Genomic DNA, 54,507 nt, shown 5'->3' with positions numbered 1-54,507 from the left:
GCGGTCTCGTGCTCAGGATCGAAACCTGCTGCAAAACCGAAGGCGAAGCCCAAGAAAGCAAAATCTGCTGTGGCATCCAAGCCAAAGAATGCGCGATGTTCTGCATCCAGGGCAGCATCAGGCCCGGATAGTAAGGGTTCAGTGGTGTACGGAGCGCGGGACGGGGTACCGGTCTTGCGATATCCCTCATCGAATTCCGGTGGCAAATATGCAGCGTCTGCCGTGGCTGAACAGCCGATATCAAGCACACCGGAAGATTCGGAATCAGGAGAAGTCTCGAATGGGCTTCGAAAGGGCCCGCTCGTTCTCATCATCGCACTTGTCATCGTCATCATTGCGCTGACCATCGCTGCGGTCGTGTCAATCTGGAGCCCCAAATTGAGTGTCGCTGACACGGCGGTGTCCGTGGTTCAGCAGCAAGCCGAGAGTTCCGGTGACATGGTGCAGGAACCGCCCACGACCTCGGAGTGGCCAGCAAGAACCGGGGATGTACGAGTTTGGCCTTCGATGCGCTGATGTAGTCAGACGGATTTTTCTCACTCGTTTGTCGTCGATTTCTTGAATCCTATTTTGCTCCGAATTCACTCCGTTTTTACTCCGAAATCGGTCTGGTTTTGCTCAGATTCTCGGGGTGGTTCACTCGGTTCGTCCTGACGCACAATCGCAAGGTCTGGCATGGGGCCAGCGTGACACGCGAAGGACGGCAAACATGATGAGAACACATGTACATATGGATACGCGGGGTGGAAGTCGCCTGGTCACGGCGCTGCTTGCTTTTGCGTTGCTCGCGTATGCGATGTCGGCTGGTGCGGGAATGGAGATGGTCTGGGGTGACGAGCCCGTTGGAGAGCCCATCGCAGACGATGCTCTGAATGACGAAGCAGGCGGCTTGGAAGATGCGCCAAGCGACGATCGGGGCGACCAGGAGGCGCTTGAGCCCTACGACAGCTCAGAGCCTGAAAAGTCGAGTGAAGAGGAGCGGCGCATGCTCGAGGGGCTATCCTCCCTTCGCGCGAAGCTTGATGCCGTATGCACGCAGCTTGTGTCAGGGTGGGTAGCTTTCGATGATGCTCGCGCCGCTTTCGAGCGAAGCACATGCGCGCAGGAGACTCTCACACGTGCTGATAAGGACGCGCAGGAGCGCGTCGCTGGGCTCGAACATGCGCGACATAGGGTGCTCGTGCTCCTCAAGCTCGTTCAGGATGAGCTGATGCAAAGCGATGAATACACCACGCATGCACTCATGACAGGATCATCCACCTTGCGTGACGTCACGCTTCGACACGATATGCTCGAGCGCCTCATGATCGCCGAAGGCGAGCAAATGCGCAGATTGATCCGTGATCAGAAGCGCTTGCGCACGGCCATTGTGCTTGAGGCGGCATGCGCCCATCATGCACGGCAAGAGCTGCGTGCCTCGATTCGGTCGGTTAACGATCTAGCCTACAAGGTTGAGGAAGAATGCGCACGTCTGAGGCAATGCGTGAAGGAGGTCGAGTTTTCGGTCGAGGAAGGGGGCGATAGCGTCCCGGCGCTTGTCGAGGCGAAAGATGCCATGCGCTCCGCAGTTCGTGACGCCCTCTCTTTGCTTGCCGATGCAGAACAGGGCATTGGCTCATGGTATGACGAGCTCGATGCGCGGGCGGATGCTCAGGGGGCTCTTTCGTTTGGCGAGGGCATCGACTTTGCGCTTGACGAGGATGCATTCATCGAGACCTGGGGCACTGCGATAGACGAGTATTTCGCAGATCGCGATCGAACAGCCGGTGCGATGCCCCTGCAAGGTCACGGGCGCGAGATGGCGGCTTCGGCCTATCGCCATAAAGTCGATCCACGCCTCTGCGCGGCAATTAGCGTCGCCGAGTCCGGCGGCGGACAATCATGCATCAGGCCCCATAACGCCTGGGGATGGGGTGCGGCCGATAGCGACCCATATGGCCTTGCTGCCGAGTGGTCATCCTTTGCGGAGGCAATTGAGGCGTGGCATGAGGGTATGGTGACGTCAACGAGCGGGCTCGCCTCGGCAAAGACCGTAAGCGGCCTGGGAGGCATCTACTGCTCATCGCCTGCTTGGGGCGTCACGGTTATCGAGGAGATGGGGCGCATCAGCGAATATGCGCGCTGAGGGAATGAGCTTGCCTGTGCTACCATGCTCGGCATGTTAAACGAGCTGTATCATTCCATCGACCCTGTCCTTTTCAGCATCGGCCCGCTGAGCGTCCGCTGGTACGGGCTCGCCTACGTCGCGGGCTTCATTTGCGCGGGCCTCATCGTGTACTTCTATGCCAAGCATTGGAAGCTGCGTTTCAGCTCCTATGACACGCTCGTCTTCGTCTGCTACTGCGCGTTTGGCATCATCATCGGCGCACGTCTCGGGTATTGCCTCTTCTATGGGGACGGGTACTACTTTGCGCATCCTCTCGAGATCTTCGCGGTCTCGAATGGCGGCATGTCTTTTCACGGTGGGCTTGTCGGCATTGTCATCGCCGGTCTCATCTACTCGCGCGTATACGGCATGCCCTTTCTCACGCTTGCCGATCTCGTCTCGTGTGCCGTTCCCGTGGGGCTCTTCTTCGGCCGCTGCGCGAACTTCGTGAACGGCGAGCTCTATGGTGCTCCGACGGATCTGCCCATCGGCGTTGACTTCACCGGAACGGGGGTCATGTACCACCCTTCCCAGCTTTACGAGGCGCTGCTTGAGGGCCTTGTCATCTTCTTCGTGCTTTGCGCGCTGTCGCGCAAGGCGGATCCTCCACGTCCACGCGGCTTCTTCCTCGGGACCTTCCTCGTGCTCTACGGCGTCTTCCGCATCCTTATCGAATTCGTGAGGCTGCCCGATGTGCAGCTCGGCTACTTCTTCGGAACCTGGGGCACGATGGGACAGCTCCTTTCGCTCCCGATGCTCGTCGTGGGTATCTGCCTGCTTGCATGGAGTCTCGTACGCAAAGATCCCCAAAGGGGCATGCCCGCAAATCGGGTATGAACGGTTTGCTACACGAACATAGGCGGGAGTGCTAGAATACTGCGGTCAATCCAATAGCACGGAAGGATTCATTCATGTCCGGACATTCCAAGTGGGCAACCACCAAACATCGCAAGGCGGCGCAGGACTCCAAGCGCTCTGCGATGTTCTCCAAGCTCAGCCGTATCATTACCGTCGCAGCAAAGACCGGCGGCGATCCCAATCCCGAGAACAACGCATCCCTGGCGGCGGCCATCGCCAAGGCCAAGGGCTATTCCATGCCCAAGGACAAGATCAAGGTCGCGATCGACAAGGCCTTTGGCTCGGGTGCCGATGCGGCGAACTTCGAGGAAGTTACCTACGAGGGCTATGGTCCTGCCGGTATCGGTGTGTACGTCGAGTGCCTGACGGACAACCGCAACCGCACCGCCGCGGACGTGCGCAGCGCGTTTTCGCATTCGGGTGGCAACCTGGGCGCAAACGGCTCGGTCGCGTACATGTTCGACCGCAAGGGCCAGATCACCGTCTTGAAGGAGATCGAGACGGGCGACAAGAAGAATCCTACCGCTCCCAATGGCGCGGCTGCCGATTCCGACGAGTTCGAGATGGCCGTTATCGAGGCTGGCGCGGACGATTACGAAGAGGCCGATGACGAGTGGATCGTCTTCACCGAGCCGAGCGACCTCATGGCCGTGCGCAGTGCTCTCGAGGAGCAGGGCGTCGAGGTCAAGGGCGCCGAGCTCATCTTCGAGCCCAACAATCCCACGGCCATTTCCGTTGCCGATGCCAAGAAGGTGCAGCGCCTCATCGACAAGCTCGAGGAGTTCGACGACGTCCAGAACGTCTATAGCACGATGGATATCACCGACGAGATTGCCGCGGCCCTCGAGGAGGACTAGGAATCATCTCATCCGATCATCGAGAAGGCCCGTGCATCCCGCACGGGCCTTCTTTGTCACTACCTGAAGGGGTCGTCGCTGTGGGCTATGGCCTCGAGCGTCTTCCTGCGCCGGTGCAGCGCATAGGCGCAGCTGATGCAGGCACACGCCACGAGGGCAAGTACCGCAAGAGCAACCCGTGCGAGAAAGTCACCGGTGAGGGGCGATCCTGCAAGGGTTGCGGTGCCGGCGGATTTGCCGTCTGCCGTTGGTATTGCGGCATCGGGGTCAACCTCGCCGCTCGTCACCGTCTGGGCGACATCCTCGAGGTCCGCGTGCTCGGCAACCACGTTACCGTCGTGTTCGAGCGTTTCGAAGGCGACGAGCACCTGGCTCGATTGCGCCCTTGCGTCAAATCCATACTCGACATCTACGGAGCCCGAGACCTCCTGCGGGACGAATGGCACCTCGGCGCTCACGGGAGCACCGTCTGCGGTGAGGGCGCAGCCCGTCTCCTTGTCCATGAGCACGCCCTTGAACCGGTACTGTTCGCCAGGAACGAGATTTGCGTAGTTGACCGTATCGATGATGGCCACAGCCTCGGCATGCGCGTCGAAGACCTTGTCACCATCAGATTTGTCCGTTGCGCTTGAGCTCAGCTTCACGGTCTTGATCGTCTGTCTTTCGTCCTCAAAGTCTTGATGGCTGGCGATGAGGCGCCCTTCCCCGTCAGTGAGCTTGTCGAAGACGACGATATCATGGCCGGCTATTCCGGTCGTATCGACGGGAAGCTCCATGTCGACATGCCCCTCGGATGCATCGGGTGTGAACTCGGTATAGGCGAAGATGACCTTGCCCTGGGCGTCCCTGAGTGCGTTTCCAGTCGCCTTGTCATTGAGCGTGCAGCTTGCAGTATACGATTGACCGGGCTTGAGACCGTCGTAACTGATGCATTCCATGATCGCGGCATTGGCGCCCATGACGTAGTTGTCGAGATCTGCCGCGTCCTGCGCCGTTGCGATGACGATGGGCTCGACGCCGAGCGTCTGCTCGGCGCTATCCGCACCATCGGATGTGATGTTCATCCCGTCATCCGAGACGAGCTCGACGCGTACTATGATGTTTTCTCCTGCGAGCTTCGAGGTGTCGAGCGTAACCTGAATGTCAAGCTTGCCGTTTTGCCGCTGGGCGACGAATTCCTGTGATGCAAAGGCGGGCGTGCCATCGGGCCCCGGTACGCTCTCGCCCGTGCTCTGGACGAATGCAGAACAATTGACGCGGTAGCTCTTGCCGATAACGAGATTGCGATAGTCGATTGACTCGCTGACGATGGCGTTTTCCATAGGACGGATGAGCTTGTCGGCATCAGTCGCATCGGTTGCCGAGCCCGAAACCCCAGGTCGCGTATTGACGATGTTATCGAGTTTGACGGTAAAGTCGTCACGATTGATGGAGAACTGCGTCGAGATGAGGTTCGTTCCCGCGTTTGCAGCGCACGGCAGCTCCTGGAGCAGGTACGAGCCGTAGGGGAGGGCGCCACGCGTGTCATCGGCAGGGGAGGTCATACCCGTCGCATCCATCGAAAACCAGGTGCCGCATGCGCTCGTGAGCTTCGTCTCGTCAAGTTTGTAGACGCCATCGATGTTCGCGAGGATGGCGGCGTCGCTCCTGTTCGTATCGAGAGCATGAGGGGAGCGCTCTGCGCTGGACGTGAAGTCCCCGTGTTCGTTCGTCACGACCACGTGGCTTTCGGTGAGATCCGGACCTTCGCCATTGGCATACGAGAGCAGGAAGGGAATCCCCGCAAGCGTCATGCCGCCCTCGTCGACTTTCCTGAACATGATGTCGCCACGTACGACGGCGAGGGTTTCCTCGAGGGGCTCGAAGTTGAGCAAGGGCTCGACCTCGGTCCTGTCCTGCGTCATGACATCGAAGCTCAAGACGGTGTTGACGGGAGAGAAGCCGGCGGGTGCGTGCTCGAGGGTCACCGTATAGTGCCCGAGGGGTAGGACGAGGAGGCCATGCGGCCCCTCGTAGAGGGGAGAGCCCTCGACAAGATGCTCGCGCGAAAGACGCACTTCGCCGTTCTCGTCCGACGTGAAGGTCCAGCTGCGCGTGGGGCCGGCAAGGATCTTGTCATCATCGAAGCTGTCGAAGTGGGAGATGACGTAGCGGGCGTTGCCGAGGCGTGCTCCGGCAACATCGGCCGCGTTGCCTGTCTCCGCGTTAATCTCGCGGACGAGCAGCTCTGGCGCGGCAAAGCCCGGAGCCGCGCTTGCCTTGATGCAGGCGCTTGCCCCGACCGCGACGTCGACTTGCTGCAAATGCGTGGAGAGGGCAAACCCCGGGGAAGCGAGCTCTTCGCGCACGAAGTATCTGCCGGGATGCAGGTTTGGGAGGCGTGCGTGGCCAGACTCGTCGGTTATGAGCTCTCCGGCTTTTTGCGTGCATTGATAATCCGTATACACGCCAAAGTGCGCATCTGCAAGGGAGTAGAGGGAGTTACCGCTGCTCAAGCCCGGTAGATCGCTCGTGTACTCGAGTTCGATACCGCCCTCGTCGTTTGCCAGGGATCGTGCCATGGGAAACGCCGGTAGGGAGAAGAGAACGACACATGCAATGGTCGCAATCAGGGCAGTGGCGGCCCACCAATTAGAGTCATGCGTTCGACTGCGTGTTTTCATACGAATGTCCTTTCCGTGCTTCATGGAATAGCCTGAGTTCTCATGCGACGATGCCGCATGGGCAGCTGGGAAGCTATCGCAGATGCAACGGAGCGAACCACCCCGAGAATCTGAGCGTTTTCGGGGTAAAACAGGAGCATTTTCGGACCAAAATCAGAGTGAAACCGGAAAGCGGCAGCTAAATGGGGCTGTCATTGTTGGTGAGATTTCTCGACTCCGCTCACTTCGTTCGCTTCGCTCGAAATGACAATAATTGTCATTCCGACCGCAGGGGTGCGTGGGCGCATCCCGTTGTCATTCCGACCGGAGGGGCCGCAGGCCCCGAAGTGGGGTAATCTCCCACTACGCACGAAACAACCGCGAATATCCTATTCAACAGGGTATGGCACACCCAGATGCGCGAATGCCTTGTGCGTTGCCTGGCGCCCTTTGGGGGTGCGGTTGACGAGGCCCTGCTTGAGGAGGAAGGGCTCGTAGACGTCCTCGATGGAATCGACTTCCTCGCCCAATGCGCTTGCGAGCGCGGACAGGCCGACGGGACGCCCTTCGAAGGTGTTGACGAGCATGTCGAGGATGCGGTTGTCCATGGGGTCGAGGCCAAGCTCGTCGACTTCGAAGAAGGCCAGCGCCTCACGGGCAACCTGCTCGTCTATGAAGCCGTTGCAGCGCACTTGCGAGAAGTCGCGTACGCGTCTGAGCAGACGATTTGCCAAGCGTGGTGTCGCACGGGCGCGCGAGGCGATCTCGTACGCGCCGGCATCGTCGATGTCGATGGAGAGAATGGTGGCCGAGCGCACGACGATGTCCTTGAGCTCGTCGCTCGAGTAGTAGTCCATGTGGAATGCCGCGCCGAAGCGATCGCGCAGCGGGCCGGTGAGCATGCCCGTGCGCGTGGTGGCGGCAATGAGCGTGAAGCGGGGGATGTCCAGGCGTATGGAACGGGCTGCAGGGCCCTGGCCGATGACGATGTCGATCGCGTAATCTTCCATGGCGGGGTAGAGGACTTCCTCGACGGCCCGGTTGAGACGATGTATCTCGTCGATGAAGAGGATGTCGCCTTCCTCGAGGTTGGTGAGGATGGCGGCGAGATCCCCTGCACGGTCGATGGCGGGACCTGAGGTCGTGCGTATCTGGACGCCCATCTCGTTTGCGACGACGCTGGCAAGCGTCGTCTTGCCGAGGCCCGGAGGTCCCGAGAAGAGCAGGTGGTCGAGTGCCTCGCCACGCATGCGTGCGGCTTGGATGAGAACGGAGAGATTGTCCTTGATACGACTCTGGCCAAGGTAATCGTCGAGCGTCTTGGGGCGCAAATTGACCTCTGATCGAGCGTCCTCGGGTTGCTCGTGCGCATCCACGATGCGTTGGGCGTTCTCGAAATCGGGGGCCTCCCAGATCATTGCGTGCCTCCCATGTGCTTGAGTGCATAGCGAATGATGCTGCTCGTGTCTGCCTCGGTGCAGCCCTTGAGCGCCGTGGCTACTTCCTCGTTGCTGAAGCCCATGGACTCAAGTGCTGCGGCGGCATCTTGCAGGGGACGGTTTGTCTCGTCAAGCGCGAGAGTCTCGAAAGTGCCGCTTGTTTTGAGAACCCCCTGAAGCTCGAGAATCATGCGTTGCGCGATTTTCTTGCCAACACCGGGGATGGTCGATATGGCGGTGACGTCGCCTGCGGCAATGTGCGCGACGAAGTCGGCGGGCTTGAAGGTAGAGAGGGCCGAGATCGCCATCTTGGGGCCGATGCCGCTCACGGCAATGAGCTTCTCGAAGAGCTCCCGCTCGGCGGGCTCGGAAAACCCGAAGAGCGAGACGTCGTCTTCCTTGACGTGCAGGTACGTCCAGACCTGGGCAGGGTTGCCGCAGGCGGGAAGCGTGGCGAGCGCGTGGACGGACATCGCAAGCTCGTAGCCAATGCCGCCGGCCTCGATGATGGCACTTTCTGCATCCTTGTAGGCGACGATGCCCTTGATGAAAGCGATCACGCTACTTCTCCTTGCCGTATGCGATCTTCTAGCTGCTGTTGGACCTGTCTCTCGATGGACCTCGCCTTGCGCAGGCGCGCGTGCGTGATGGCTGCTGCCAGGGCGTCTGCCGCGTGGTCTGGCTTGGGCTCGTGGTCGAGCTTGAGTACGGCCCGTACCATGTACTGGATCTGCTTCTTGTCTGCCGAACCCGTGCCCACGAGCGTCTGCTTGATCTGCATGGGGGTGTACTCGTCGTATTCGAGGCCCTTGTATGCGCAGGCGACCAGAGCCGCGCCACGCGCCTGTGCCGTGGGGATGGCTGACTTTGCATTGGTGCCGAAGTAGATGCCCTCGACCGAGAGTTCCGAAGGAAGATAGCGATCGATGATCTCGAGAAGGTTGTCGTGGATGATTGCGAGGCGCATGGGCAGGTTGTGGTTCTTGCTCGTGGTGATGCAGCCGTAGGCGACGGGACTTACCCGCGCTCCGTTGCAGCGGATGATGCCCCAGCCCGTATTGGCCAGCCCCGGATCGATGCCCATGATGATATGTGAGCCCACGCGCATTCCTTCGATACAAACAAATGTTCGTGAATAGGATACCCGTTCGATTCTGCGCATGCAAGCCGGTCTTGCCAGATGGCGAGTTTCAACTCGGTGGCATTGTTCTTCATCGAGAGTAGCGTTGTGATAACCTATCGCCTATATGTTTTTGGCCGTGCGCGGCCACGCTTCTAGGAGCTGCTGGTAATGAGCAAGAATTCGTATCTCTTCACCTCGGAATCCGTCACCGAGGGACATCCTGACAAAATCTGCGATCAAATCTCGGACGCCATTCTCGACGCGGTGCTTGCCAAGGAGATTCAGCTTGCCGAGGCAAACTACACTGCCCCCAACGGCATGCCCGCCGATCCCAAGAACGCGCGCGTCGCATGCGAAACGGTCACGAGCACGGGTCTGGTCATGGTCACGGGCGAGATTCGCACGCAGGCCTACATCGACGTCGACCGCATCGTGCGCGATACGATCCGCGAGATCGGCTACACTCGCGCCAAGTTCGGCTTTGACGGCAATACCTGTGGCGTCATCAACGCCATTCACGAGCAGAGTCCCGATATCGCCCAGGGCGTCGACGCGAGCTCCGAGTTCAAGGAAGACGGCGCCGACGAGCTCGACGTTTTCGGTGCCGGTGATCAGGGCATGATGTTCGGTTTTGCTTGCAACGAGACTTCGCAGCTCATGCCCATGCCCATCTACCTCGCTCATCGTCTGTCCGAGCAGCTTACCAAGGTGCGCAAGGACGGTACGCTCGAGTACCTGCGCCCAGACGGCAAGACGCAGGTGTCGGTGCGCTACGTCGATGACAAGCCCGTTGCCGTCGAGAAGATCCTCATCTCGACGCAGCATTCCGACGACGTCACGCAGGACCAGATTCGCGCCGACATGATCGAGTACGTCATCAAGCCGGTCTTTGCGAAAGAGGGCATCACCTACGAGGATGCCCAGATATACGTGAATCCCACTGGTCGCTTCGTCATCGGCGGCCCGATGGGCGATGCCGGCCTCACGGGCCGCAAGATCATCGTCGACACCTATGGCGGCATGGGTCGTCATGGCGGCGGCGCGTTTTCGGGCAAGGATCCCACGAAGGTCGATCGCAGCGGCGCCTATGCGGCACGTTGGGTTGCGAAGAACGTCGTGGCCGCCGGTCTTGCCGACAAGTGCGAGGTGCAGGTGGCATATGCCATCGGCGTGGCCCGTCCCTTGAGCCTCATGGTCGAGACCTTCGGCACCGAGCATGTCGATGCGGATGTCATCGAGAAGGCCGTCGAGGAGGTCTTCGACCTGCGCCCCGGTGCCATCCTGCGCGATCTCGACCTGCAGCGCCCCATCTATCGTCAGACAGCTGCGTATGGTCACTTCGGCCGTGCGGAGTTCCCCTGGGAGCAGACCAATCGCGTCGACGAGCTCAAAGCTGCCTGCGGCCTGAGCTGACGACTGCATGCTCGTCGCATCGGTCATAGTCGATATCGCGACTCGGGCACTTGACAGGCCCTTCAATTATCTTGTTCCGTCGCAGCTCGTGCCGAGCGCGCAGGTGGGTTGCGCGGTCAGCGTCGATTTCGGGAATCGTCCCGTTGTCGGCTACATCATTGAGCTCGTCGAGATGGACGAGGAGCGATGTGCGGCGCTCGTCGGTGACATCTCTAAGCTCAGGCCCCTGCTCGGCGTGCTCTCCGAGCCATATTTCGATACGGTATCGGCTTCGCTTGCCACCTGGATAGCGCACGAGTATCTCTGCACCTTGCCCGAGGCGCTCCACCTCTTCACGCCGCCTGGTGGTTCCCCCAAGGTAAAGCGCGTCGAGGGGGAGTGGCAGCTCGTTTTCCCCGGCGTCGGTCCGGTCGATGACCGTTGGGCTGTCCTCACCGAGGAGGCATCGGATTTCGTGCCCGCCAAAAACGCCGCAAAGCAGCAACGCGTCCTCGAGGCGCTTTCGTGCGGTGGCATGCGTGTCGTGGAGTTGTCCGCGCTCCTCGGCAACGTCAACGCGACGCTCAAATCCCTCGAGAAGCGGGGCGTCGTGCGCATCGAGAACCGCAGGCACATGCGCGGCGCCATGCCGGCCGTACATGGCGCATGCTGTGCCGCCGACCAGCTCACGCAAGGCCAGGAGCATGCCCTTGCCGCGATTCACGCGACTGCCGCCGGTGAAACGGCTTCCAACGTCGTCGTGCTCGATGGCATCACGGGCTCGGGCAAGACCGAGGTGTACCTGCGCGCCATTGACGAGACCCTGCAAGCGGGAAAGTCCGCCATCGTGCTTGTTCCCGAGATAGCCCTCACGCCCCAGACGGTGGGCAGGTTCAGGGCTCGTTTTTCGGATGACGTCGCGGTTTTGCATTCGCGTCTCTCGGCGGGCGAGCGCTTCGATCAGTGGGACCTCATTCGCCAGGGCAGGGCGCATGTCGTCGTAGGTACGCGCAGCGCCTTGTTCGCGCCCGTGGCAGATCTCGGGCTCGTCATCATCGACGAGGAACACGATTCCTCCTACAAGCAGGACAACGCGCCGCGCTACGATGCGCGTGTCGTAGCCCGCAAGTTGACCGAAATGCGCGGGGCGATGCTCATCCTGGGTTCGGCCACGCCGAGCATCGATACGCTTGCGTCATGCGCGGGCGGTGCGCGCTGCGAGCGTGCCTGGCAACGTGTCGTGCTTGGCGAGCGTCCGAGCGGTCAGCCCTTACCCGACGTGCAGGTCGTCGATATGGCACGGGAGTTCAAGGGTGGCTCGCGTTCGATGTTTTCCCAGGTGCTTGTCGATGCGCTGGTAGACGTATACGAGCGCAAGGAGAAGGCCGTGCTGCTGCTCAACCGGCGCGGTTTCGCCTCATTCGTGCTTTGTCGCGAATGCGGTTTCGTTCCCGAATGTCCGCATTGCTCGACTTCGCTCACCTATCACGAGCGTTCGGCCACGCTCGTCTGCCACCACTGCGGTCATATCGAACCCATGCCGGCAACCTGCCCCCAATGCGGCAGTCCGTACCTGCGCAAGTTCGGTGCCGGTACCGAGCGCGTGGAGGCCGAACTGCGCCAGGTCGTTCCCGATGACATGCCCATCATCCGCATGGATGCCGACACCACCAAGGCGAAGGGCGCGCACGAACGCCTTCTCGGGGAGTTTTCCGCGAGCGAAGGCGGCATTCTTCTTGGCACCCAGATGATCGCGAAGGGTCTCGACTTTCCCGATGTCACGCTCGTTGGCGTCATCAATGCCGACACCACGCTCAAGCTTCCCGACTTTCGCGCACCCGAGCGCACGTTCCAGCTGCTCGAGCAGGTGAGCGGCCGTGCGGGTCGCGCCGACAAGCCCGGTCGCGTCATCGTCCAGACCTACTGGCCCGAGCACCCTGCGATTCTTGCCGCGGCCGCGCACGACAGGGAGCTTTTTCTCGAACAGGAGCTACCCTCGCGCGAGGAGCTCGGCTATCCACCCTATGTGCGCCTTGCGAACGTGCTCGCGTGGGGCAGGAACGAGCAGGCGGTGCGCCAGGTCATCACCGAGCTGACGCTTGCCATCAACTCGTCCATGATCTCGGCAGGGCAGGAATGGGAGGTACTCGGTCCTTCGCCGTGCCTGCTCTCGCGCCTGCGAGGCCTCTATCGCTGGCATACCCTCATCAAGGCGTCCATCGGCGCGGATGTCTCCGCCATAATCGAACCCGTTCTCAAGGCGCGCAAGGTCAATGACGAGGTGCGTATCGCCGTGGACATCGACCCCGACAACCTCTTCTAGCCTGCTGTCCCATCCTTTGCGTGCAGGCAAACCGCCTCGCCTCGATGGTCGCTTCCCGACAGCCCGCTTCGCGGTCTTTACGGCGCGCTCCCTTAGACCTCGACTCGACGGCTTGCCTGCACGCATGTCGCACAAGTGAAGGTCAAAAAATCGTTGCCTCGTACTTCGCATTGCTGTATTCTGTCTCTTCGCGTCGTTTCCTCCGTGAGGATAGGCCTGCACGTGAAACGAATGGCACGATGAGAAAAAGGATCAGACAATGGACTACATCCGCGCAATCGAGCAGCAGCAGATCAAGGAGATTCCCGAGTTCTTCCCGGGCTCCCATGTAAAGGTTCACTACCGCATCAAAGAGGGTAACCGCGAGCGCATCCAGGTGTTCGAGGGCGACGTCATCCGTCGTCACGGCTCCTCCAACCGCGAGACCTTCACGGTCCGCAAGGTGTCCTTCGGCGTCGGCGTCGAGCGTACCTTCCCCGTACATTCTCCCAAGATCGAGAAGATCGAGGTCGTTCGTCATGGTGCCGTACGTCGTGCCAAGCTCTACTATCTGCGCGACAAGGTCGGCAAGGCCGCCCGTCTGCGCGAAAAGGGCTTCTAATCGGCCTCACCAAACAAGAACGCGAAGAGCTCCGCAGGGTACATACCGCGGAGCTCTATTCTTATATGCGCGAGCTTGCACCCGAGGGCATCGTCGTCGGCATTGACGAGGTGGGTAGGGGAGCGTTGGCCGGCCCCCTCGTCGTCGCCTGCGTGGCCCTGCCCGACGAGCCGCAGATCGTGGGGCTCGATGACTCGAAGAAGCTCTCGCCCAAGCGACGCGAGGAGCTTGCCACGCAGATTGACGAGCTGGCCCTTGGCGTGGGCATCGCACATGTCGAGCCCGAGGAGATCGATGCCTGCGGCATGGCCGCATCCCTACGCGTCGCGATGGTTCGCGCGCTTACGGCGTGCAAAAGCGATCTTGCCGTCCGTGGCAACGATGACGATATCGCCACCGTGCTTATCGACGGCAATCCCGTGCACATCCACGAGGGAGAGCTTTGCGTCGTCAAGGGCGACGGCAAAATTGCCTGCATCGCAGCGGCGAGCATCGCCGCGAAGGTCGCCCGCGACAAACTCATGTGCGCGTATGCCCAGGATTATCCGGCATATGGCTTCGAGGGCAACAAGGGCTATGGCTCTGCCGCGCACATTGCCGCGCTCAAGGAGCACGGGGCAAGTAGCATCCACCGCCGGAGCTTTCTGGGCAACATACTCGCCGAGCAGCAGTCTCTGTTGTAGAATGTTGGGTCATGCGCGTATGGCCCGCGTGCACATATTACGAGCCTGCGCACACCATACACATCGAGGAAACTTGCATCGAACGTACAGGAGTCTTTAATGGCGCAACGCAAGTCGTCTGGAAGCGGCTCGGGCAAGAAGCCCGAGTCGGACAGCGAGAAGAAGAAGCGCGCGAAGGAGCGCGAGAGGGCCGCCAAGCAGCGAGCCAAGGACCGGGCAAGGCAGGAGAAGGACGCCGAGCGTTACCGCAAGGCAGCCGAGGCCGCACGTAAGCGCGCCGCTGACGAGCGCGCAAAACGCGCAGCTCAGGAAAACGACCCCGTCTATCAGGAGAAGAAGCGCAAGGAGGCCGAAAAGCTCAAGGAGCGCGGCAAGCGCGAGATGGAGAAGCAGCGCAAGCGCTCGGAGCGTCGAGGCGCCGCAGCCGCACGCTCCAAGGCAAAGATAGACGAGCGCGAAGCCCAGAAGAAGAACGGCATCTCGAGCGTGGAGCGCAAGCGTCGTCAGCGCGAATACGCCGATCTCGAACGTCGCCAGGCCCTTGCGAAGCAGAAGAAGGCCGGCGCCTCCAAATCCAAGCGCAATAGCAAGAGCCTCGCCTGCCTCGTTCTCATAATCATCCTTGCCATCGCCTCGGCAATCGCACTGTACCCGCCGCAAGACAAGATCACGATGGGTCTGGACATCCAAGGTGGCGTCTCCGTCAACCTCAAGGCATCGACCACCGATGGCTCGCCCATCACCGCCGAGCAGATGGAACAGACGCAGCTCGTCATCTCCAACCGCGTCAACGCATCCGGTGCCGCCGCCGCGACCATTCAGCAGCAGGGCAGCGATGCCTTCCTCGTGCAGGTTCCGGGTGCGGCCGAGAATTCACAGGCCATCCTCGACACGTTGAGTAGCCAGGGTGTTCTGGAGTTCGTGGATGTCTCCACCATTACCGACGAGACGGTACGCAACTACATCAACCAGGGTCTCACGGGCATGAACCTCAAGAAAGAGGGCGTGTCCTACACGCCGTTCATGACGGGCGAGAACGTCGAGAACGTCACGGTCGATCGTCCGCAGGCTTCGGCCGAGTACGCCGTCAACCTCCAGCTTGACGCGACGGGTACCTCCGAGTTTGCCTCGGTGACCCGCCAGCTCGTGAGCACTAACGGCAAGATCGCGATTCTGCTCGACGGCGTCGTCGAGTCGGCCCCGGCGGTCCAGTCTGCCATCACCAATGGCCAGGTGCAGATTACCGGCAATTATACCGTCGAAGAGGCAAACGCCCTCAAGACCATCATCGACTCCGGCTCGTTACCCGTCTCGCTCTCCATCGAGCAAGCCTCGACGGTCGGCCCCACGCTCGGTCAGCAGGCGCTGTGGTCGGGCATACTCGCGGCCCTTATCGGCATCGCGCTTGTCGTGGTGTGGCTCCTCATCTTCTACAAGGGGCTTGGCTTGTTGCCTGCAGCGTCGATTTTCCTCATGTCCGTCGTGTACCTCGGCTTGCTTGCCCTGCTCTCCCAGGTGGGATGGTTCTCGCTCACCTTGCCTGGCATCGCGGGCATCATCGTCAACATAGGCATGTCCGCCGACTCCTCGATTCTCATCATGGAATGTTTCCACGAGCAGATACGCGAGGGCAAATCGGTCAAGACGGCGGCAACCGCGGGCGTCAAGGAAGGCATCTTCACCTCGCTTGACGCCGATGTGGTAACGCTCGTCTCGGCACTCATCCTCTACTTCTTCGCCATGGGTGACGTTCGCGGCTTCGGCCTTACGCTGGCCCTCGGCATCATCTGCGACCTTGTCGTCATGGCACTGTTCAGCGGCCCCATCATGCGTGTTCTCGGCCCGCGCGTCATCGATCGCCATCCTGCGTTCTGGGGGATTGTCGATGACGTCAACGAGGGCGAATACGTCGTGAAGGAGGCGATGTAAATGTACTCGTTGAGACCTCATACCAAATTCGATTTCGTCAGGCTCTGGAAATACGGTTTCAGGCTTTCTGGCGTCCTGATCGCACTGGCAATCGTCGGTTTCATCGTCAGCACGGTGCTTACGGGCGCACCCCTCACGCTCGGCACCGAGTTCTCGGGTGGCACCTCCATCCAGATCAATGACGCCGGTGACGTTACGGAAGACGAGATAAAGGACGCGTTTGCCACGGCTGCAAGCGAGCTCGGCTATGAAACGCAGATTTCGTCGATCCAGACGGCCGCAAGCATGTCCGGTGGCAATGGCTACATTGTCAAGACGACCGATACCGTATCGACCAACGCGAGCGAGATCATGGGCCACGTCGAGCAGACCCTTGGTATTGACGAGGGATCGGTCGAGATCGAGACCATTGGCGCGAGCTGGGGTGCTTCGGTCATATGGAGCTCCATCCTGGCGTTCTTCCTCTCATGTCTCGGCATTTTGGCCGTCATTGCCATTCGCTATCGCGAGCCGCGCATGGGTGTCGTCGCGCTTATCTGTCTGTTCCACGATATGATCGTCGTGCTCGGCATCTATGCCTGGGCCGGTTTGTTCTTCCACATGGAAATCACCTCCGACGTTATCGCGGCTCTGCTGGCCATCATCGGCTACTCGCTTTACGATACCGTCGTCGTGTTCCACCGCATCAGCAAGAACGCTTCGCCGCAGATGAAGTGCAGCCTTCTTACCTGCGCCAACCGCTCTCTCAACGAAGTTATCGTGCGTACCATCAACACGTCGATCACCTCGGTCATCCCCGTTCTGTTTATGTTGATCATCGGCACTGACACGCTCGTTGACTTCGCCTTCGCGATGTTCTGCGGCATGGTCGTCGGCGTGTACTCGACGCTGGCCATCTCGGCCCCCATCTACACCAAGTGGAAGGCGAAGGAGCCCGCCTACGCCCGCCTCGAGAACAAGTACCCCTACGAGGTCGTGCAATCGCCGTTCACCAAGCAGATGATGATCGAAGCGCGCAAGGAGACGGCTGCCAAGCTCAAGGTCGAGAAGGAGGAGCGCGCAAAGCTCAAACAGGAAGAGCGAGAAGCCGCTGCCAAGATCAAGCAGGAGGAGAAGGAAGCCCAGCGCGAGGCCGCACGGGGTGAGCATGACATCGCCAAGACGACCAAGCGCAAGGCCGATCAGGCGCATGAAGAGCTCAAGCAGGCCGAGAAAGACGCCAAGGCCGCCCTCGATGAGGAGTTTGCGCCTGATAGGCTCGCTGTCGAGGCGGAGGAGGCCGAGGCTGCCGAAACGCCTGCCGAGAAAGCGACAGGGGCTGACGATGAGAAACAGCCCACCACGCCTGCTGGCACCGAGTCACAGGTAGACGCCGTGCAGGATGCTCCCGTGGAAGCCGTTGAGGAAATCGACGAAGAAGTCGTCGAAGAGATCGTGCCTGCTGAGGCTGCAGGGTCTGACGAGGAAACCGAAGCCGAGGTAGGCGAGGAGATTGCCGAGCAACCCGAGGAGCCGGCGGAGGAGTCCGAGCACGCAAGTGGTCGCTACTCGGCCGAGAAACGCTCCGATCAAGATGGCGATGTCATCACGACGACGAGCTTCTCGTATGGGTACACCACGGATGCAGGCGAAGGGGAGGACCGTCGGGACTAACGGGTCGTGACCACTCGTCTTTTCGGTGCATGAACTACCAGGGCGGGCCGTCATGTGCGGCTCGCCCTTTTACATTTGATCAGGGAAGATGCCGGGAGGAAAAACCATGTCTCAACCCCGTGCGAGAATCTCAGCATGAGCGGATTCGATCAACATAACACTCTGGTAGCACAGCCCATCGACGAGGCAGCGGTGGCCAACGTTGCAACCACGTGCGCGGTCGGTCCGCTCGTTTCGCGCGTCCTCGTCGCACGCGGCTTCGATACGCCCGAGCGCGTGCGCGAGTTTCTCTCTCCCTCGCTCGAGCGTGATTGGGTTGATCCTGCGTGCATACCCGGCATGCTGGAGGTTGCGGATTGTCTGCAAGCTGCCATCGAGTCTGGCAAGCGCATACTCGTATTCGGCGACTTCGACGTAGACGGCATCACGGCAACGGCCATCTCGGTGCGTGCGCTACGTGCGCTCGGTGCACAAGCGCAAGGTCTCATCCCGCATCGCTACGAGGAGGGCTATGCGCTCTCGGATGCGGCAATCGAGCGCGGCATGGCATATGAGCCAGATCTCATCATGACGGTCGATTGCGGTATCTCCTGCGCTCATGAGGTCGAGACTTTGCTCGAGCGCGGGGTCGAGGTCTGCATCACCGATCATCACGAGCCGGGTGACGCGGTCCCCGTCGGCGTTCCCATGACGGATCCTAAGCTCGACCCAAGCTGTCCCTCGCGCGACCTCGCCGGGGCGGGCGTTGCCCTCAAGCTCTTCTGCCTGCTGGGCGAGCGCATGGGCCAACCCGAGCTCTGGCTCGAGCTTACGGACCTTGCCGCACTCGGCACCATAGCCGATCTCATGCCGCTTCTGGGTGAGAATCGCGCGCTCGTTGCCCATGGTCTTGCGCGTATGCGCAACGCAACGCGTGTTGGTCTCCTGGCACTTTCCGCTGCTTGCAATGTCGAACCAGAAGCGCTCACCGCCACACGCCTTTCGTTCTCGCTTATTCCGCGTCTTAATGCCGCGGGCCGTATGCAGGAGGCAACGATTGCCTACGATCTGCTCATGTGCGATGAGCTCGATCAGGCGCAGCGCATCGCGGTCGAGCTCGAGCAAATCAACGACCTTCGCCGCCAGACGGAAGGCGAGCTCAACCTTCAGGTCGAGGAGCAACTCGCTGGAGCTGGTTCCGATGACGCGGTCATCGTGGCTGCCGGTGAAGGCTGGCACGAGGGTGTCAAGGGCATCGTCGCCTCGCGTATCGCGCGAGCCAAGAAGAAGCCCGTCATCATCTTCTCGATCGAGGACGGACAAGCTCGCGGCTCGGGACGCACCTATGGCGATATCAATCTCTTCGAGCTTGCCAGCACATGCTCTGACCTATTTGAGAAGTTCGGCGGTCATGCTGCAGCCATCGGTATCACGCTTCCTGCCAACAAGCTCGATGAGCTACGTCAGCGCCTTTGCAGCCAAGTGCTCGAGATGCGGCAAGAGGCACCCGATACCGGCATCCATGTCGACACCATCGCGTGCGTCGAGGAGTGCACGGTCGAGCAATTTAGCGAACTCGAGCTGCTGCAGCCTTGCGGCAATGGCAACCCGACGCCACTGCTTGCCCTGCATGATGTCTTTCTCGAAGACCGTGCCGCAGTCGGCAAGCAAGCCAATCACTTCCGCTTCAACGCAAGCGACGGCATTGCACAAGTGCCCGGCATCTATTTCGGGCCAGATAACATTCAAGAGCTCGTCGATTGCAATGCGATATGCGATGTCGTCTTCGAGCCGCTTGTTGACGAGTATCGCGGTCGCAAGAACCCCAAGCTCATGACGAAGAACATACTCCTGAGCCCCCGCATGCCTTCGCAGACGGACATGTCCGCGCGCATCGACGAGCTCTTTCTTGCGCAAGATGAGATATGCGAGACGGGTGATTACGCGGGCATCACCCAGGTGGCACGTTTCAACACCAAGGTTGTGGGCGTGAGCTACGAGAACCGCCAGGATGTCCTCGCTGGGCTCGAGGCAGGTGTCGAGCTTGCCCTCAGGCGCGATGCACACAACGAGTACGATGCCAACGCCATTGCCGTGACCTTGCTCGACGGCACGCAACTCGGTTACCTCAACAAGCATCTCGCCAAGCAGCTTGCCCCCGCCATGGATTCCGGCATTGCCTATGACGCGGCTGTGAGCGCCCTGACGGGCGGACCGCTCGATGCGAATGTCGATATGCGATCTCCAGGCCCTCTTGGCGTGCGCGATCCGGGTGTGACCACCAGGAGCTATGGCGTGAACATCGTCGTGCGGCGCATTGACCTCGACCTGAAGGAGCCTGCCGGTGATGCCGCTCCCTCGCTTGACGAGGCACGTGAGCGTTGGCAGACGCTTTCCCCTTCCGAGCTCGAGGATTCCCTGCGCACGGCGCTCATCGGCAATCATGAGCTGCATGAGGCGCAGGCCCACGCGCTCGATGCGCTTTCCCATGGGCGCAACACGCTCGCCATCATGGCGACGGGGCGCGGCAAGTCTCTCATCTTCCACTTGCATGCAGCCCGCATGGCGCTTCTCGAGGGCAAGGCGAGCATCTTCATCTATCCCTTGCGTGCTCTCGTGGCAGATCAGGCATTTCATCTGCAGGAGGTCTTCGCGCAGTTCGGGCTCGCTGTGTCCGTGCTTACGGGCGAGAGTTCCGAGGAGGTGCGCAAGGACGTCTATGCAGGTCTGGCGCAAGGGCGTGTCAACTGCGTGCTCACTACACCGGAGTTCCTCGCCATCCATGCCGATCGTTTCGCTCAATCCGGACGTATCGGTTTCGTCGTCGTGGACGAGGCCCATCACGTTGCCCTCGCACGTGCGGGCAATCGCAGCGCATATGCGGGGCTTGCCACCACGCTCGACGCTCTCGGCAACCCCCTCGTGCTAGCCGTCACGGCCACTGCCGGTACGGACGAGACCCAAATCATACGCCGGGTGCTCTCTATCGAGGAGCTCGTCCTCGATCCGACGGTGCGCGAGAATCTCAAGATTGACGATCGGCGCGACATCCGCAATCGCGAGCAGTATCTCGCGGGCATCGTCGCAAGCGGCGAGAAATGCGTCGCATATGTCAATTCGCGCGATCAGTCACTTTCGCTCACGCGCATGCTGCGCCATCGCCTGCCCGCGCTCGCCCCATACGTCGGCTTCTATAATGCAGGCCTGTCAAAGGCAGACCGAAAGGCGATAGAGGATGCTTTCAGGAGCGGCGAGCTGCGCTGCATCATATCCACGAGCGCCTTTGGCGAGGGCATCGACATTCCCGATATCGAGCACGTCGTCCTCTATCACTTGCCATTTAACGACATCGAGTTCAACCAGATGTCCGGGCGAGCGGGCCGCGATGGGCGCGATGCGACGATTCACCTGCTCTTCGGCTACGGAGACGCCCGCATCAACGAGAACATCCTCGAGTCCGGCGCACCGTCACGCGAGGCCCTCGTCGTTCTCTACCGCGTCTTGCGCGAGCTTTCCCAAGAAGCGGCCAAACGGGGGGAGGCCGGTTTCTCCTGTACCAACCACGAGCTCGCCGGGCGTGCCATGAAGCTCGACAGGCGCGTCAAGCTCGACGAGTCGAGCGTGTCTTGCGGCATCTCCGTCTTCCGCGAGCTTGGCTTCATCGAGACGAGCGGCGCGAGCGTCGCACGCTATATCACGCTCGTTCCCAATCCGGGGCATATGGAACTCGAGGAGTCCGTGCGCTATCGTGAGGGCCTCGAGGAGCTCGACACTTTCAAGGCATTCAAGAGCTGGGCGCTCAAATCCGATGCGCAGGAGCTGCTCGAGAGGTTCAATCGCCCCATTCTGCCCGACAATGAGCTCAAAGGCGCATAAGATATAGAGGAGGTGATCCACGTGAGCGACCAGAAGAACATAGCGACAGAGGCGCAAGATGAGCAGGCAACCGATCGCATCGATGTGCTCATCGAAAATGCCTCCGTATACCTGTCCGATGAGGATTGCGAGGCAATCGAGGAAGCATACCTCTTTGCCAAGGATGCTCACGAGGGCCAGTTCCGCAAATCCGGCGAGCCTTTCATCATGCATCCGGTCGAGGTTGCCATCATCCTCTCCGATTTGCGCATGGACAGCGACACCTTGCGCGCCGCGGTCTTGCATGACACGGTCGAGGATACCGAGTACACGCTTGACGACATACGCAAGAAGTTCGGTGATACGGTCGCAGAACTCGTGGACGGCGTCACCAAGATCAACAGCCTCGAGATCGAGTCCCTCAGCCATGCACAGGTCAATAACCTGCGCAAGATGCTCATGGCGATGAGCAACGACATTCGCGTCATCGTCATCAAGCTCGCCGACAGGCTTCATAACATGCGCACGCTCATGGCGTTGCGCGAGGATCGCCGCCTCTTCAAGGCGCGCGAGACCATGGAGATATACGCGCCGCTCGCCAATCGTCTCGGCATGGGCTCGATCAAATGGGAGCTCGAGGACCTTTCGTTCTTCTACCTCGAGCCTGCCAAATATCAGCAGGTTCAGAAGATGGTCAACGAGACGCGTGAGGCACGTGAGAAATACCTTGCCCAGGCCATGGAGGCACTGCGCGAGGAGCTCGACCGCGTGGGCCTCGCGGACGCGAAGATATACGGCCGTCCCAAGCACTTGTACTCCATCTACCAGAAGATGAAGAAGAAGGAAAAGGGCTTTTCGGAGATTTACGACCTCATCGGCCTGCGCATTATCGTCGACTCCATCCCCGAGTGCTATTCGAGTCTGGGCGCCGTTCACAACCTGTGGCATCCCATCCCGGGGCGCTTCAAGGATTACATCGCGATGCCCAAGTTCAACATGTACCAATCGCTGCACACGACGGTCATTGGCCCGGCGGCGCGTCCCCTCGAGATTCAGATTCGCACCGAGGAAATGCACCGCATGAACGAGTATGGTGTCGCGGCGCACTGGCGCTACAAGGAAGGCGCCACGAAGGACCGTGCGGCGCGCAGCTTCGACGAGAAGCTCACCTGGTTGCGCGAGATGCTCGATTGGCAGCAGGAGACAAGCGATCCGCAGGAGTTCATGGAGTCGCTCAAGGTAGACCTCTTCGAGAGCGAGGTTTTCTGCTTCACTCCCAAGGGTGAGGTCATCAGCCTGCGTGCGCGCTCCACACCGCTCGACTTCGCCTACGCCATTCATACGGAAGTCGGAAACCACTGCGTCGGCGCGAAGGTCAACGGTTCGATCGTTCCGCTCACGTATACCCTGCAGATGGGTGACCGCGTCGAGATCCTCACGCACAAGAACGCCTCGCCTTCACGCGACTGGCTGTCCATTGTCAACACGCCACGTGCACGCTCCAAGATCAGGGCGTACTTCGCCAAGATCACGCGCAACGACGATCTTGAGCGTGGACGCGACTACATCGTGCGCGAGGCACGCAAGAACGGCGTCACGCTTTCGAGCGCTAAGATGACGCCGGCTTTCGCCGAGGTCGCCGAGGCGCTCAACTTCAAGAACGCCGACGAGATGTACGTCGCGGTTGGTGCAGGCAATCTCTCGCCCAAGCAGGTCATGCACCGGGCGGTGCGCATCATCAACAAGGCAGCGGGTGCCGGGAGCATCGCAGCGGCAGAGCCGGCAACGGAGCACATCGTCCTTCCCGAGGTGACGCCACGCGGCGAGGGCAAGCGCAAAGGCAAGAAGTCCACGCACAACAAGACGGGCGTCATCGTCAAGGGACTCGATGACGTATATGTGCGCCTTTCGCATTGCTGCAATCCGCTTCCCGGTGATGACATCATTGGCTTCATCACGCGCGGACGCGGTGTCTCTGTGCATCGCTCCGATTGCCCTAACGCGGACGATCTGCGTCGCAATCCCGAGCGTATCATCGAGGTCGCCTGGGAGGGTGAGACCGAGGCCGTCTATCAGGTCGAGATCTACATCGAGGCCATCGACAGGCTGCGTCTGCTGCAAGACATCGTCATGTTCCTCGCTGATTCCGGTGTCAATATCGTGTCATGCACGACGACGACGCACAAAGACGATATTGTCGAGATGCGCTTCGTGTTCGAAGTCTCCGATCTCGCCATCGTCAATCGTATTTTGTCCGATACCAAGAAAATCGACGGTGTCTTCGGTGCGTCTCGCGTGCTGCCGGGCAAGCAGAAGGACACCGTACCCAAAAACGCATAGGGAGTGTCATGAACATCGAGACATGCAAGGTCGGTCCCATCCAGACCAACTGCTACATCATCGAGGACGATGGGGAGCTTCTCGTCATCGATCCGGGTGACGATCTCACGATCATCAACGCGGATATCCATGCACGCCCTGTCAAGGAGATTGTCGTTACGCATGCCCACTGGGATCACATCGGTGCTCTCTCGGGCCTTGCCCACATTAGCGGGGCTCCCGTTGCCATGTCAGCGGCGGATGCGGTGCTTGTCGATGGCGTTGCCAATCAGAACGGCCACGATCTTGATCGCGGCTATGGGGCACCGCATGTCAACCGGCACTTGCACGAAGGCGATGAGCTCACGGTCGGCTCCAAGGTCTTCACGGTCATCGAGACGCCGGGGCATTCCGAAGGTTCCATTTGCCTGTACTGTGCGGGAGACGGCGTTCTCTTCTCTGGCGATACGCTGTTTTCGGGCGGTCGTTTCGGACGCACGGATTTCGAGCATGGCTCCATGGAGCAGATGGTCGAGACGCTTTCGACCAAGTTCGTGGACATCCCCGATGAGGTCATCGTGTATCCAGGGCATGAGGGTGCATCGACCATGGGCGCCGAGCGTAGGCTCAATCCGTATTTGCGATAGATGAAGCGCATATCAGACTGCATTTGACGCGTTTGCCAACTTTCTTCTTGCGTACCGTCACGTTTCGTCTATAATCTCGACTTGCGCATGTGCGCGGTATTCCTCGGTAGCTCAACGGCAGAGCCCTCGGCTGTTAACCGAGTTGTTGTAGGTTCGAATCCTACCCGGGGAGCCAGCATTTTCCAGGGCCGCCTTATCGCGGCCCTGCTCATAGGGGCGTATAGCGCAGCGGGAGCGCACTTCCTTCACACGGAAGGGGCCACAGGTTCGAACCCTGTTACGCCCACCATGAAAGCCAAAAGCCAGGCACTTCTTTCGCCTGGCTTTGTTATTGCCAGAACTCGCGTAGAATAGACCACCATGATTCTCAATGTCGACAAGGTCACCAAGTCATTTGGTACACGCGTTCTCTTCTCGAATGTCTCGTTTCGCATCAACGAGCGTGACCGGTATGCCCTTGTCGGCCCCAACGGGGCAGGCAAGACGACGCTCATGAACATCATTGCCGGGCTTGAGTCCGCCGACTCCGGTCAGGTCGTCTTCGCACGCGATGCCCATCCGGGATACCTCGAGCAGGAATCCATCGAGATGGAGGGACGCAGCGTCCTCGAGGAAGTCATGACGAGCGTCGCCGATGTCGCAGAGCTCGGGAAGCGCCTTGAGGCTCTCGAGCGCGAGATGGAAAGCGCAGATGAATCCCGCGCCGATGACCTTCTCGCGGAGTACGGTCGCCTGCGTACGCGATTCGAGGCCAAGGACGGTTACAACATCGAGTCCCAGGCGCGACGCGTACTCTTTGGCCTGGGCTTTCACGAAGAGGACATGGAGCGCTCGACCGACGAGTTCTCCGGCGGCTGGCAGATGCGCATCGCACTTTCCAAGCTCCTCTTGCGTGCCCCGGAGATCCTGCTGCTCGACGAGCCCACCAATCACCTCGACCTCGAGAGCGTGCGCTGGCTCGAGAACTTCCTCAAGACCTATCGTGGCGCCGTGCTCGTCGTAAGTCATGACCGTGCCTTCATGAATGGCATGGTCGACCACGTGGCTGATATTTCCAACGGTAAGGTCAGCATCTACACGGGCAATTACGATGCCTACCTCGTCCAGCGTGACGAGGCGCGTGCCCGTCTGCTTGCCATGAAGGAAGCGCAGGACAAGGAAATTGCGCACATGGAGGCTTTCGTCGAGAAGTTTCGATATAAGGCGACGAAGGCCAAGCAAGTGCAAGACCGCGTCAAGAAACTCGAGCGCATCGAGCGAATCGAGATTCCCGAGGAAAAGAAAAAGGTGCGATTCGTCTTTCCGCAGCCGGCGCGTACCGGTGATAACGTCGTGCATATCGAGGGGGTCTCGAAGTCCTTCGGCGAGAAACATGTCTACGAGAATCTCGACCTTGATATTTGGCGCGGCGAAAAGATTGCGCTCGTGGGTCCCAATGGATCGGGCAAGTCGACGCTGCTCAAGATGATTGCCGGTGAACTTGGCCATGATGCCGGCTCAATCACCTATGGAGCTCACGTCGAGCTCTCGTACTTTGCCCAGCATCAGCTCGAGGAGCTTAATCTGCGCAACACCGTCTTCGCCGAGCTCGATCATGCGGCACCGGGATGGACGCAGACGCAGGTGCGCTCGTTGCTCGGCGCCTTCCTCTTCAAAGGCGATGACGTCGATAAGAAGGTGAGCGTGCTCTCTGGTGGCGAGAAGGCACGTCTCGCACTTGCCAAGATGCTCGTTTCCCCTGCACCCTTGCTTTGCCTCGACGAGCCCACCAACCACCTGGACATCTCGAGCGTCGACATACTCGAGCAGGCTTTGCAGAGCTTCGATGGAACCATCGTTCTCATCAGCCATGACCGGCATCTCATTCGTTCCTTCGCCAATCGCATCATCTATATCGATGGCGGTGTGGTGACCGACTACCCTGGCGATTACGATTACTTCCTTTACAAGTCGGGACAAGTTGACGCTTACGGCAACGCTGTCGATGCGTCCGAGCAGACGGGCAATCTCAAGCTGTCGGCACGCGACAAGACCATGGATGCCAAGCCCGAGCCACGTGAACATCAGAAGCCGCGCCGCACGGTTGCGGTGAGCTCCAAGGGCTCCGCTCCCAAGACCAAAGAGCAGAAACGTGCCGAAGCCGAGGCACGCAATCGCGTGTACCGCAAGCTCAAGGACGAGCGCAGGCGCGTTGCCGAGCTCGAGAAGCAAATGGAAATAGATGACGCACGCCATGAGGAGCTCGTCACGCTCATGGCCGATGAGGCCCTCTACGCAGACCAGGAGCGCTTTGAGGCGGCAATGACCGAATATAGTGAACTCAAGGCACGCATGACGGCCAACGAGGCCGAATGGCTCGAGCTGTCCGCCACCATCGAGCTCGAGCTCAAGCAGATGGGGGAGGACGCATGAGCAACGCGATGCTGACGCAAGTCATCGAGGTCGTCATCATGGTCGCGGCCTTCATCCCGGCGCTCGTCTTGCATGAGGTTGCGCACGGCTACGCCGCATACAAACTCGGCGATCCGACTGCCAAGAACGCCGGGCGTCTCTCACTCAACCCGCTCAAGCACATCGATCCCTTTGGTACGGTCATCCTGCCCGCGTGTCTCATTGCGATGTCGGTGCTCGGTGGCGGAGGCGGCATGCTTTTTGGCTACGCCAAGCCCGTTCCCTACAATCCACGCTACTTCAAGAACATCCGCAAGGGTGAGCTCATCGTCGGTCTCGTGGGGCCCGCCACGAACCTCATGCTGAGCCTCGTGGGAGCCGCGATAGCCTGGGGTGGCATCTACCTATATCAGATGCCCGCCATTCCCGCCGCCGTTGGCTTCTACATCTGGTACTTCGGCACCTACTTCTGCACGATCAACCTCTGCCTCGCGTTCTTCAACCTCATCCCGATTCCACCGCTTGATGGTAGCTCGATTATCGCGGCGTTCCTGAGCGACAAGGCGCTGCGCACGTACTACAAGGTCCAGCAATACTCCATGTTCTTCTTCCTGCTCATCATCCTCGTGCTGCCGTATTTCCTCCACGTGGACATTTTCGGCATCTACCTTGATGTGACTGCCGGCGCGATTTCTCGCTTCCTGTTGCCCATCTAGTGAGAGCGAAGGGGGAGGGACGTCTCGTGACACGTGACAATCACGACATCCGCGTTCTCGTTCTCGTCGCTGCGGGGCTCTTCGTGCTGTCGAGCGTCGTGCGTTTTTGCCTTGCGGACTTTCCGAAGTGCATCGGCGTGCTTCCCGATGAGATTCGCTACCTTAATCTCGCCGCGAGTCTCTTCAACGAAGGACAGCTTATCGAGCGTGGTGGTTTCTCGAGCTTCCAGAAGATTCTCTATCCGCTTGCACTCTCGCCCGCGTTTCTGGCAGATGATCCCCTGTTGCGCGTGCGTCTCATCACGCTACTCAACAGCATCTACGTCTCCTCGGCTGTCTTTCCGGCGCTTCTGCTTGCCCGCAGACTCTTCACCGGCAAGGCGCCGGTCATCATCTGCCTGCTCTTCGCCTTGATCATGCCCGACATGTGCTATTCGATGACGTTCTTGAGCGAGTGCATCTACTTGCCGCTTGCGTTGTGGCTCATCGCCTGCTGCCTGCGCGCCCTCGAGGCGCGGGGAGGGGCGGGATATGCCTGGTGCGCCGGCGCGGGACTACTGTGCTACGTCACCTATCTTGCCAAAGAGGTCGCCCTCGGTTTTGCACTCGCCTTCATAGTGATGATGATCGTGCGGATTTGCCGCGCGAAAGATGACGGAAGAGCGCAAGCGGACGATGACCTGCGGACGACCGCAGGCATCTCGAGCAGACCCGCGATGAGCGCGATGCGGTCTTGCGAGGACTGTCTGAGCGCGCCTGAGGCGCGCGAGTTCCGCAGCAGCATCGCGCGAAGCGCGGGTCGGGTGCGAGAGCCAGCCTGCGGTCGTCCGCAGGCCGCCGTCCGCAGCGGCATCGCGCGAAGCGCGGGTCGGGTGCGAGGGCAAGCCTGGTTTCGCGCCTGCCTACCTCTTGCTTGCTTTCTCGTGGGCTTCATCATTCCCTTCATCATCCTCAAGTTCACGCTCTTCTCGGGACTCCTCAACTCGTATAACCAAACCGATCCGTCGGTGCTGCTCAATCCCTACACGCTGCTCTTTGCCATCTACACGCTGGCAAGCGATGCGACGCATTTCGTCATCGCATTCGCGTTCTTCCCGCTCGTCCTGCCTGCTCTTACCTGGCCACGCTTGACGAGGCGGGAACGTGACCTGTACCTCTTCTGCTTGCTCGCCTTCGTCTTCATCCTCCTCATCGTTGTCTACACGATATCCATACGCGAGGATCTCGGGCATGTCGGCATTCGTCCGCACGTGCGCTACGTCGCCCCGATTTTCCTACCGCTGCTCTTCCTGACCATCAAGCAGCTGCTGCGCGGCGATGGCACCGCCATCATGCGCACCCCCTTCGCCTTTGCCGCGGCCATCGCGATGACGTTGGGCATGTGTCTGCTCGTTGTCTTCATGCTGGGAAATGGCGATTACTCGCAGGGTTTCGACAATGCGCAGTTCCATCCCCTGCGTCTGCTCGGAGAACACCTGTCGCCTCTTCCCATCGACCCGAACGTTGACCCGTCCGTTAGCTCGGGCGCCAAGGACATCTACCACGGCGCGTTCCTCGAGATAAATCCCGGCATCTGGCTTGCCAAGGCGCTTGTCTGTATCTACCTTGTCTTTGGTATGTGGGCGATTGCCTCGAGGCATCATCCCAAAGCCGCAATCGGCGTTCCCGTGCTCATCGCGCTCGCCATGATAGCGGCCAATATCGGTGCCTACCAGTACAACGATTCCGTCTATCGAATCGATGCCGAGGAAGCTGCCGAGATCTGCGCCGTGAACGAGCTCGTCTCCGCCCTGCCCGATGGCGAGCAGGTTCTCGTCGTGGTCGATGACGAGAACTCCGCTTTCAACAACCTCATGGACGTCTATCTCGAAAACGGGCGTCTCAACTGCGCCTACATCCTCGAACGGCAGGTACGCAACGCGCTCGAGGAAGGTGCGATATCGCAGAGAGAGCTTTTGCTCGCGAGCGATGATACGGTGGGGGACAACATCTTCGATGCGAACGGCCGTACCTGCGATGATGATGCGGGCATTGCCTACATCGTCATGCCCAAGACCCAGAAACTCAAGTTCGACGAGGGCATTGCGCTCGATGTTACGCCCGAGTGGTTCGAGGACATCGTGGTACTCCAGCTTGCGTCCAATGCCCCCGTCGCCCTTGCGCCATCGGCTGTTCGGATGTCATCGACGCGCTAAAAGCAGACAAACGCGAGGCGCATCCGTCCGATTGCCGTGTTCCTGCGCTAGAATAGCGAACCAAGCGCATGTTCGATAAACGGGAGCCTAAACGTGTCATATCGCGTTCGCATAGATGCCTATCAGGGGCCTTTTGACCTCCTGCTCACGCTCGTGTCACGTCAGAAGATCGATATCGGCGCCATTTCGATTGCGGATATCACCGACCAATACCTTGCGGAAGTCGAGCGCATGAAGGATCTCGACCTCGATATCGCGAGCGATTTTCTCGTCGTGGCGGCAACTTTGCTGCAAATCAAGGCATCCTCGCTTCTTCCCAAGGATGGCATCGAGCAGATCGAACTCGATGACGAGTTCGCGGACCTGACGCCAGAGCAGACACGTGACATCCTGGTCGAACGTCTCGTCGTCTACAAGCAGTTCAAGAATGCCGCCGCCGCCCTGGGCATGCGCATGGAAAACGAGGCAAAGATGCATCCTCGGCAGGCAAGTCTCGAGGAGCGGTTTCTCGGTCTCATGCCAGACTACCTCAAGGGCACGACGCTTCACGGGCTCGCGGTTATCTGCGCTGACATTGCCGCGCGGCGTGACACCTTCCTGCTCGAGGCCGAGCACATCGCCGCCGTGCCCATTTCGATGGAGAAGCATGTCGAGGGCATCTATCGCTCGATGCGCCGCCGCGAGAGCTGCACCTTCAGTCAGCTCGTCGGAGACGCCCCCACGCCCGAACTCGTCGTCGTCACCTTTTTGGCAATACTCGAACTCTACAAGCGCGGCGTCATCAGGATTTGCCAGGATGCGGCCTTTGCCGAGATACAGCTCGATATCGATGCCGACGCACCGGAGATCACCGATTTCTCCGTACCCGATTGGGGCATGCCGGAAGACCCGTCGCTCGAGCAGCTTGACGGTGAGGACGCGCGGGATGCATCAGATGAAGACATGCTAGATGAGGAGTAATCATGGCACGTGACGAGCGATATGCGGACTTGATGAGCGCTGCCGAGGCACTGCTTTTCGTATCGGACGAGCCCGTGAGCGCCGCGCGTCTCTCGGAGATTCTCGACGTGAGCCCCGTGCAGGTCGACGAGGCGCTGGTCGCGCTCGCCGCCGAGTACATGGACGAGAACCGCGGCATACAGTTGCGTGAGGTCGCAGGCGGTTGGCGCTTCTACACGCATCCCGCCTATCACGAGGCCATCGAGCGCTACGTTGTCTCCTGGGACACGCATCGCATGTCGCAGGCCGCTCTCGAGGCGCTTGCGGTCATTGCCTATCATCAACCCGTAACGCGCGCGACGGTCAACGCCATACGAGGCGTGAATTCGGAGAGCGTCGTTTCCTCGCTTGTCGAGAAGGGTCTCGTGCGCGAGATGGGCCGCGATAAGCCGGGAGGATCCATCCTCTACGGCACGACGCGCACCTTCCTCGAGCGATTCGGCCTCAAGAGCGTGAAAGACCTGCCACCTCTTGAGGATTTTGCGCCGGACGACGCAAGCCGCGAGCAGATTCGCGAGCGCTTGAGCGGTGTGGACAAAACCGATGACATGCAACTCGAGCTTTCCGGCGAGGACGAGCCAATCGAGTTGCTGCAAGCTGAGGCGGCTGCTGCGCTTGATGCCGCTGTCGCGCGCGTCGAGGAAGTCGATGCGGGTGATGAGGCACGCGTTGACGATGCCGAGGGCGTTGCCGATGTCATCGCCCAATCCATGACCGAGAAGGTTGACGACTACCTTGGTGTCGATATCGAGGACGTTGACGGTATCCTCGACGCGTACTTCGGAGATGATGACGAAGTCGAACCTGACGAAGACGATGCCGATGACATGGACGATGACGAGCTAGTCGATGAGTACGCAACTGATGAAGACGACCTCATCGACACGGCTGATCCTGAGGAAGAGGAAGCATACGTCTATATCGATGACGATGACGAGGAACCCAATGAGGACGAGCCTGATGATGACGATATCGAGTTGGTCGGGTAATCATGACGGATGCAACGCCCGAACAACCGTTTCCCATGCGCCTGCAGAAGTTCCTCGCCCGTGCGGGCGTTGCGAGCCGGCGTGGCTCGGAGGATCTCATGACCGCCGGGCGTGTGAGCGTGAACGGCCAGGTCGTGACCGAGCTCGGGAGTAAGGTCGATCCCAAAGTCGATATGGTCTGCGTTGATGGCCGTGAGGTGCATCTCGAAGACGATTCCGTCTACCTCATGCTCTACAAGCCCAAGGGCTATCTGACGACCATGGACGATCCGCAGGGACGTCCCTGCGTCGCGCAGCTCGTGCCGCGTGATCTATATCCTGGCCTCTATCCCGTTGGCAGACTCGATAAGGACACGACGGGCTTGCTCCTGTTCACGACCGATGGCGACATGGGCCAGCACCTCCTTCATCCCAAACACCATGTCGACAAGACGTATCAGGCACATGTGGACGGCGTGCCCGATGAGGTCGATCTTGCGCGCCTGAGTGGTGGCATCATGCTCGACGACGGTCTCACGGCGCCGGCACGGGTTCGCATCGTTGCCAAACGCCCCGATGGCAGTTCCGATATCGAGCTCGTCATTCACGAGGGCAGAAAGCGTCAGGTCAAGCGCATGTGTTCGACCGTGCATCATCCGGTGCTCGACTTGCACCGGAGTAGCTTCGGCCCACTTGAGCTCGTCGATGTCGAGGAGGGCGCCTGGCGTCTCTTGCGCGATGACGAGGTCGCGAGCTTGCGCGAGACTGCGGGCCTTTAGACAGGGAGAAGCCGGTTATGACGAAGCACGAAGGCGATACGACGACCCCGAACCCGCTTGCGACGGGAGCCAAGGATGAGATGCCACGGGTCTTGCTCATGCGGCATGCCCAGACGCATGCGAACTCCCAGGGTTTCTTTCTCGGGAGAAGAGACGAAGGCGTGACCGCGCTCGGTGAGGAACAATCGCGCCGCGCCGTCGAGGGGCTCGTCGCCTGGCGTCCTGACCGCATCATATGCTCGCCCCTCAAACGCTGCAGGATGATGATTGCCGAGCCGGCAGCACGCGAGCTTGGTGTCGAGCTGCGCGTTGACGAACGTCTCATCGAGTTCGATTTTGGCCCCATCGAGGGCATGACCTTCGATGATGTCATCGAGCGCGACTTGCCCTTCCCTTGGGGACCGCGTGCGGCTATGTGGCCGCCCGCGCAGGGAGGGGAGAGCTTCGACGATTTTCTCGCACGCATCCGAGAGGCGAGTGAGGAGCTCGAGTGTCTGGAAGGCCGTACAGCCGTCATCGTACATGGTGGCGTTATCAGAGGGTTTCTCGCGAATTGGCTCGCGATGGGGCCTGATGAGGTGAATCACCTCATCGTGCGCAATGTTGATAGCTTCGTGTTCAGGACGCGTCCGGGGTTTGCCGAACTCGAATCTTACGGTATCCATCCCGAGGATTTGGGCAATTACTAGCTGTACGTTTTTCCAGATGGTGTACCATCTTGCAGACATTTTCGAGAGAAAGGCAGCTCCAACATGCCAAATGAAGGCAGCTTCGAGGCGGCGAAGCGCAAGAGCGATTTGATTCGCGCCGATTTCGACGTTAACCCCGGCAAGTACCGTATGCTCACGGGTGACCGTCCTACGGGCAGGTTGCACCTCGGGCATTACTTCGGGACGCTCAAGGGGCGTGTCGATCTGCAGAACCGCGGCATACACACCAACATCGTCATTGCAGATTATCAGGTCATTACCGATCGCGACACGACGGATAATATCGCCGATAACGTCTATAACATCGTCATTGACTACCTTGCCTGCGGCATTGATCCGGCCAAGACGATGATCTTCACGCACTCCGCAGTTCCCGCGCTCAATCAGCTCATGCTACCTTTCCTCTCGCTCGTGAGCGAGTCCGAGCTCGAGCGCAATCCAACCGTCAAGGCCGAGCAGGAGGCATCGGGCCATGCGCTCACCGGCCTGCTTTTGACATACCCGGTCCACCAGGCCTGCGACATTCTCTTCTGCAAGGGTAATGTCGTACCCGTCGGCAAGGACCAGCTGCCGCACATCGAGCTCACGCGCACCATCGCCCGTCGCTTTAACGAGCGCTACGCCCCGGTCTTTCCCGAGCCCGAGGGCGTCCTCTCGGATGTCATCGAGGTTCCCGGCCTGGACGGTCGCAAGATGTCCAAGAGCTACAAGAACGGCATCTCATTGTGCATGACGGCAGACGAGACGGCCAAGATCATCAAGAAGTCCCCGACGGATTCCGATCGCAACATCACCTTCGACCGCGAAAATCGACCTGGCGTCTCCGCGTTGCTTACCACCGCCGCGCTGTGCTCGGGTCGCACCGAGGTGGACATCGCCGCCGAGATTGGCGATGGAGGAGGCGGCACGCTCAAGGCGTTTGTCACCGAGGCGGTCAATGACTACTTCGCTCCCATACGCGCGCGCCGCGAGGAGCTTGCGCGTGACCTCGATTACGTCAAGGACGTGTTGCATGAGGGCAATCGCAAGGCGAACGAGATCGCCAATGCGACGCTTGGCGAGGTGAACGAGGCGATGGGAATGGTCTACTAGTTCGCGTACCTGCGCTTGTAGTAGAATGACTCGTCTATGAAACGCCTGCTGTACATCCCCATCGCGTGCATCGTCTTGTCCTGCACCATGCTCGCCTGCGTGCTCCTTGCCGGATGCGCATCATCGACGTCTGTGCAGACCGATACGCAGAAGACGGACTCAGACGAGGTGCTCGTGCATGCTCCCGTCGAGGAGATCGACTACTCTAGTGGCATCCATCATGCCGAGCTCGTCTTCGAGGGCTACGAGTCCTCGCCGCTTTCCATCGAGGTCTACTCGCACTCCGCACCTGTCACGGCCGAGAAGTTCTGCCGTCTCGTCGATAGCGGTTTCTACAATGGCAAGCCCGTCTACTGGATTCTGAACGAGATGTACCTGCGCGTTGGCAATACGCAGCAGGACAACAACTATCTCATCACGGGTGAGTACGAGGAGTCCGAAATCAAGAACTCCAACTCGCTCAAACGCGGCGTCATCGCCATGAACCGCGCGGTCGACGGGCAGCAAAGCGACGCATCGAGCCTCATCATCTTCATGAGCGACCTCTCCTTCCTCGACGGCAAGTATGCCGGCTTTGCCAAGATTGTCGAGAACTACGAGGTCATCGAAGAGATCGCCAAACGCACCACCGCGGCCGATGAGGACTTCCGCATCATCGTCGATGACAACGGCAGGATTATCGACGAGACCAAGTATCCGCGCATCGCATCGATAACCATGATTGATTGAGGTATGACATGAAGAAGTTCGCCCGCGCTTTTGCAATCATCGGGCTCAGTGCCCTGATCTGCTGCACGCTTGCTGCGTGCGGCTCGTCCTCGTCCTCGTCAAAGAGCGTCGATCCCAATACCGTGACCACGAAGGCATCGGGCAAATACGCCACAGGCACGCATCATGCCGTCGTCAAGGTCGAGGGTTTCGACCCGTTCACTATCGAGCTGTATGCCGATTCGGCACCGGTCACGGTCGCGAACTTCTGCAGCCTCGCCGAGGACGGATACTACGATGGTCTCAAGTTCTACCGCATCGTCGAGGGCTTTTGCCTGCAGGGCGGCACGAAGGGCAATAGCGCTTCGGGCAATGACCCTGCGCTGCCTCCCATCATTGGCGAGTTCTACGAAAACGATGTCGACAACAGCTTCGCCGACGAGTTCAAGCGCGGCACGGTCGCCATGGCACGTACCGGCGTCTACAACAGCGCCAAGACCACCTTCTTCATCACGCTTGCCACAAGCGAGAACGTCTCGCTCAGCCTTGATGGCCAGTACGCTGCGTTCGGCATGGTTGACGATGCCGGCATGCAGACGGTGGATGCAATCGTGAACACCTATCTCAAGTATGCCACGGGCCAGGGCGGAGCAATCAACAACCCCGACAACATGCCCACGATTGAGTACATCACCATCGAGGATTAGGGATTAGTTGAGATCGACCGGGGATGAGACACATTGGACAGGTACATCTGTCTCATTGCGATCGCAATGAGACAGATGTACCTGTCCAATGTGTCTCATCCCCGCATTTGACCAGATAAACGAGATAGAAAGCTGTTAGAACTCATGTCAATACCATTCAAGAAGGTCGTCATCATTGGCGTTGGCCTCATCGGAGGCTCGATTGCCGCGGCAATGAAGGAACTTGACGACCCGCCCACCATCATCGGCATCGGTCGCCATGCCGAGCCGCTCGAGAAAGCCCGACAGCAAGGCGCGCTCGACGAGTACGCGCTCGTCGATGACCCACGTGTCGACGAGTGGCTTTCGAGCGGCGAATGCGACCTCGTCATCATCGCCACACCCGTGCACGCGGCGCGCGAGTGGTTCGAGCGCCTCGAAGCTAATGGCTACGATGGCGTCATCACCGATGTCGCTTCGACCAAGGCGGTCATCACCGGCTATTCCGATGAAGTCCTCTCGCGTCCCGATCTTTACCTCCCCGGACATCCCATGGCGGGATCCGAGGCCAATGGCTTCGGTGCCGCGCGCGCCGACCTCTTCCAGGGTGCCTACTGGATTCTCTGCCCTGAGGGCGACAAGCAAGACGAGGTCTTCCTCAAGCTCTACGAGACCTTCAGCGCGCTCGGTGCACGCATCATCTCCATCAGTCGCGAGCAGCATGACAGCGCCATTGCCATCGTGAGCCACGTGCCGCACATGGTTGCCTCCTCGCTCGTCGAGCTCGCTGGCAATCACGTTGACGAGCGCAAGGAGCTCCTGCGCTTGGCCGCCGGCGGCTTCAAGGACTCCACGCGTATCGCAGCCGGTTCCCCCGAGCTCTGGTGTGGCATCGCGCTCGACAACAGCGAGGCACTCTCACAGGGCCTGCATGAGGTCGGCGAGATCATCGCGCGCTTCGAGACGGCCATTCGCGAAGGTGATGCCGAAACGCTCACGACCATGCTCGAGGAGAGCGCGCGTCTGCGGCGCAGCCTGCCTGCCAAGTGGATTCCCGATTCGGCCAAACTCACGCAGGTGCGCATCCCCATGACCGACCATCCGGGCATCATCGCCGAGGTGACGGGTATGGCAGGACATGCCGCCTGCAACATCCAATCCATCGAGATCGACCACATCAACGAGGACACCGCCGTGCTCGAACTTATCCTGACCGACGAGGGCGATATGGGCCGCTTTGGTGGCGAGCTCATCACCAAGGGTTACGACTTCTCGATAAGAAGTCTCGAAGAGGAGCTCTAGACATGCCCTTCGTCGGCTCCATTCGCGTACCTTCCGACAAGTCCATCTCGCACCGCGCCGTTCTCTTTGCTGGCCTCGCGCAGGGCACCTCGAGGCTCGAGGCCGTGCTGCCAAGCGACGACGTGCATGCGACCATCGAGGCGATCAAGGCACTCGGCGCACATGCCAATTTGGCGCCGGGATCCCGTGGTCTCGAAGGGGAAGTCGAGGGCATTGGATGTGTCAGGGGATCTGACCCCCTGACACATCCTGCGGCGGGACTCGTCATGGATTGTGGTAATTCCGGTACGACAGCTCGTCTGCTCATGGGCGTGCTTGCCGGTCTCGGCGTTGACGCGACGCTTGTCGGTGATGCTTCGCTCTCCCGACGTCCCATGGAACGCGTCATGAGGCCTTTGCGCCGTCTTGGTGCGGCATTCGAGAGCGACGAGGGCCATTTGCCCGTCCGTGTTCTTTCAAACCAGGGCCTGCACGCTGCACAGCTCGTGACCGAGCAAGCTTCGGCCCAGGTGAAGTCAGCCATCTTGCTTGCCGGCATGCAGGCGCAGGGAGTGACCTCTGTCACGGAGCCCTCGAAAAGCCGTGACCACACGGAGCTGCTCTTGCCCGCCTTCGGCGTCGATGTCGAGGTGAACGGCCTCACGGCATCTGTCGAAGGTCCGGCGCACATGCACGCGCATGACATGTCCGTTCCCGGCGATCCTTCCTCGGCAGTCTTCGTGGCCGTCGCCGCCGCGCTTTCCCCCGGTTCCGATGTCACTCTCGAGCAGGTCGCGCTCAATCCGACACGCACGGGCGCGTTCGAGGTACTGCGTCGCATGGGAGCTGCGCTCACGTATCGAAACGAGCGTACGGAAGGGCGCGAACGCGTGGGTGACGTACACGTTGCCTATATGCCGCAGCTTATTGCGACCCGTGTCCTGCCGGACGAGATCCCCACGCTCATCGACGAGATACCCATCCTCGCCATTGCCGCGGCACTAGCATGCGGTGAGACGGTCTTCGAGTCATGTGGCGAGCTGCGCGTGAAGGAATGTGACCGCATGACCGCCATCATCGAGGGGCTTGCAGCCTTCGGCGTTGTGGCTTATGCCGATAGTGACGACCTGCACATCATGGGTTTGGCTGGTGACCTAAGCGGCATGCCCACCCATGTCTCGCTCCCGACGTATGGCGACCATCGCCTTGCGATGACCTGGTACCTTGCAGGTGAGCTCTTCGGCGTCGATGTCGAGCTCGACGATCCCGATTGCGTGCGCGTGTCATGGCCCGATTTCTTCGCCGATATGGAGAGCCTGAAACGTTGAGGTGATACACTAGCCTCACGTCAGATGAGCTAAGGAGCAGCTTGTGATAATTGCTATCGATGGGCCTGCGGGTTCCGGCAAATCAACCATTGCCAAGCGCGTCGCACGCATGCTCGGCTTTCACTACCTTGACACGGGTGCCATGTACCGCTGCATCGCCCTCTATGCCATCGAGCACGGCATCGATTTTAGCGATGCCGCTGCACTCGAGCCCGTCGCGCGCGAAGTTCCCATCGTCTTCTCGCACGAGCCGGGCAATCCCGTTGCCAGCGCCGTCTCCTTCGATGGCGTCGACGTAACGGCTGCGATTCGCACGCCAGAGGTCGACAAGGCCGTCAGCCCGGTGTCGGCCATCCCCGAGGTGCGCACGGCCCTCGTGGAGCAACAGCGTCGTATCGCCGCGCATGATGACATCGTGATGGAGGGCCGCGATATCGGAACGGTCGTCTTTCCCCATGCGGATCTCAAGATTTTCCTGACGGCAAGCCCCGAGGAACGCGCACGTCGCCGTGCGTTGCAGAATGCCGAGCGCGGCTTCGGCGATACGGATCCGTCGGTCATACTCGCTGATCTCCTCGCTCGTGACAAGGCCGATAGCACGCGCGCCACTTCGCCGCTCAAACCGGCAGACGATGCCAGCGAACTCGATACGACGGACATGAGCATAGACGAGGTGTGCGATGCGATCGTGAAGATGGCTCGTGCGGTACACGAGGGGGAACAATAGGGCATGAAGTCTCTCGAAGAGATATTCGACTCGGGTGTCTGGGTTCCCAAAGGCAAACCGCACAACTGGTTCATCTATGTGGCGGCATACTTCGTGCGCCCCATCCTCAAGGTGTGCTTTCGTTGGAAGATACGCGGCATCGAGAACCTCGAGGCCATTGGCGACGAACCCGTCGTCTACGTCTGCAATCACGTCTCGTACGCCGACCCATGTGTGCACTGGTGCGCGTTTTACGGGCAAAGGCGCTTCAGCCGCATCCTTGCACGGCATACGCTGTTCAAGCCTGTGCTCGCGCAGCTCATTGCCCGCGTGGGGGCGATTCCCGTCAATCCCGACTCTGCTGACCGCACGGCGGTCAAGCGTGCCGCTGCCTGTCTCAAGCGTGGCGAGAGCGTGCTCATCTATCCTGAGGGCACGAGGATGAACAAGCCGGACAAGGTGTACCATCCCCATGCCGGCGCCGTTCTTATTGCTAATATGGGCCATGCGCGCATCGTGCCGATTGGCATCGAGGGCACGGAGAAGATCATGCCCTACGGCAAACCCAAGTTCATCCGCTTCCCGCGTGTCTACCTTAACGTGGGCAAACCCATCGACCCACGAGGCGATCAATTCGAGAACCTTCCCAAGAAGGGGAGGGCGGATGCGATCATCGCCTCGATCATGGACGAGGTCTTTCGTCTGCGCGATACGGCACGCGGCTAGGAAGCTTTCGTGTCCATCACTATCGAAATCGCCCAAAATGCCGGCGCATGCTATGGCGTGAAGCGTGCGCTCGAGATGGCGCATGGGGCTGCCGAAAGCGCCGGTCCCGTGCATACGCTTGGTCCTCTCATCCATAACCCACGCGTCGTCGATGATCTTGCCGCCCAGGGCGTGCTCGTCGCCGACACGCTCGATGAGGTGGCGGAGGGGACGCTCGTGCTCAGGAGTCACGGTACCGCTCCGCAGATTGTCGATGCCGCGCTTGATCGTGGACTTGCCGTCGTAGATGCGACCTGTCCCTATGTCTCGAAGGTCCAACGCAAGGCGCGGCAGCTTGCCGAAGAGGGCTACGCCGTCGTCATCATCGGCGAACCTGGTCACGCCGAGGTCGAGGGCATACGCGCTTGGGGCGGAGAGGCGGTCATCGCCGTTGCCGACGTCCCCGAGAAGCTCCCAGGTGAGCTGCCCGCAAGGGTCGGTGTCGTTATCCAGACGACGCAAAGCGCCGATCGCGTTGCCGCCGTGCTCGGCGCGCTCGAAGGGCGTGTCGAGGAGCTTCGCGTCGAGAAGACCATCTGCTTCGCAACGCAGGAGCGCCAGGACAGCGCTGCCCAGATTGCCTCGCAGGTCGAGCTCATGATCGTCATTGGTGGCAGGAACTCGGGAAACACGCGCCGCCTCTACGAGATATGCAAGGCACGTTGCGCAGCGACGCATCATATCGAGGATAGCGTCGAAATCGAGGCTTCCTGGCTTGACGGCGTCGAACGCATCGGCATCACGGCGGGTGCGAGCACGCCGCAGGAACATATCGATGCCGTGTGCGCGTACATACGCGAGCTCACCGACAAGGCGACGGATAATGTCTGACGCCTCTCGCATGACATGCCCTTACGGCTCCTCCCGGACGCCGGCACAACCTCAGCCCTGTCGTGCCCGTGTCGCGTATGTCGAGGAGGGGTCGCCGGCCGATCGCGTTGGCATTGAGGCGGGCATGGTCATCACGGAGGTCGAGGGGAGCAAGCTACGCGACCTCATCGAGTGGCGTTGGCAGGCCGATGGCTTCGATGTCGAGGTGACGTTCGATGACGGACAGACTGCGCTGCTCGAGCGCGAATTGGGGGAGGACTGGGGCATCACCTTCGATGACTGCATCTTCGATGGTGTCATGACCTGCCGCAATGCCTGTAGTTTCTGCTTCATGGGCATGCTTCCCAAGGGCATGCGCCAGACGCTGTACCTGCGAGATGACGATTACCGTCTCTCGTTTTTGCAGGGAAACTTCGTGACCCTTACCAACATCGATGATGACGAACTCGAGCGCATTATCGAGTGTCACCTCTCGCCGTTGCATGTGTCGCTGCATGCGGTGAGCCCAGACGTGCGTGAGACGCTCATGGGCAAAAACGCCGCGCGCGGCATGGAAGTGCTCGAGGCTTTGCTCGATGCCGGTCTCGAGGTTCATGTGCAGGTTGTCGTCGTTCCCGGCGTGAATGATGGGGCAGAGCTCATGAGGACGCTTGCGTGGATCGAACGGCATCCTGGCGTGCTTTCGGCGGGATTCGTCCCCCTCGGCTACACGAAGTACCAGCGACGTTTCTCCTCGTCGTTTTCGGACGATCCCGATGCGGCTGCTGCAGTCATCGAGCTCATCCGCGAGTTCCAGGAGGATTCCGGCGTCGAGCGCCGCAACCCGCGTCTGCAGATCGCCGACGAGTTCTATATCGATGCGGGATACGATTTTCCGCCTGCCTTCATGTATGCGGGCTACCCCCAGTTCCAGGACGGCATCGGCATGATGCGTTCCTTCATCGACGAGTGGGACGAGAACGCCGAGCATATTGCTCAGCTCGCAAAGTTGCTTGACGAGGCACGTCCTGCATATATCGTCTGCGGTACGGCATTTGCGCGTGTGCTTCAGGGACTCATCGATGCATCACCGCTTGTCGGCAAGCTCGAGATACTGCCTGTCGAAAACGAGTTCTTTGGCGGAAACGTCGATGTGACCTGCCTCATTACCGGAAGCGATCTAATCCCGGCGTTGCGCGCGACGCACCCCGAGGGCATCGTCCTCGTAGCACGCGAGATGTTCAACCAGGATTTCACCTTGCTCGACGACGTCACGCTTGCCGAGGTCGAAGCGGCAAGTGACGCGACCGTGCGTCTGTGCACCTACACGCCTGTGGATATCATCGACGCATTGATGCGGTAAGATACGAATCGTAATCCTACGTTAAGAGGTGTTCATGAGTCTCCCGCTCGTTGCCGTGGTCGGTCGTCCGAATGTCGGAAAGTCCACGCTCATCAATCGCATAACGCAAACGGAAGATGCCATCGTGCACGAGATGCGCGGTGTGACGCGCGATCGTTCGTACCATCGAGCGGACTGGAATGGCGTCGACTTCATGATTATCGACACCGGTGGCATCGCCCTCGGGGACACCGATATGTTTCAGGGCTCCATCACGAGCCAGGCGCTCGTCGCCTGCGAGGAGTCCGATTGCATCATTTTCGTCGTCGATGGTAGAACGGGCGTCACGAGCGAGGATACCGATATCGCGCGCGTGTTGCTCAAGAGCAAGGTTCCCGTCGTGCTTGCCGTCAACAAGCTCGACAATCCCGATCGCGAGGACGAAGTGCTCTGGGAGTTCTACTCGCTTGGACTGGGCGATCCCATGCCCATTTCCGCCTCGCATGGCCATGGCACGGGAGATCTTCTCGACGCCGTCGTCCGCGAGCTTCCCGAGGATGCGGGTGATGACGAGACGGACGACGAGATCAGCGTCGCGATCATCGGGCGCCCCAATGCGGGCAAGTCATCGCTTACCAATCGCCTCGTCGGCGGCGAGCGCTCCATCGTGAGTGATGTCGCTGGCACGACACGCGATGCGATCGATAGCGTCGTCGAGCATGATGGCGTGCGCTATCGCATCGTGGATACGGCGGGTATTCGCCGCAAATCCCAAATCGACGAGGACGTCGAGTACTATGGGTACGTACGATCGCTGCGTGCCATCGATCGTGCCGACGTCGTGCTTCTCATGATCGATGCCACACTCGGCCTGACCGATGCCGACCAGAAGGTCGCGGGCATGGCCGCCGAACGCGGTTGCGCCATGGTCGTGCTCATCAACAAGTGGGACCTCATCGAGGACCCCGATCGCCGCGACGAGATTCGAGAGCTCGTGGGCGATCGTCTCGAGTTCGTCGGGTATGCTCCCGTCATCTCCATCTCGGCCAAGACGGGTCGTTCGGTGCATCGTATCTGGGATGCCATCAACACCGTCTACGATAATTACTCCTGTCACATTCCCACGAACCAACTCAACGCGCTGCTCACCCAGCTGCGCGACTTTGGCCATACCATCGTGAAGGGCAGCAAGCGCCTGCGCCTCAATTACGTGACGCAGGCCGCGACTCAGCCACCCGTCTTCACGTTCTTCGCGAATTTTCCGGAAATCATCGATGACACGTACCGTCGCTATCTCGAGAACCGTCTGCGCGAGAACTTCGACCTTGTCGGTACACCCATTCGCATCAAGTTCAAGAGAAAGAACTAACCATGTCTCCTGTCATCCTGCTCGATTTCGTCCTCGTTGCCGCCGTCTCCTTCCTGATAGGCAGCGTTCCCTTTGGCGTGCTCATCGGCAAGGCGCTCTACCATTCCGACCCGCGTTCGGGTGGATCGAGGTCCATCGGGGCGACGAACATGAGTCGACTCTACGGCTGGAAGGCCTTCGTCATCACTTTCTTGGCCGATGCGAGCAAGGGAGCGCTTGCCGTCGTGTTCGCGCGCATTGTCACCGGCTTCATGCCCTTTGATGCGGCCTGGCAGTTCGACCTACTCATCGTGCTCGCCGTCCTTTTCTCCATCGTCGGTCATGTCTTCTGTCCGTGGCTTGGCTTCAAGGGCGGCAAGGGCATTTCCACGGGTTTTGGCTCGATACTCGTGGCGTACCCCTTCGTTGCGTTGTGCCTGCTCGCCACTTTCCTCGTCATTGCGGGAATCAGCAAACGGATTTCGGCGGGTTCCATTTGCGCGGCCATCAGCCTTCCCATTTGGTCATTTGTTTTCTATGGGAATAACGTCCCGTTACTGGTCGTCAGCGTCATCATTGCCATCGCCGTCGTCTTCGCGCACCGCAGCAATATCCAGCGCATGATAAACGGCGAGGAGCCCAAGTTCTCCTTCAAGTCTACCGGCGAGAAGACCGTCGTGAACGAAGAAGAGCTGGAAGAAGAACTCGAGGAAGAGCTGTGATGGGCAACGTCGCAGTTATCGGCTCGGGCACGTGGGGAACGGCCATCGCGCACCTCATCGCCGGCAAGGGCATCGCGGTGAGGATGTGGACGCGTGGCGCCGATGTGGCCGATGCCATCAACGCGACCCATCGCAATCCGCGTCATCTGCCTGACGTCGAGCTTACTGGCGTGACAGCGAGCGCTTCGTTCGAGGAGTCGCTTCGCGGCGTCGATGCCGCCATCTTCGTCTGTCCTTCGTCGTACCTGCGCTCCATCGCCTCGTCATGCGCGCCCTTTATCGCCTCCGATCTGCCCGTCATCGTCTTGACGAAGGGCATCGAGGCGCAGACTGGCTTCACGATGGTCGAGCTTCTCGAAGACGTGCTCGGCAATCCGTCGCGCATCGCCTGCCTCTCCGGCCCCAACCATGCAGAGGAAGTCTCGCGCGGCCTGCCGGCTGCCACGGTAGTCGCCTCATCTGACAAGGCATGTTCCCTCTACTTTCAGGACCTCTTCAATACCTCGACGTTTCGCGTGTACACCACCTCCGATGTGACGGGTGTGGAGCTCTGCGCCGCTTCGAAGAACGTCATCGCCATCGCCAACGGCATGAGCGTGGCCATGCAGCTGGGCGATAACGCGTCGGCATCTCTCATGACGCGTGGCCTTGCCGAGGTAACGCGTCTTGTCGTTGCGCTCGGTGGCGATGCACGCACCTGTTTGGGCCTTGCCGGCGTGGGCGACCTAATCGCGACCTGCTCTTCGGAGCATTCTCGCAATCGCGCTCTCGGCGCCTTTCTCGTCGAGGGAGGTACGCTCGCGGCTTTCGAGGAGAAGATGCAGATGGTTGCCGAGGGTGCCGTCGCCTGCAAAACCGTGACCGAGCTCGCGCGCCAGCATGATGTCGAAATGCCCATTGCCGAGGCCGTGCGACAAGTGCTTTGGGAAGGACGCGACCCGCATGAGATAATCGAGACGCTCTTCGAGCGCCCCGTGAAGGCCGAACAGGAATGAAGGGATAGGCACCCATGTTCACGGACATCCAAATTGCCCCGTCCATACTGAGCGCCGATTTCGCTAATCTCGAACGCGACGTGCGCATGATTTCTGCGGCAGGAGCCGACTGGATACACGTCGACGTGATGGATGGCCACTTCGTTCCCAATCTCACCATCGGCCCCGCACATGTCAAGATGCTCAAGCGCGTGACTGACGTGCCGCTTGACGTGCACCTGATGATCGACAATCCCGAGGTTCAGGTGCCCTGGTACATCGATGTGGGCGCCGATTCCGTAACCGTTCATGTCGAGGTTTGCGACGATGCCGCATCCATGCTTCGCACCATTAGGGATGCCGGCGTGAAGGTGGGCATCTCGCTCAACCCCGAGACGGATGTGTCTGCGCTCGAGGGTCTGCTCGGGCTCGTTGACCTGGTGCTCGTGATGAGCGTGCATCCCGGTTTTGGTGGCCAGTCCTTCATCGAGAGCTCGCCTGCCAAGATCGCGGCAATTGTCGAGATGTGCAAGGCCGAAGGCGCAGCGCCGCTCATCGAGGTCGATGGAGGCATCGGCGTGGCGACGGCGCCGCTCGTACGTGCCGCCGGCGCTGACGTGCTCGTGGCGGGAAGCGCCATCTTCTGCGCGGATGATCCGGCAGCGGCATTGAGAGGCATCCGCGATGCCTGCCGCTAGCGCCCATCGCGTCTATCTTGACTACGCCGCGACCGCTCCCTTCGACGAGCGCCTGTATCCCGTGCTGCATGATGCCAGCTGGGCAAACGCCAACGCACTCTATACCGAGGGTCGCGAAGCGGCTACGCAGCTGCGCGATGCGCGTGCCCGCATAGCCCGTGCGCTTGGAGCGCATGCGCCCTCCGAGGTCATCTTCACTTCGGGTGGCTCCGAGGCTGACAACATGGCCATCAAGGGGCTTGCAAAACCCGTTGCAGGAGCTGCACATACGCATGTCATCGTCTCGGCAATCGAGCATCATGCGGTTCTGCATGCTGCCGATGCGCTCAAATCCGCCGGCTACAAGGTCGATAGGCTCATGCCGGATGGCAATGGCGTCATAGGCCCCGCCGCGCTCGAGAGCTTGCTTGCGACAATCGAGGATGCGGGCGATGCGTCCTGTCTCGTCTGCATTCAAGCGGTCAATAACGAGCTGGGTACCATTCAGCCCATCACGCAGCTTGCCCGTATTGCCCACGAACATCGGGCTCTCTTCGTATGCGATGCCGTTCAGGCGCTCGGAAAGCTGCCTTTCGACCTCGAGGCAAGCGGTGTGGATGCCTGCGCGTTTTCGGCTCACAAGATTGGCGCTCCCAAGGGTATCGGCGCCCTCTACCTGCGTCGAGGCACGCGTATCGCTCCCCTCATTCACGGGGGAGGCCAGGAGGCGGGCATGCGCAGCGGGACGTCCAACGTACCTGGCGCTTGTGCCTTTGCCCAGGCAGTCGAGTATGCCGTCGGGGAACGCGAGCAAACGTGGAGTCATGTCCTTGCATTGCGCGAGCATCTGCTTGACGCCATTGCACGGGGCAGTTTCGCACATGAGCTGCTCGTCACCGTTCCCGATGAGACGGCCGTCGTTCCGCACATCCTCTCGCTGCATGCGAGAGGGCTCGAGGGCGAGACGGTCGTGCTACGCTGCGACAATGCGGGCTTTGCGATATCATCTGGCTCTGCCTGTTCGACTTCGTCGCTCGATCCGAGCCATGTGTTGGGTGCCATTGGCTTGTCCCGCGATGACGCTTTGGGTGGCATACGCCTTTCCTTTGGCAGGGAGACGAGCATGGAGGACATCGATCGCTTCATCGAGGTGCTGCCCGAGGTGCTCAGATGACGCGCATATGCGAACGTATAGACTGTCATTCGCATTCTGCACATTCCGGGCATGGCTCGGGTTCCGTCGAAGACATGGTGCGACGTGCCGAGGAACTAGGCCTTGCGGTTTTTGCGCAGACCGAGCATCTGGTGCTTCCCAAAGGCATGGACCCGGATTTCGAGACCTCCATGTCTTCGCAGACCATGAAGCGCTATATCGAGGAGCTTCATGAGCAACGCGAGCGTCTCGCACATGTTGGAAGCGGCATGCAGCTCATTTGCGGTATCGAAGCCGATTGGTTGCCTGGACGTACCGACGAGCTCACCGAGCTTTGCAAGCCTTTCGAATACGTGCTCGGTTCGGTTCATTTCATCGATAACCGGCCCATCGACGACTCGCGTGACCTGAGCGTATGGGACGACTATGGCGTCGATGGCCTTTGGCGGGCCTATTTCGAGTCCTGGCTCGACATGGCGGCACACCCCGGCCCTATCACGTGCTTTGCGCACCCCGATCTGCCAAAGAAATACAGTTGGCGTCCGAGTTTCGATGCGAGGGAGTACAATTACGAAATGGCGTCAGCCGCTGCGCGTGCAGGGCGCATGATCGAGGTAAACACTGCTGGTCTGCGCAACGATGCGCATGAGATGTACCCTGCGCTCGAGATGCTTCGTTCGTTTTATGATGCAGGCGTGGAATGCACGATTGGCAGCGATGCGCACGCGCCGAAGGACGTCGCGGCGAACTTCGACGATGCCGTCGGGCTCATGCGCCAGGCAGGGTATAGGAAGCTCACCGTGCCGATGCCTGATGGTGACAGGCGACATATCGTGATCGAAGATTAGGACGGGGAGAGGCTATGACGGCTCCACAGACGATTGGTGAGCTCGAGGACAGGCTCTTTGCGGCTTTTCCGCGTGAGGATGCGGAAAGCTGGGACCAACCGGGCCTTGCCGTAGGCGATCGCACGCGCCGCATCGGCAAGATCGCCGTTGCGCTCGACATGAGCGTCGCGAACGTGATCGCGGCATCCGAAGCCGGATGCAATGTGCTCGTGACGCATCATCCTCCCTATATAAAGACAGGTCCTAACGAGTTCGGACCCGAGAGCCAGGCGCTTACGCCAGGGCCGGGTCGCATGGTCTACGAGGCCATCGAGCGTGACGTGGCGACGATTGCCATGCACACGAACGCGGATCGTGCCATTTCGACACGCGAGCGCTTCGCGGCCATCATGGGCTGCTCGTGTCTGGGTAACTGCGAAACGGTCCTTGATCCGCGCTTGTGCGCGCAGGACAAGGGCTTTGGCGCCCTCCTCGTTCCGGATTGGGACACGAATCCGACGCTTGGCGTCATCGCCGAGCTCGCGGCGCGCAACTTCGATTGCCATCCGCGCGTCTGGGGTGACCCGGAGCGCCAAATCAATCGCATCGCCTTCTTGAATGGCTCCTGGAGTGATTCCGAGCTCTACGAACGATGCATCGCTGCTGGTATCGACTGCATGATTGTCGGAGAGACGCGTTATCATCTGTGCGTTGACGCGCAACCCTATCTCTCGGTTGTCGAACTTGGCCACGATTGCTCGGAGCTTCCCATAGTCGATGTGCTCATCGATGCTTTGCTTTCATGTGACATAGTCCGAGACGATATCGTTGACCTGCGAGGGTCTCACCGTAATTGGTGGACGGCGTGAGAAGGAGATTGACCCATGTCCGATAGCAAGGTGCTTCTCGATTTGCAGGACTGCGATACGCAGATCATGCGTTCCAAGCGAGAGCTGGACGAGCTACCCGAGCTCAAGGCGATCATGGATTGCCGTGCAAAGCGCAAGGAAATCAAGGGCAAGCAAGACCAGGTCGTGGAACTTCTCGACGAGGTCGAGGGCAAGCTTGCCAAACTCCAGGCCGAGGAGGAGCGCGTCATCGCCAAGATCAAGGCCCTGCAGGAAAAGCTCGACACGAATGCGGATTACCGTGCCACCGCATCCATCACACGCGATATGGAGGGTCAGGTCAAGCGTCAGAAGAACATCGCCATCGAACAAGACGAGTTGCTCGAGCGCCAGATAAAGGTCGATAACCTTGCCGAGCAGGTGGCTCAGGCCCTTGCCAAGACCGATCACGCCGAGGCGCATCATACCGAGAGCTTCAAGCAGAAGGGCGGCGCGATCAAGGCGCATATCGGCGAGCTCGAGACCAAACGTGCTGAGCTCATCGCCCAGCTCGACCCGGCCATGGCGCAACGCTATGAGGCATTGCGTGCCGAGAAGAACGGCGTCGCCGTCTCCCGTCTCGAAGACGACCATTGCACGGCATGTCGCTCGACCATCCTCGATGGCATGCTCGCCAAGTTGCGCAAGGGCGACGAGATTGCCGAATGCCCCAATTGCCATCGCATGATGGTCGTCTCGCAAGGGGAGGGGGATGCCTCGTGATCTTGCTGGGCGTCACGGGCTGCATCGCGGCCTACAAGTCGTGCGAGATACTGAGGCTGCTCCAAAAGGCCGGTCACGACGTCAAGGTCGTCATGACCGAGCATGCCACCGAGTTCGTGGGCCCTACCACCTTTCGGGCGCTTTCAGGCCATGAGGTTGCCGTCGGGCTCTTCGACGAGCCGGGTGATCCCATCCATCACGTCTCCCTTGCCAAGGAGCCTGACGTATTTCTTGTCGCGCCTGCCACGGCGAACGTCATTGCGAAGATTGCGCGAGGAGTTGCCGACGATCTGCTCACCACGACGGCGCTTGCCACGAAGGCGCCACTTGTCATAGCGCCTGCCATGAATGTCGAGATGTGGCGCGATGTTGTCACGCAGGAAAACATCGCCACGCTCGAGGCACGCGGTTGCACCATCGTGTATCCCGATAGCGGCTACCTTGCCTGCGGAGATGTCGGAGCGGGACGTCTGGCCGAGCCGGAAGCCATCGTGCAGGCAACGCTCGACGTGCTTGCGCGCTCACGTGACATGGAGGGCATGCACGTTCTCGTAACGGCAGGCCCCACCCAAGAACCGCTCGATCCCGTACGCTATATCAGCAACGGAAGCAGCGGCAAATCCGGTTATGCTATCGCGGCGGAGGCACGAGATCGGGGAGCGCAGGTCACGCTCGTTTCTGGCCCTGTCGCGCTTACCGCTCCCGAGGGCGTCGAAGTCATCCCCGTGCGCACGGCTGACGAGATGCTTGAGGCGTGCCGGAGTCCTTTCGCCCATGCTGATATCGCCGTCTTCGTCGCGGCCGTCTCGGATTGGAAACCAGAGGCAGTTCGGGAGCAGAAGATCAAGCACGATGGGGAGGACCTGCTGGTCAAGTTCGTTCCCAACCCCGATATCGCGGCGACGCTTGCGGCAGATAAGGGTGCTACCAAGGTCGTGACCTACGCCGCAGAGACCTGCGACGTCCTCGCATCGGCACGCAAGAAGCTCGTCTCCAAGAACGCCGACCTCGTCGTGGCAAACGATGTCTCGGGAGAGCTCGGCATGGGCTCTGCCGACAATCGCGTCTGGTTCGTGGATGCCGATGACGTCGAGGAGCTCCCCGTGCTCCCCAAGCGCCTTATCGCCCGCACGCTCTTCGACCGGTTGCTTAATCGCCCGTAGACGGGCGTGATCGGGGGCAAACAATGCAACAAGAACTCGTCATAGGCTGTCATCTCTCGTCGAGCAAGGGTTATGAGGCGATGGCCCGCACGGCGCAGGACATCGGAGCCAATACGTTTGCCTTCTTCACGCGCAATCCTCGCGGTGGTGCCACCAAGGCCGTCGACCCCGAGGACATCAAGCGTTTCGAGAGTGCTTGCGAGGAGATCGGCATGGGAACGATCGTCGCGCATGGTTCCTATACGATTAATCCTTGCTCTGCCAAGGAGTCAGTACGTGAGTTTGCACGCGAGGCGCTCGATGATGATTTGGCACGCATGGAGTGCACGCCTGGACAGTACTTCAACATGCATCCGGGCTCTCATACGGGTCAGGGTGTCGAGGTGGGTATCGAGCAGATTGCCGAGACTCTGAACCAAGTCATCACGGTCAACCAGACGACGACGCTGTTGCTCGAGACGATGGCGGGAAAGGGGTCGGAAGTCGGCTCGACCTTCGAGGAACTTGCCGCGATTCGCGAGCGCATGGACCATCCCGAGAAGGTCGGCGTATGCCTCGATACCTGTCATGTCTGGGATGCGGGCTACGACATCAAGGATGATCTCGACGGCGTACTTGACGAGTTTGACAAGCTCATCGGTATCGACCATCTCAAGGCGCTACATGTCAATGATTCGCTCAACGTGTGCGGGGCTCATAAGGATCGCCATGCACGAATCGGCGAGGGCGAGATAGGGGCAGATGCCCTCGTCCGCGTGGTCAAACATCCCGCGCTGCAGGGTCTCCCGTGCATCCTCGAGACCCCCAACGAGCTCGATGGCTATGCAAAGGAGATCGCTTTCTTCCGCGATGCGGTGAGGAGATAGCGCAGCATAATTCGTCTGCGCTTTTGTCCATTAGCATCCAGACGTTTCTATATCACTGGCGCACATTCGAGCGCGATGGCATCGCGGTTCGCGAGGCTTGCGTAGTCGCCGCTGAACCAGATTGGCAGTTCTTCTTGACGCACGATGAGTGGCATGCGGTGATGCACCGGCATCATGCTTGCGTTTGCCTGCGTCGTCATCATCGAGAAGCAATCATCCTTCCAGATGCAGCCGATGAGCATGACATCGCTGGCGGAGGACACGAATTCGTAGGGACGCTTGATGGGGCGTCCCGTCTTGGGTGAGGAGACGGTCTCTGACTCGTGCGTCTCGAAGAACGAGCGTACGGGAAGTATGCAGCGACGATGCGTTATCGAGTCGTGCCACAGGGGCTTTGCGGCGCTTTCGATGCGCGTGTTGAAGATGACACCGGGCTTCCACGATTGGCCGAAGCCCCAGGATAGCTCGCGAGCGAGCAGGGCGCTGTTGGGGATGCTCCTGGAGCCGAGCGCGGTATCGAAGTTTGCCACGATGAGCGGGGCGTTTGACTGAGGATACGCCTTAATGGGCAGCTCAAGTTGGCGAGGCTCGACGCGCAGGGGCTCCCGAGCGGTGATTTCCTCTATGAGCTTGAGCACCTCGTCATAGGTAAGTATGTCGCATTCCTTGCACATGAACCCATGGTAGCCTTTTTTGATTCCCTGTCACGGCGGGCAGGCGCTCCGCTCCGCTCCGATGGTCGCTTCCCGACAGCCCGCTTCGCGGTCTTTACGGCGCGCTCCCTTGGACCTCCGCTTCACGGAGCGCCTGCCCGCCCGAGCTCGACTCTGCTCACTTTGCTCGAAATGACAGTGTGTCCGTGCTAGTATGACCTGGACAGTTCCAAACCTTTAAATGGCGGTCCTGCGAGGCCGACAAGGGAGTAGGTGATTATGTCAGATCTGACGAAGACGATCGTCATGGACGAGTCTGCCATCGATCGTTCGCTCACGCGCATCGCGCACGAAATCCTCGAATCCAATGACGGCGCCCAGAACATCGCGCTCGTCGGCATCGTGACGCGCGGTGATCTTCTCGCCGCGAGCCTTGCCAAGCGCATCAACGCGATCGAGGGGGTGAAGGTGCCCGTCGGCAGGCTTGACATCAGCTTCTATCGTGACGACGTCGAGAACTTCCTCGCGCCGGTCGTGCACACGACCGAAATTCCCTTTACGCTCGAGGGCAAGACGGTCGTGCTCGTCGATGACGTGCTCTATACCGGACGCACCATTCGCGCGGCCATGGACGCTCTCATGGACTACGGCCGTCCCGATCGCATCCAGCTTGCGGTGTTGGTCGATCGCGGTCATCGCGAGCTTCCCATTCGTGCGGACTTCGTCGGCAAGAACGTTCCGAGCAGCAAGGATGAGTCAGTTCGCTTTTTCGCCGACGTTATCGACGGTCGCACGAGCGTCGAGATTCTGCAGGCGCAGGGCCACATCGGATCGGCGCCCGTTCAGAGCACGGGCGAGCTTTCGCAAGCCTTCAACAAGGTCCTCGGAGGTGAGAGCTGATGTTGCAGCACAAGCACCTCATCGATATCGACGAATACTCCGCAGATGAGATAATCGAGATCCTCGACACGGCAAAGAGCTTCAAGGAGGTCAACGACCGCACAATCAAGAAGCTCCCCACGTTGCGCGGTCGAACCATCATCAACCTCTTCCTCGAACCCTCGACGCGCACGCGCACGAGCTTCGAGATCGCCGGCAAGCGTCTTTCGGGCGATGTCATCAACTTCTCGGCATCGAGCTCCTCGACCACTAAAGGTGAGACTCTGGCCGACACGGCCGAGACGCTCGACGCCATGAACTGCGACCTCATCGTCGTGCGCAGCAAGCAGGAGGGGGCCCCGCGCATCCTGACCCAGCACATGGGCACCCATGTGGTCAACGGCGGCGATGGCAAACACCAGCACCCCACCCAGGCGCTGCTCGACGCCTTCACGATTCGCGAGACGCTTGGCCACATCGACGGCCTCAAGGTCGGCATCGTGGGTGACATCGCGCATTCCCGTGTCGTCGGCTCGCTCGTTCCGCTGCTCAAGATCATGGGGGCTGAACCCATCGTAATCGGGCCGCCCACGCTCATGCCGGCACGCCCTGATGTCCTGGGAGCGCGTTGCTCCTATACGCTCGATGACGTTTTGCCGGAGCTCGACGTCGTCTACATGCTGCGCATCCAGCAAGAGCGCCTCGAGTCCGCCGCGTTACCATCGCTACGGGAGTACGCGATGCTCTACGGCATCAATCTCGCACGTATGGACGCGATGAGGGACGATGCGATCATCATGCACCCGGGCCCCATCAACCGTGGCGTCGAGCTTTCGCAAGATGCCGCCGATTCCGACCGTGCCGTGATTCTCGACCAGGTTAATTCGGGAGTTGCCGTGCGCATGGCTGTCATGTACCTACTGCTTGGAGGCGAAGACAATGGCGCTGCTGCTTAAAGATGCCCATGTGATCGATCCGCAAAACGGGATTGACGAGGTAACGAACGTCCTCGTGCGCGATGGTCTCGTCGTTGCCGTCGGCACGGATATCGAACTGCCCGAAAAGCTTCTCGTGAAGGATTGCGCGGGCAAGTACCTCGTCCCCGGCATGGTCGACGTGCATGTGCACTTTCGCGATCCGGGCCAGGAGTACAAGGAAGACATCATCACCGGTATGCGCGCTGCCGCCCATGGCGGGTTCACGGGTGTCGTACCCATGGCCAACACCAATCCCGTGATCGATACGGGCGCCATGATCGAGTATCTTCTCGAAAAGGGCGCCTGGGAGCCGGGACGCACGCGCATCTATCCACTTGGTGCCTGCACCAAGGGGCTTGCCGGCAAGGAGCTTGCCGAGATGGGCGATATGGTCGCCGCCGGTGCCGTTGCGTTTTCCGATGACGGTCATGGTATCCAGGACGGCGGCATGATGCGCCAGGTGCTCGATTATGCCAAGATGTTCGATGCACCGGTGCTGAGCCACTGCCAGATGGAGGACATCGTCGGCGCTGGCGTGGTCAACGAGGGCGTCGCCTCGACGCGCCTGGGCCTGGCCGGTTGGCCTGCCGCAGGCGAGGAAACGCAGATCATGCGCGATATCGAGCTTGCGCGCCTCACGGGTTGCCACGTCCATATCCAGCATCTCACCACGGCACGCGCTGTCGACATGGTCGCTCGCGCAAAGGCCGAGGGTGTCCCCGTCACCTGCGAGGTC

The 54,507-nt window shown here is 60.2% G+C and carries 45 protein-coding genes, 2 tRNA genes and 1 pseudogene (1 of these 48 running past the window's edge); 43 read left to right on the top strand and 5 right to left on the bottom strand.

Features of this window, described 5'->3' with window-relative positions; all coding sequences use genetic code 11:
• Positions 1-709 precede the first annotated feature (709 nt).
• The 3 genes from DBY20_04590 to DBY20_04580 all read left to right on the top strand — a co-directional run bounded on the left by DBY20_04590 (position 710) and on the right by DBY20_04580 (position 3,861).
• On the top strand, positions 710-2,125 hold the full coding sequence (locus DBY20_04590) for a hypothetical protein (GenBank protein ID PWL79155.1): 1,416 nt from the start codon (positions 710-712) through the stop codon (positions 2,123-2,125).
• Between the two features lie 33 nt (positions 2,126-2,158).
• Positions 2,159-2,983, top strand: coding sequence for a prolipoprotein diacylglyceryl transferase (locus DBY20_04585; GenBank protein ID PWL79421.1), 825 nt, complete (start codon positions 2,159-2,161; stop codon positions 2,981-2,983).
• 74 nt (positions 2,984-3,057) lie between these two features.
• Positions 3,058-3,861 carry a YebC/PmpR family DNA-binding transcriptional regulator gene (locus DBY20_04580; protein PWL79154.1) on the top strand — a complete coding sequence of 268 codons (804 nt, stop codon included), beginning with the start codon at positions 3,058-3,060 and terminating at the stop codon, positions 3,859-3,861.
• A 59-nt stretch (positions 3,862-3,920) separates the two neighbouring features.
• Here DBY20_04580 and DBY20_04575 read toward each other — a convergent pair whose 3' ends face one another.
• The 4 genes from DBY20_04575 to DBY20_04560 all read right to left on the bottom strand — a co-directional run bounded on the left by DBY20_04575 (position 3,921) and on the right by DBY20_04560 (position 9,050).
• Positions 3,921-6,524, bottom strand: a complete 2,604-nt coding sequence (locus tag DBY20_04575) for a hypothetical protein (protein ID PWL79153.1) — start codon at positions 6,522-6,524, stop codon at positions 3,921-3,923.
• 368 nt (positions 6,525-6,892) lie between these two features.
• Positions 6,893-7,921: a Holliday junction branch migration DNA helicase RuvB gene (locus DBY20_04570; GenBank protein ID PWL79152.1), complete on the bottom strand. Its 1,029-nt coding sequence runs from the start codon at positions 7,919-7,921 to the stop codon at positions 6,893-6,895.
• Positions 7,918-8,502, bottom strand: a complete 585-nt coding sequence (ruvA, locus tag DBY20_04565) for a Holliday junction branch migration protein RuvA (protein ID PWL79151.1) — start codon at positions 8,500-8,502, stop codon at positions 7,918-7,920. Before ruvA ends, DBY20_04570 begins: the two co-directional genes overlap by 4 nt.
• Entirely contained in the window at positions 8,499-9,050 is a 552-nt protein-coding gene (locus DBY20_04560; GenBank protein ID PWL79150.1) for a crossover junction endodeoxyribonuclease RuvC, read from the bottom strand. Before DBY20_04560 ends, ruvA begins: the two co-directional genes overlap by 4 nt.
• Before the next feature lie 183 nt (positions 9,051-9,233).
• Between DBY20_04560 and DBY20_04555 the strand changes: the two genes are divergently transcribed.
• From DBY20_04555 to DBY20_04375, 37 genes and pseudogenes are all read left to right on the top strand, one after another.
• Positions 9,234-10,478, top strand: coding sequence for a methionine adenosyltransferase (locus DBY20_04555; protein ID PWL79149.1), 1,245 nt, complete (start codon positions 9,234-9,236; stop codon positions 10,476-10,478).
• A 7-nt stretch (positions 10,479-10,485) separates the two neighbouring features.
• A complete protein-coding gene (gene priA, locus DBY20_04550) occupies positions 10,486-12,780 on the top strand; it encodes a primosomal protein N' (GenBank protein PWL79148.1) in 2,295 nt (764 codons plus the stop codon).
• A 259-nt stretch (positions 12,781-13,039) separates the two neighbouring features.
• A complete protein-coding gene (locus tag DBY20_04545; protein ID PWL79147.1) occupies positions 13,040-13,381 on the top strand; it encodes a 50S ribosomal protein L19 in 342 nt (113 codons plus the stop codon).
• A 65-nt stretch (positions 13,382-13,446) separates the two neighbouring features.
• The gene (locus DBY20_04540) at positions 13,447-14,064 is read left to right on the top strand and encodes a ribonuclease HII (protein ID PWL79146.1); all 618 of its coding nucleotides are present in this window, start codon (positions 13,447-13,449) and stop codon (positions 14,062-14,064) included.
• A 99-nt stretch (positions 14,065-14,163) separates the two neighbouring features.
• Positions 14,164-15,993, top strand: coding sequence for a protein translocase subunit SecD (gene secD / locus DBY20_04535; GenBank protein ID PWL79145.1), 1,830 nt, complete (start codon positions 14,164-14,166; stop codon positions 15,991-15,993).
• Complete coding sequence (gene secF, locus DBY20_04530; protein ID PWL79144.1) at positions 15,994-17,646, top strand: protein translocase subunit SecF; 1,653 nt, start codon at positions 15,994-15,996, stop codon at positions 17,644-17,646.
• A gap of 135 nt (positions 17,647-17,781) precedes the next feature.
• Positions 17,782-21,501, top strand: a complete 3,720-nt coding sequence (recJ, locus tag DBY20_04525) for a single-stranded-DNA-specific exonuclease RecJ (protein PWL79143.1) — start codon at positions 17,782-17,784, stop codon at positions 21,499-21,501.
• Positions 21,502-21,504: 3 nt separating this feature from the next.
• Entirely contained in the window at positions 21,505-23,820 is a 2,316-nt protein-coding gene (locus DBY20_04520; protein ID PWL79142.1) for a GTP pyrophosphokinase, read from the top strand.
• An 8-nt stretch (positions 23,821-23,828) separates the two neighbouring features.
• On the top strand, positions 23,829-24,446 hold the full coding sequence (locus DBY20_04515) for an MBL fold metallo-hydrolase (GenBank protein PWL79141.1): 618 nt from the start codon (positions 23,829-23,831) through the stop codon (positions 24,444-24,446).
• Positions 24,447-24,546: 100 nt separating this feature from the next.
• Positions 24,547-24,621 (top strand) — tRNA-Asn (locus tag DBY20_04510).
• Between the two features lie 39 nt (positions 24,622-24,660).
• Positions 24,661-24,735, top strand: a tRNA-Val gene (locus tag DBY20_04505).
• Positions 24,736-24,806: 71 nt separating this feature from the next.
• Positions 24,807-26,858 (top strand): ABC transporter, encoded by a 2,052-nt coding sequence (locus DBY20_04500; GenBank protein ID PWL79140.1) that lies wholly within the window; start codon positions 24,807-24,809, stop codon positions 26,856-26,858.
• Between the two features lie 8 nt (positions 26,859-26,866).
• Positions 26,867-27,553, top strand: a complete 687-nt coding sequence (locus DBY20_04495) for a site-2 protease family protein (GenBank protein PWL79420.1) — start codon at positions 26,867-26,869, stop codon at positions 27,551-27,553.
• Positions 27,554-27,579: 26 nt separating this feature from the next.
• Positions 27,580-29,748 carry a hypothetical protein gene (locus DBY20_04490; protein PWL79139.1) on the top strand — a complete coding sequence of 723 codons (2,169 nt, stop codon included), beginning with the start codon at positions 27,580-27,582 and terminating at the stop codon, positions 29,746-29,748.
• A 93-nt stretch (positions 29,749-29,841) separates the two neighbouring features.
• Positions 29,842-30,708 carry a segregation/condensation protein A gene (locus DBY20_04485; GenBank protein ID PWL79138.1) on the top strand — a complete coding sequence of 289 codons (867 nt, stop codon included), beginning with the start codon at positions 29,842-29,844 and terminating at the stop codon, positions 30,706-30,708.
• Between the two features lie 2 nt (positions 30,709-30,710).
• Positions 30,711-31,295 (top strand): annotated as a pseudogene (gene scpB, locus DBY20_04480) (SMC-Scp complex subunit ScpB).
• A gap of 443 nt (positions 31,296-31,738) precedes the next feature.
• Positions 31,739-32,494: an rRNA pseudouridine synthase gene (locus DBY20_04475; protein PWL79137.1), complete on the top strand. Its 756-nt coding sequence runs from the start codon at positions 31,739-31,741 to the stop codon at positions 32,492-32,494.
• Between the two features lie 17 nt (positions 32,495-32,511).
• Positions 32,512-33,183, top strand: a complete 672-nt coding sequence (locus tag DBY20_04470; GenBank protein ID PWL79136.1) for a hypothetical protein — start codon at positions 32,512-32,514, stop codon at positions 33,181-33,183.
• A 63-nt stretch (positions 33,184-33,246) separates the two neighbouring features.
• Positions 33,247-34,296 carry a tryptophan--tRNA ligase gene (trpS, locus tag DBY20_04465; protein ID PWL79135.1) on the top strand — a complete coding sequence of 350 codons (1,050 nt, stop codon included), beginning with the start codon at positions 33,247-33,249 and terminating at the stop codon, positions 34,294-34,296.
• 36 nt (positions 34,297-34,332) lie between these two features.
• Positions 34,333-35,025 carry a hypothetical protein gene (locus DBY20_04460; GenBank protein PWL79134.1) on the top strand — a complete coding sequence of 231 codons (693 nt, stop codon included), beginning with the start codon at positions 34,333-34,335 and terminating at the stop codon, positions 35,023-35,025.
• An 8-nt stretch (positions 35,026-35,033) separates the two neighbouring features.
• Positions 35,034-35,711 (top strand): peptidylprolyl isomerase, encoded by a 678-nt coding sequence (locus DBY20_04455; protein ID PWL79133.1) that lies wholly within the window; start codon positions 35,034-35,036, stop codon positions 35,709-35,711.
• Positions 35,712-35,855: 144 nt separating this feature from the next.
• Complete coding sequence (locus DBY20_04450) at positions 35,856-36,992, top strand: prephenate dehydrogenase/arogenate dehydrogenase family protein (protein PWL79132.1); 1,137 nt, start codon at positions 35,856-35,858, stop codon at positions 36,990-36,992.
• Between the two features lie 2 nt (positions 36,993-36,994).
• Positions 36,995-38,299, top strand: coding sequence for a 3-phosphoshikimate 1-carboxyvinyltransferase (aroA, locus tag DBY20_04445; GenBank protein ID PWL79131.1), 1,305 nt, complete (start codon positions 36,995-36,997; stop codon positions 38,297-38,299).
• A 43-nt stretch (positions 38,300-38,342) separates the two neighbouring features.
• Positions 38,343-39,026, top strand: a complete 684-nt coding sequence (locus DBY20_04440; GenBank protein PWL79130.1) for a (d)CMP kinase — start codon at positions 38,343-38,345, stop codon at positions 39,024-39,026.
• A 3-nt stretch (positions 39,027-39,029) separates the two neighbouring features.
• The gene (locus tag DBY20_04435; protein PWL79129.1) at positions 39,030-39,731 is read left to right on the top strand and encodes a 1-acyl-sn-glycerol-3-phosphate acyltransferase; all 702 of its coding nucleotides are present in this window, start codon (positions 39,030-39,032) and stop codon (positions 39,729-39,731) included.
• A gap of 9 nt (positions 39,732-39,740) precedes the next feature.
• Complete coding sequence (ispH, locus tag DBY20_04430; protein PWL79128.1) at positions 39,741-40,601, top strand: 4-hydroxy-3-methylbut-2-enyl diphosphate reductase; 861 nt, start codon at positions 39,741-39,743, stop codon at positions 40,599-40,601.
• Positions 40,546-41,943, top strand: a complete 1,398-nt coding sequence (locus DBY20_04425) for a hypothetical protein (protein PWL79127.1) — start codon at positions 40,546-40,548, stop codon at positions 41,941-41,943. Before ispH ends, DBY20_04425 begins: the two co-directional genes overlap by 56 nt.
• 34 nt (positions 41,944-41,977) lie before the next feature.
• Positions 41,978-43,291: a ribosome biogenesis GTPase Der gene (locus tag DBY20_04420; GenBank protein ID PWL79126.1), complete on the top strand. Its 1,314-nt coding sequence runs from the start codon at positions 41,978-41,980 to the stop codon at positions 43,289-43,291.
• A 2-nt stretch (positions 43,292-43,293) separates the two neighbouring features.
• Entirely contained in the window at positions 43,294-43,992 is a 699-nt protein-coding gene (gene plsY / locus DBY20_04415; GenBank protein PWL79125.1) for an acyl-phosphate glycerol 3-phosphate acyltransferase, read from the top strand.
• Positions 43,992-44,987, top strand: coding sequence for an NAD(P)-dependent glycerol-3-phosphate dehydrogenase (locus DBY20_04410; GenBank protein ID PWL79124.1), 996 nt, complete (start codon positions 43,992-43,994; stop codon positions 44,985-44,987). Before plsY ends, DBY20_04410 begins: the two co-directional genes overlap by 1 nt.
• Before the next feature lie 14 nt (positions 44,988-45,001).
• A complete protein-coding gene (rpe, locus tag DBY20_04405) occupies positions 45,002-45,664 on the top strand; it encodes a ribulose-phosphate 3-epimerase (protein ID PWL79123.1) in 663 nt (220 codons plus the stop codon).
• Positions 45,651-46,817 (top strand): cysteine desulfurase, encoded by a 1,167-nt coding sequence (locus DBY20_04400; GenBank protein ID PWL79122.1) that lies wholly within the window; start codon positions 45,651-45,653, stop codon positions 46,815-46,817. The genes rpe and DBY20_04400 overlap by 14 nt, the downstream gene beginning before the upstream one ends.
• A complete protein-coding gene (locus DBY20_04395; GenBank protein PWL79121.1) occupies positions 46,814-47,644 on the top strand; it encodes a histidinol phosphate phosphatase in 831 nt (276 codons plus the stop codon). Before DBY20_04400 ends, DBY20_04395 begins: the two co-directional genes overlap by 4 nt.
• Before the next feature lie 14 nt (positions 47,645-47,658).
• Positions 47,659-48,492, top strand: coding sequence for a hypothetical protein (locus tag DBY20_04390; GenBank protein ID PWL79120.1), 834 nt, complete (start codon positions 47,659-47,661; stop codon positions 48,490-48,492).
• A 15-nt stretch (positions 48,493-48,507) separates the two neighbouring features.
• Positions 48,508-49,233 (top strand): hypothetical protein, encoded by a 726-nt coding sequence (locus DBY20_04385; protein PWL79119.1) that lies wholly within the window; start codon positions 48,508-48,510, stop codon positions 49,231-49,233.
• Complete coding sequence (gene coaBC, locus DBY20_04380; protein ID PWL79118.1) at positions 49,176-50,396, top strand: bifunctional phosphopantothenoylcysteine decarboxylase/phosphopantothenate--cysteine ligase CoaBC; 1,221 nt, start codon at positions 49,176-49,178, stop codon at positions 50,394-50,396. The genes DBY20_04385 and coaBC overlap by 58 nt, the downstream gene beginning before the upstream one ends.
• 23 nt (positions 50,397-50,419) lie before the next feature.
• On the top strand, positions 50,420-51,262 hold the full coding sequence (locus DBY20_04375; GenBank protein ID PWL79117.1) for an endonuclease IV: 843 nt from the start codon (positions 50,420-50,422) through the stop codon (positions 51,260-51,262).
• A gap of 47 nt (positions 51,263-51,309) precedes the next feature.
• Here the strand turns inward: DBY20_04375 and DBY20_04370 are convergent, their stop codons facing one another.
• Positions 51,310-51,936 carry a DUF159 family protein gene (locus tag DBY20_04370; protein ID PWL79116.1) on the bottom strand — a complete coding sequence of 209 codons (627 nt, stop codon included), beginning with the start codon at positions 51,934-51,936 and terminating at the stop codon, positions 51,310-51,312.
• A gap of 258 nt (positions 51,937-52,194) precedes the next feature.
• On the opposite strand from DBY20_04370, the gene DBY20_04365 reads away from it, so the two are divergent.
• The 3 genes in view from DBY20_04365 to DBY20_04355 are tightly spaced (each overlapping or abutting the next) and all read left to right on the top strand, a layout consistent with a single transcriptional unit that may run on beyond the window.
• Complete coding sequence (locus tag DBY20_04365) at positions 52,195-52,815, top strand: bifunctional pyr operon transcriptional regulator/uracil phosphoribosyltransferase PyrR (protein PWL79115.1); 621 nt, start codon at positions 52,195-52,197, stop codon at positions 52,813-52,815.
• Positions 52,812-53,750 carry an aspartate carbamoyltransferase gene (locus DBY20_04360; GenBank protein ID PWL79114.1) on the top strand — a complete coding sequence of 313 codons (939 nt, stop codon included), beginning with the start codon at positions 52,812-52,814 and terminating at the stop codon, positions 53,748-53,750. The genes DBY20_04365 and DBY20_04360 overlap by 4 nt, the downstream gene beginning before the upstream one ends.
• Positions 53,734-54,507 carry the 5' portion of a dihydroorotase gene (locus tag DBY20_04355; protein ID PWL79113.1) on the top strand. 528 nt of this gene lie beyond the right edge of the window, so the window shows 774 of its 1,302 coding nt (coding positions 1-774); the start codon lies at positions 53,734-53,736; the stop codon falls past the right edge of the window. Before DBY20_04360 ends, DBY20_04355 begins: the two co-directional genes overlap by 17 nt.

Source organism: Coriobacteriia bacterium, from assembly GCA_003149935.1.
In the GTDB taxonomy this organism is placed as follows: domain Bacteria; phylum Actinomycetota; class Coriobacteriia; order Coriobacteriales; family QAMH01; genus QAMH01.
Note: the sequence above shows the minus strand (reverse complement) of the source record. Positions and strands in the feature narration are given on the sequence as shown.

What these genes read in the sequence shown, in the direction of transcription:
- DBY20_04590 (PWL79155.1), top strand. Translation starts at nt 710, where the DNA reads ATGATGAGAACACATGTACATATGGATACGCGGGGTGGAAGTCGCCTG.
- DBY20_04585 (PWL79421.1), top strand. Translation starts at nt 2,159, where the DNA reads ATGTTAAACGAGCTGTATCATTCCATCGACCCTGTCCTTTTCAGCATC.
- DBY20_04580 (PWL79154.1), top strand. Translation starts at nt 3,058, where the DNA reads ATGTCCGGACATTCCAAGTGGGCAACCACCAAACATCGCAAGGCGGCG.
- DBY20_04575 (PWL79153.1), bottom strand. Translation starts at nt 6,524, where the DNA reads ATGAAAACACGCAGTCGAACGCATGACTCTAATTGGTGGGCCGCCACT.
- DBY20_04570 (PWL79152.1), bottom strand. Translation starts at nt 7,921, where the DNA reads ATGATCTGGGAGGCCCCCGATTTCGAGAACGCCCAACGCATCGTGGAT.
- DBY20_04560 (PWL79150.1), bottom strand. Translation starts at nt 9,050, where the DNA reads ATGCGCGTGGGCTCACATATCATCATGGGCATCGATCCGGGGCTGGCC.
- DBY20_04555 (PWL79149.1), top strand. Translation starts at nt 9,234, where the DNA reads ATGAGCAAGAATTCGTATCTCTTCACCTCGGAATCCGTCACCGAGGGA.
- priA (PWL79148.1), top strand. Translation starts at nt 10,486, where the DNA reads ATGCTCGTCGCATCGGTCATAGTCGATATCGCGACTCGGGCACTTGAC.
- DBY20_04545 (PWL79147.1), top strand. Translation starts at nt 13,040, where the DNA reads ATGGACTACATCCGCGCAATCGAGCAGCAGCAGATCAAGGAGATTCCC.
- DBY20_04540 (PWL79146.1), top strand. Translation starts at nt 13,447, where the DNA reads ATGCGCGAGCTTGCACCCGAGGGCATCGTCGTCGGCATTGACGAGGTG.
- secD (PWL79145.1), top strand. Translation starts at nt 14,164, where the DNA reads ATGGCGCAACGCAAGTCGTCTGGAAGCGGCTCGGGCAAGAAGCCCGAG.
- secF (PWL79144.1), top strand. Translation starts at nt 15,994, where the DNA reads ATGTACTCGTTGAGACCTCATACCAAATTCGATTTCGTCAGGCTCTGG.
- recJ (PWL79143.1), top strand. Translation starts at nt 17,782, where the DNA reads ATGAGCGGATTCGATCAACATAACACTCTGGTAGCACAGCCCATCGAC.
- DBY20_04515 (PWL79141.1), top strand. Translation starts at nt 23,829, where the DNA reads ATGAACATCGAGACATGCAAGGTCGGTCCCATCCAGACCAACTGCTAC.
- DBY20_04500 (PWL79140.1), top strand. Translation starts at nt 24,807, where the DNA reads ATGATTCTCAATGTCGACAAGGTCACCAAGTCATTTGGTACACGCGTT.
- DBY20_04495 (PWL79420.1), top strand. Translation starts at nt 26,867, where the DNA reads ATGCTGACGCAAGTCATCGAGGTCGTCATCATGGTCGCGGCCTTCATC.
- DBY20_04475 (PWL79137.1), top strand. Translation starts at nt 31,739, where the DNA reads ATGACGGATGCAACGCCCGAACAACCGTTTCCCATGCGCCTGCAGAAG.
- DBY20_04470 (PWL79136.1), top strand. Translation starts at nt 32,512, where the DNA reads ATGACGAAGCACGAAGGCGATACGACGACCCCGAACCCGCTTGCGACG.
- trpS (PWL79135.1), top strand. Translation starts at nt 33,247, where the DNA reads ATGCCAAATGAAGGCAGCTTCGAGGCGGCGAAGCGCAAGAGCGATTTG.
- DBY20_04460 (PWL79134.1), top strand. Translation starts at nt 34,333, where the DNA reads ATGAAACGCCTGCTGTACATCCCCATCGCGTGCATCGTCTTGTCCTGC.
- DBY20_04455 (PWL79133.1), top strand. Translation starts at nt 35,034, where the DNA reads ATGAAGAAGTTCGCCCGCGCTTTTGCAATCATCGGGCTCAGTGCCCTG.
- DBY20_04450 (PWL79132.1), top strand. Translation starts at nt 35,856, where the DNA reads ATGTCAATACCATTCAAGAAGGTCGTCATCATTGGCGTTGGCCTCATC.
- aroA (PWL79131.1), top strand. Translation starts at nt 36,995, where the DNA reads ATGCCCTTCGTCGGCTCCATTCGCGTACCTTCCGACAAGTCCATCTCG.
- DBY20_04435 (PWL79129.1), top strand. Translation starts at nt 39,030, where the DNA reads ATGAAGTCTCTCGAAGAGATATTCGACTCGGGTGTCTGGGTTCCCAAA.
- DBY20_04425 (PWL79127.1), top strand. Translation starts at nt 40,546, where the DNA reads ATGCCGTGTGCGCGTACATACGCGAGCTCACCGACAAGGCGACGGATA.
- DBY20_04420 (PWL79126.1), top strand. Translation starts at nt 41,978, where the DNA reads ATGAGTCTCCCGCTCGTTGCCGTGGTCGGTCGTCCGAATGTCGGAAAG.
- plsY (PWL79125.1), top strand. Translation starts at nt 43,294, where the DNA reads ATGTCTCCTGTCATCCTGCTCGATTTCGTCCTCGTTGCCGCCGTCTCC.
- DBY20_04410 (PWL79124.1), top strand. Translation starts at nt 43,992, where the DNA reads ATGGGCAACGTCGCAGTTATCGGCTCGGGCACGTGGGGAACGGCCATC.
- rpe (PWL79123.1), top strand. Translation starts at nt 45,002, where the DNA reads ATGTTCACGGACATCCAAATTGCCCCGTCCATACTGAGCGCCGATTTC.
- DBY20_04400 (PWL79122.1), top strand. Translation starts at nt 45,651, where the DNA reads ATGCCTGCCGCTAGCGCCCATCGCGTCTATCTTGACTACGCCGCGACC.
- DBY20_04395 (PWL79121.1), top strand. Translation starts at nt 46,814, where the DNA reads ATGACGCGCATATGCGAACGTATAGACTGTCATTCGCATTCTGCACAT.
- DBY20_04390 (PWL79120.1), top strand. Translation starts at nt 47,659, where the DNA reads ATGACGGCTCCACAGACGATTGGTGAGCTCGAGGACAGGCTCTTTGCG.
- DBY20_04385 (PWL79119.1), top strand. Translation starts at nt 48,508, where the DNA reads ATGTCCGATAGCAAGGTGCTTCTCGATTTGCAGGACTGCGATACGCAG.
- coaBC (PWL79118.1), top strand. Translation starts at nt 49,176, where the DNA reads ATGCCCCAATTGCCATCGCATGATGGTCGTCTCGCAAGGGGAGGGGGA.
- DBY20_04375 (PWL79117.1), top strand. Translation starts at nt 50,420, where the DNA reads ATGCAACAAGAACTCGTCATAGGCTGTCATCTCTCGTCGAGCAAGGGT.
- DBY20_04370 (PWL79116.1), bottom strand. Translation starts at nt 51,936, where the DNA reads ATGTGCAAGGAATGCGACATACTTACCTATGACGAGGTGCTCAAGCTC.
- DBY20_04365 (PWL79115.1), top strand. Translation starts at nt 52,195, where the DNA reads ATGTCAGATCTGACGAAGACGATCGTCATGGACGAGTCTGCCATCGAT.